53 protein-coding genes, 1 other RNA gene and 2 pseudogenes (1 of these 56 running past the window's edge) are annotated in these 57515 nt (G+C 58.4%); 22 read left to right on the top strand and 34 right to left on the bottom strand.

Annotated elements, in window-relative coordinates:
* Positions 1-8, bottom strand: the 5' portion of a protein-coding gene (gene hmpA / locus ACZYSM_RS18825; protein ID WP_489073391.1) for an NO-inducible flavohemoprotein. Its footprint begins 1174 nt before the window's first position; the window shows 8 of its 1182 coding nt (coding positions 1-8); it begins with the start codon at positions 6-8; its stop codon lies off the left edge, out of view.
* A gap of 156 nt (positions 9-164) precedes the next feature.
* Here hmpA and norR point away from each other — a divergent pair, with 156 nt between their 5' ends.
* The 4 genes and pseudogenes from norR (at position 165) to ACZYSM_RS18805 (ending at position 4129) form a co-directional block, all read left to right on the top strand.
* Positions 165-1721, top strand: a complete 1557-nt coding sequence (gene norR / locus ACZYSM_RS18820) for a nitric oxide reductase transcriptional regulator NorR (protein ID WP_489073389.1) — start codon at positions 165-167, stop codon at positions 1719-1721.
* Between the two features lie 142 nt (positions 1722-1863).
* Positions 1864-2766 (top strand): chemotaxis protein CheV, encoded by a 903-nt coding sequence (locus ACZYSM_RS18815; protein ID WP_489073387.1) that lies wholly within the window; start codon positions 1864-1866, stop codon positions 2764-2766.
* Between the two features lie 3 nt (positions 2767-2769).
* Positions 2770-3252 carry a GNAT family N-acetyltransferase gene (locus ACZYSM_RS18810; protein ID WP_489073385.1) on the top strand — a complete coding sequence of 161 codons (483 nt, stop codon included), beginning with the start codon at positions 2770-2772 and terminating at the stop codon, positions 3250-3252.
* A 127-nt stretch (positions 3253-3379) separates the two neighbouring features.
* Positions 3380-4129: pseudogene (locus tag ACZYSM_RS18805) on the top strand (YkgJ family cysteine cluster protein).
* Positions 4130-4163: 34 nt separating this feature from the next.
* On the opposite strand, the gene ACZYSM_RS18800 reads toward ACZYSM_RS18805, so the two are convergent.
* Positions 4164-4421, bottom strand: a complete 258-nt coding sequence (locus ACZYSM_RS18800) for a hypothetical protein (protein WP_489073383.1) — start codon at positions 4419-4421, stop codon at positions 4164-4166.
* Between the two features lie 152 nt (positions 4422-4573).
* Positions 4574-4903, bottom strand: coding sequence for a type 1 fimbrial protein (locus ACZYSM_RS18795; RefSeq protein ID WP_489073381.1), 330 nt, complete (start codon positions 4901-4903; stop codon positions 4574-4576).
* Between the two features lie 242 nt (positions 4904-5145).
* On the opposite strand from ACZYSM_RS18795, the gene ACZYSM_RS18790 reads away from it, so the two are divergent.
* The 7 genes from ACZYSM_RS18790 (at position 5146) to ACZYSM_RS18760 (ending at position 15017) form a co-directional block, all read left to right on the top strand.
* A complete protein-coding gene (locus tag ACZYSM_RS18790) occupies positions 5146-6315 on the top strand; it encodes an efflux RND transporter periplasmic adaptor subunit (protein ID WP_489073379.1) in 1170 nt (389 codons plus the stop codon).
* Positions 6312-9407, top strand: coding sequence for a multidrug efflux RND transporter permease subunit (locus ACZYSM_RS18785; RefSeq protein WP_489073377.1), 3096 nt, complete (start codon positions 6312-6314; stop codon positions 9405-9407). The genes ACZYSM_RS18790 and ACZYSM_RS18785 overlap by 4 nt, the downstream gene beginning before the upstream one ends.
* Before the next feature lie 9 nt (positions 9408-9416).
* Positions 9417-10091 carry a heavy metal response regulator transcription factor gene (locus ACZYSM_RS18780; RefSeq protein WP_489073375.1) on the top strand — a complete coding sequence of 225 codons (675 nt, stop codon included), beginning with the start codon at positions 9417-9419 and terminating at the stop codon, positions 10089-10091.
* Positions 10066-11445: a heavy metal sensor histidine kinase gene (locus ACZYSM_RS18775; protein WP_489073373.1), complete on the top strand. Its 1380-nt coding sequence runs from the start codon at positions 10066-10068 to the stop codon at positions 11443-11445. The genes ACZYSM_RS18780 and ACZYSM_RS18775 overlap by 26 nt, the downstream gene beginning before the upstream one ends.
* A gap of 178 nt (positions 11446-11623) precedes the next feature.
* Entirely contained in the window at positions 11624-11848 is a 225-nt protein-coding gene (locus tag ACZYSM_RS18770) for a hypothetical protein (RefSeq protein WP_489073371.1), read from the top strand.
* 195 nt (positions 11849-12043) lie between these two features.
* The gene (locus ACZYSM_RS18765; RefSeq protein ID WP_489073369.1) at positions 12044-13363 is read left to right on the top strand and encodes an OprD family porin; all 1320 of its coding nucleotides are present in this window, start codon (positions 12044-12046) and stop codon (positions 13361-13363) included.
* A gap of 148 nt (positions 13364-13511) precedes the next feature.
* Complete coding sequence (locus tag ACZYSM_RS18760; protein ID WP_489073367.1) at positions 13512-15017, top strand: diguanylate cyclase; 1506 nt, start codon at positions 13512-13514, stop codon at positions 15015-15017.
* A gap of 184 nt (positions 15018-15201) precedes the next feature.
* Here ACZYSM_RS18760 and lpxC read toward each other — a convergent pair whose 3' ends face one another.
* The 18 genes from lpxC to rsmI form a co-directional block, all read right to left on the bottom strand.
* Entirely contained in the window at positions 15202-16113 is a 912-nt protein-coding gene (lpxC, locus tag ACZYSM_RS18755; RefSeq protein WP_489073365.1) for a UDP-3-O-acyl-N-acetylglucosamine deacetylase, read from the bottom strand.
* A gap of 112 nt (positions 16114-16225) precedes the next feature.
* Positions 16226-17413: a cell division protein FtsZ gene (gene ftsZ / locus ACZYSM_RS18750; protein WP_489073363.1), complete on the bottom strand. Its 1188-nt coding sequence runs from the start codon at positions 17411-17413 to the stop codon at positions 16226-16228.
* A 72-nt stretch (positions 17414-17485) separates the two neighbouring features.
* Positions 17486-18748: a cell division protein FtsA gene (gene ftsA / locus ACZYSM_RS18745; RefSeq protein WP_489073361.1), complete on the bottom strand. Its 1263-nt coding sequence runs from the start codon at positions 18746-18748 to the stop codon at positions 17486-17488.
* A 15-nt stretch (positions 18749-18763) separates the two neighbouring features.
* Positions 18764-19630 (bottom strand): cell division protein FtsQ/DivIB, encoded by an 867-nt coding sequence (locus tag ACZYSM_RS18740; protein WP_489073359.1) that lies wholly within the window; start codon positions 19628-19630, stop codon positions 18764-18766.
* Between the two features lie 4 nt (positions 19631-19634).
* Positions 19635-20603, bottom strand: coding sequence for a D-alanine--D-alanine ligase (locus ACZYSM_RS18735; protein ID WP_489073357.1), 969 nt, complete (start codon positions 20601-20603; stop codon positions 19635-19637).
* Positions 20600-22060, bottom strand: coding sequence for a UDP-N-acetylmuramate--L-alanine ligase (gene murC, locus ACZYSM_RS18730; protein ID WP_489073355.1), 1461 nt, complete (start codon positions 22058-22060; stop codon positions 20600-20602). The genes ACZYSM_RS18735 and murC overlap by 4 nt, the downstream gene beginning before the upstream one ends.
* Positions 22053-23123, bottom strand: coding sequence for an undecaprenyldiphospho-muramoylpentapeptide beta-N-acetylglucosaminyltransferase (gene murG / locus ACZYSM_RS18725; RefSeq protein ID WP_489073353.1), 1071 nt, complete (start codon positions 23121-23123; stop codon positions 22053-22055). The genes murC and murG overlap by 8 nt, the downstream gene beginning before the upstream one ends.
* Positions 23113-24336, bottom strand: coding sequence for a putative lipid II flippase FtsW (ftsW, locus tag ACZYSM_RS18720; protein WP_489073351.1), 1224 nt, complete (start codon positions 24334-24336; stop codon positions 23113-23115). The genes murG and ftsW overlap by 11 nt, the downstream gene beginning before the upstream one ends.
* Positions 24333-25679, bottom strand: a complete 1347-nt coding sequence (gene murD, locus ACZYSM_RS18715; protein WP_489073349.1) for a UDP-N-acetylmuramoyl-L-alanine--D-glutamate ligase — start codon at positions 25677-25679, stop codon at positions 24333-24335. Before murD ends, ftsW begins: the two co-directional genes overlap by 4 nt.
* 5 nt (positions 25680-25684) lie before the next feature.
* On the bottom strand, positions 25685-26767 hold the full coding sequence (mraY, locus tag ACZYSM_RS18710) for a phospho-N-acetylmuramoyl-pentapeptide-transferase (protein WP_489073347.1): 1083 nt from the start codon (positions 26765-26767) through the stop codon (positions 25685-25687).
* Positions 26767-28134: a UDP-N-acetylmuramoyl-tripeptide--D-alanyl-D-alanine ligase gene (locus tag ACZYSM_RS18705; RefSeq protein WP_489073345.1), complete on the bottom strand. Its 1368-nt coding sequence runs from the start codon at positions 28132-28134 to the stop codon at positions 26767-26769. Before ACZYSM_RS18705 ends, mraY begins: the two co-directional genes overlap by 1 nt.
* On the bottom strand, positions 28127-29590 hold the full coding sequence (locus ACZYSM_RS18700) for a UDP-N-acetylmuramoyl-L-alanyl-D-glutamate--2,6-diaminopimelate ligase (RefSeq protein ID WP_489073343.1): 1464 nt from the start codon (positions 29588-29590) through the stop codon (positions 28127-28129). Before ACZYSM_RS18700 ends, ACZYSM_RS18705 begins: the two co-directional genes overlap by 8 nt.
* Complete coding sequence (locus ACZYSM_RS18695; protein ID WP_489073457.1) at positions 29590-31329, bottom strand: peptidoglycan D,D-transpeptidase FtsI family protein; 1740 nt, start codon at positions 31327-31329, stop codon at positions 29590-29592. The genes ACZYSM_RS18700 and ACZYSM_RS18695 overlap by 1 nt, the downstream gene beginning before the upstream one ends.
* A complete protein-coding gene (gene ftsL, locus ACZYSM_RS18690) occupies positions 31329-31622 on the bottom strand; it encodes a cell division protein FtsL (protein WP_489073341.1) in 294 nt (97 codons plus the stop codon). The genes ACZYSM_RS18695 and ftsL overlap by 1 nt, the downstream gene beginning before the upstream one ends.
* On the bottom strand, positions 31619-32566 hold the full coding sequence (rsmH, locus tag ACZYSM_RS18685) for a 16S rRNA (cytosine(1402)-N(4))-methyltransferase RsmH (protein WP_489073339.1): 948 nt from the start codon (positions 32564-32566) through the stop codon (positions 31619-31621). Before rsmH ends, ftsL begins: the two co-directional genes overlap by 4 nt.
* On the bottom strand, positions 32563-33018 hold the full coding sequence (mraZ, locus tag ACZYSM_RS18680; protein ID WP_019693566.1) for a division/cell wall cluster transcriptional repressor MraZ: 456 nt from the start codon (positions 33016-33018) through the stop codon (positions 32563-32565). The genes rsmH and mraZ overlap by 4 nt, the downstream gene beginning before the upstream one ends.
* A gap of 309 nt (positions 33019-33327) precedes the next feature.
* Positions 33328-33681, bottom strand: an RNA gene (gene rnpB / locus ACZYSM_RS18675) — RNase P RNA component class A.
* A gap of 74 nt (positions 33682-33755) precedes the next feature.
* Entirely contained in the window at positions 33756-34628 is an 873-nt protein-coding gene (rsmI, locus tag ACZYSM_RS18670) for a 16S rRNA (cytidine(1402)-2'-O)-methyltransferase (RefSeq protein WP_489073337.1), read from the bottom strand.
* A 218-nt stretch (positions 34629-34846) separates the two neighbouring features.
* Here rsmI and ACZYSM_RS18665 point away from each other — a divergent pair, with 218 nt between their 5' ends.
* From ACZYSM_RS18665 to ACZYSM_RS18650, 4 genes are all read left to right on the top strand, one after another.
* Positions 34847-36658: a penicillin-binding protein activator gene (locus tag ACZYSM_RS18665; protein ID WP_489073335.1), complete on the top strand. Its 1812-nt coding sequence runs from the start codon at positions 34847-34849 to the stop codon at positions 36656-36658.
* Positions 36658-37029: a YraN family protein gene (locus ACZYSM_RS18660; RefSeq protein WP_489073333.1), complete on the top strand. Its 372-nt coding sequence runs from the start codon at positions 36658-36660 to the stop codon at positions 37027-37029. The genes ACZYSM_RS18665 and ACZYSM_RS18660 overlap by 1 nt, the downstream gene beginning before the upstream one ends.
* A gap of 107 nt (positions 37030-37136) precedes the next feature.
* Positions 37137-37730 carry a phosphoheptose isomerase gene (locus ACZYSM_RS18655; protein ID WP_007904374.1) on the top strand — a complete coding sequence of 198 codons (594 nt, stop codon included), beginning with the start codon at positions 37137-37139 and terminating at the stop codon, positions 37728-37730.
* Positions 37727-38305 (top strand): BON domain-containing protein, encoded by a 579-nt coding sequence (locus ACZYSM_RS18650; protein WP_489073331.1) that lies wholly within the window; start codon positions 37727-37729, stop codon positions 38303-38305. The genes ACZYSM_RS18655 and ACZYSM_RS18650 overlap by 4 nt, the downstream gene beginning before the upstream one ends.
* Before the next feature lie 190 nt (positions 38306-38495).
* On the opposite strand, the gene ACZYSM_RS18645 is transcribed toward ACZYSM_RS18650, so the two are convergent.
* The 7 genes from ACZYSM_RS18645 to rplM form a co-directional block, all read right to left on the bottom strand.
* On the bottom strand, positions 38496-38909 hold the full coding sequence (locus ACZYSM_RS18645) for a ClpXP protease specificity-enhancing factor (protein ID WP_489073329.1): 414 nt from the start codon (positions 38907-38909) through the stop codon (positions 38496-38498).
* Between the two features lie 16 nt (positions 38910-38925).
* Positions 38926-39543, bottom strand: a complete 618-nt coding sequence (locus tag ACZYSM_RS18640) for a glutathione S-transferase N-terminal domain-containing protein (protein ID WP_489073327.1) — start codon at positions 39541-39543, stop codon at positions 38926-38928.
* Positions 39544-39693: 150 nt separating this feature from the next.
* Positions 39694-40476 (bottom strand): cytochrome c1, encoded by a 783-nt coding sequence (locus tag ACZYSM_RS18635; RefSeq protein ID WP_489073325.1) that lies wholly within the window; start codon positions 40474-40476, stop codon positions 39694-39696.
* On the bottom strand, positions 40476-41687 hold the full coding sequence (locus tag ACZYSM_RS18630; protein WP_201120579.1) for a cytochrome b: 1212 nt from the start codon (positions 41685-41687) through the stop codon (positions 40476-40478). The genes ACZYSM_RS18635 and ACZYSM_RS18630 overlap by 1 nt, the downstream gene beginning before the upstream one ends.
* Complete coding sequence (gene petA / locus ACZYSM_RS18625; RefSeq protein ID WP_489073323.1) at positions 41687-42280, bottom strand: ubiquinol-cytochrome c reductase iron-sulfur subunit; 594 nt, start codon at positions 42278-42280, stop codon at positions 41687-41689. Before petA ends, ACZYSM_RS18630 begins: the two co-directional genes overlap by 1 nt.
* 254 nt (positions 42281-42534) lie before the next feature.
* Positions 42535-42927 carry a 30S ribosomal protein S9 gene (rpsI, locus tag ACZYSM_RS18620; RefSeq protein ID WP_003216038.1) on the bottom strand — a complete coding sequence of 131 codons (393 nt, stop codon included), beginning with the start codon at positions 42925-42927 and terminating at the stop codon, positions 42535-42537.
* 14 nt (positions 42928-42941) lie between these two features.
* Positions 42942-43370, bottom strand: coding sequence for a 50S ribosomal protein L13 (gene rplM, locus ACZYSM_RS18615; RefSeq protein WP_007917032.1), 429 nt, complete (start codon positions 43368-43370; stop codon positions 42942-42944).
* 247 nt (positions 43371-43617) lie between these two features.
* Here rplM and ACZYSM_RS18610 point away from each other — a divergent pair, with 247 nt between their 5' ends.
* Complete coding sequence (locus tag ACZYSM_RS18610; RefSeq protein WP_489073319.1) at positions 43618-44658, top strand: NADP(H)-dependent aldo-keto reductase; 1041 nt, start codon at positions 43618-43620, stop codon at positions 44656-44658.
* A gap of 112 nt (positions 44659-44770) precedes the next feature.
* On the opposite strand, the gene ACZYSM_RS18605 is transcribed toward ACZYSM_RS18610, so the two are convergent.
* The gene (locus tag ACZYSM_RS18605) at positions 44771-45907 is read right to left on the bottom strand and encodes an acyl-CoA dehydrogenase family protein (RefSeq protein WP_489073317.1); all 1137 of its coding nucleotides are present in this window, start codon (positions 45905-45907) and stop codon (positions 44771-44773) included.
* A 243-nt stretch (positions 45908-46150) separates the two neighbouring features.
* Between ACZYSM_RS18605 and ACZYSM_RS18600 the strand changes: the two genes are divergently transcribed.
* Positions 46151-47047 carry a GlxA family transcriptional regulator gene (locus ACZYSM_RS18600; protein ID WP_489073455.1) on the top strand — a complete coding sequence of 299 codons (897 nt, stop codon included), beginning with the start codon at positions 46151-46153 and terminating at the stop codon, positions 47045-47047.
* A gap of 187 nt (positions 47048-47234) precedes the next feature.
* On the opposite strand, the gene zapE is transcribed toward ACZYSM_RS18600, so the two are convergent.
* The 3 genes from zapE to ACZYSM_RS18585 all read right to left on the bottom strand — a co-directional run bounded on the left by zapE (position 47235) and on the right by ACZYSM_RS18585 (position 50428).
* A complete protein-coding gene (gene zapE, locus ACZYSM_RS18595) occupies positions 47235-48329 on the bottom strand; it encodes a cell division protein ZapE (RefSeq protein ID WP_489073315.1) in 1095 nt (364 codons plus the stop codon).
* An 89-nt stretch (positions 48330-48418) separates the two neighbouring features.
* On the bottom strand, positions 48419-49774 hold the full coding sequence (locus ACZYSM_RS18590) for a tryptophan--tRNA ligase (RefSeq protein WP_489073313.1): 1356 nt from the start codon (positions 49772-49774) through the stop codon (positions 48419-48421).
* A 24-nt stretch (positions 49775-49798) separates the two neighbouring features.
* Positions 49799-50428, bottom strand: a complete 630-nt coding sequence (locus ACZYSM_RS18585) for an alpha/beta hydrolase (RefSeq protein ID WP_489073310.1) — start codon at positions 50426-50428, stop codon at positions 49799-49801.
* Positions 50429-50574: 146 nt separating this feature from the next.
* Between ACZYSM_RS18585 and ACZYSM_RS18580 the strand changes: the two genes are divergently transcribed.
* Entirely contained in the window at positions 50575-51009 is a 435-nt protein-coding gene (locus tag ACZYSM_RS18580) for a Z-ring associated ZapG family protein (RefSeq protein WP_489073308.1), read from the top strand.
* A gap of 272 nt (positions 51010-51281) precedes the next feature.
* Here ACZYSM_RS18580 and ACZYSM_RS18575 read toward each other — a convergent pair whose 3' ends face one another.
* Together ACZYSM_RS18575 and ACZYSM_RS18570 are read right to left on the bottom strand one after the other, a co-directional pair.
* On the bottom strand, positions 51282-52016 hold the full coding sequence (locus ACZYSM_RS18575; RefSeq protein ID WP_489073306.1) for a YiaD family glycine zipper/OmpA-like lipoprotein: 735 nt from the start codon (positions 52014-52016) through the stop codon (positions 51282-51284).
* Between the two features lie 117 nt (positions 52017-52133).
* Positions 52134-52778, bottom strand: coding sequence for an MBL fold metallo-hydrolase (locus ACZYSM_RS18570; RefSeq protein ID WP_489073304.1), 645 nt, complete (start codon positions 52776-52778; stop codon positions 52134-52136).
* A 167-nt stretch (positions 52779-52945) separates the two neighbouring features.
* Here ACZYSM_RS18570 and ACZYSM_RS18565 point away from each other — a divergent pair, with 167 nt between their 5' ends.
* The 4 genes and pseudogenes from ACZYSM_RS18565 (at position 52946) to ACZYSM_RS18550 (ending at position 57079) form a co-directional block, all read left to right on the top strand.
* Positions 52946-53941, top strand: a complete 996-nt coding sequence (locus ACZYSM_RS18565) for a tyrosine-type recombinase/integrase (RefSeq protein WP_489073302.1) — start codon at positions 52946-52948, stop codon at positions 53939-53941.
* Positions 53942-54377: 436 nt separating this feature from the next.
* Positions 54378-54476: pseudogene (locus ACZYSM_RS18560) on the top strand (recombinase family protein); the annotation flags it as partial.
* 4 nt (positions 54477-54480) lie between these two features.
* Positions 54481-56118: a transposase family protein gene (locus tag ACZYSM_RS18555; RefSeq protein ID WP_489073453.1), complete on the top strand. Its 1638-nt coding sequence runs from the start codon at positions 54481-54483 to the stop codon at positions 56116-56118.
* The gene (locus tag ACZYSM_RS18550) at positions 56108-57079 is read left to right on the top strand and encodes an ExeA family protein (RefSeq protein WP_489073300.1); all 972 of its coding nucleotides are present in this window, start codon (positions 56108-56110) and stop codon (positions 57077-57079) included. The genes ACZYSM_RS18555 and ACZYSM_RS18550 overlap by 11 nt, the downstream gene beginning before the upstream one ends.
* The last annotated feature ends 436 nt before the right edge of the window (positions 57080-57515 follow it).

Here is a 57515-nt window from a genome sequence, read left to right as displayed (position 1 = left end):
CTAAGCATAGGGTGACTCCTGAGCTTTTATGATGACTAGCTGATTACCCTTTACGTATCAGTTTTCATGCCAAAAATTAAATATATATAAATCAATAACTTAATAAAAAAGTAGTCATATAGACAAAGCCAGGTTTATAGTCATTGAGACCACATGGAGTCAATATGACTGCAAAATTACTGCTCACTACCCTGCTCCCCCTGGTCTCCGACCTGTCCCGCGAACTGCCGGAGGGTGAGCGCTATCGACGCCTGCTCGAAGCCATGCGCACGCTGCTGCCGTGTGACGCCGCCGCCCTGTTGCGCCTCGACGGCGAATGGCTCGTGCCCTTGGCAGTGGATGGCCTGAGCCCGGACACCCTGGGTCGGCGCTTCAAGGTCAGCGAGCATCCACGCTTCGAGGCGTTGCTCAGCAGTCCCGGGCCGACCCGCTTCGCCAGCGACAGCGAGTTACCGGACCCTTACGACGGTCTGGTGGACGGTCTCGACGAACACCTGGAAGTCCACGACTGCATGGGCTGCCCGCTGTTTATCGACGAACGCCCCTGGGGCTTGCTGACCCTCGATGCCCTGGACCCACAACGTTTCGAACCCATCGAACTGGACGCCCTGCAAGCTTTCGCCAGCCTCGCCGCTGCGACGGTGAATGCCGCCGAACGCATCGAACGACTGGCCCTGCGCGCCGAGGACGAACATCAGCGCGCCGAGGTCTACCGTCAGGCCAGTGGCCAGCAACACCGCGAAATGATCGGTCAAAGCAAAACCCACAAACGCCTGATGGAAGAGATCAGCCTGGTGGGTGGTAGTGACCTTACGGTACTGATCACCGGCGAGACCGGGGTCGGCAAGGAGCTGGTGGCCCAGGCGATTCATGCTGCTTCACCGCGAGCCGACAAACCGATCATCAGCCTGAACTGCGCGGCCCTGCCGGACACCCTGGTGGAAAGCGAACTGTTCGGCCATGTGCGCGGTGCGTTCACCGGCGCGATGAACGACCGCCGCGGCAAGTTCGAACTGGCCAATGGCGGCACGCTGTTTCTTGATGAAGTTGGCGAATTGTCATTGACGGTGCAGGCCAAATTGCTACGGGTGCTGCAAAGTGGTCAGTTGCAACGCCTGGGCTCGGACAAGGAGCATCAGGTCGACGTGCGCCTGATCGCCGCGACCAACCGCGATCTGGCCGAAGAGGTGCGTAGCGGCCGATATCGAGCCGACTTCTACCATCGCCTTAGTGTTTACCCGCTGCTGGTGCCCGCGCTTCGTGATCGCGGGCGCGATGTACTACTGCTCAGCGGGTTCTTCCTGGAGCAAAACCGCTCGCGCATGGGCCTCAACAGCTTGCGCCTGACCAGCGATGCTCAGGCGGCGCTGCTGGCTTACGCCTGGCCGGGCAATGTCCGCGAGCTCGAACACTTGATTGGCCGTAGCGCGTTGAAGGCACTGGGCAATTGCCGTGAGCGACCGAAGATCCTCAGCCTCAGCGCGGCGGATCTGGACTTGCCGAATGTCGCTACCCAGGCGTCCCCGCCAGAGCCTGCCGCCGTCCCCCTGGTTTTACCCGACGCCACCGGGGATCTACGCCTGGCTACCGAGAACTACCAGCGACAGTTGATCAACGCCTGCCTTGAGCGACACCAGAACAACTGGGCAAGCGCCGCCCGTGAGCTAGGCTTGGACAGGGCGAACCTTGGAAGGATGGCGAAGCGGTTGGGGATGAAGTGATCTCAAATCGATTTCGGTCTCATGTGGCGATCTGGATTGCGGGCATTCACCCTAAAGCCAGCCCGCAACAAGTCGATAACCCGTCATCGATAGCTGTTCTCGGCCCCGTTACCGCGAACCACCTTATTCACAGAAGGTTTTTATGTCCTCAACCAAAGCCCGCGCAGACTCACTCTCGCTTCTGCTATTTACCTTGCGCAGCGGCAAGCTGATGGCGATCAATCTGCTGAAAGTCAGTGAAATCATCCCCTGCCCGCCGCTGACCAAGCTTCCGGAGTCGCACCCGCACGTCAAAGGCATCGCCACCCTGCGCGGAGCCTCGCTGTCGGTGATCGATTTGAGCCGGGCAATTGGTGAAAAGCCGCTGGTCGACCCGGACGGTGGCTGCCTGATCGTCACCGACGTCAGCCGCTCCAAGCAGGGCCTGCACGTTCAGGCCGTGAGCAAGATCGTGCATTGCCTGACCACCGATATCCGCCCGCCACCCTACGGCGCCGGCGGCGTCAGGTCGTACATCACCGGCGTGACCTCGGTCGACGGCACCCTGGTCCAGGTATTGGATATCGAAAAAGTCATCCACGGCATCGCCCCGGCACAAATCGAAATGGCGCCGACCGAACTGAGCATGGAAGACGCCGAAGTGCTGGGTAACGCCAGGATTCTGGTGGTCGATGACAGCCAGGTGGCGTTGCAGCAATCGGTGCACACCTTGCGCAACCTCGGCCTGCAATGCCACACCGCGCGCAGCGCCAAGGAAGCCATCGACTGCTTGCTGGACCTGCAGGGCACTGATCAACAAATCAACCTGATCGTCTCGGACATCGAAATGTCGGAGATGGACGGTTACGCCTTCACCCGTACCCTGCGCGAAACTCCGGACTTCGCCCACCTCTACGTGTTGTTGCACACCTCCCTGGACAGCGCGATGAACAGCGAAAAAGCGCGCTTGGCCGGCGCCAACGCCGTGCTGACCAAGTTCTCCTCGCCGGAACTGACCAAGTGCCTGATCGAGGCCGCCAAATCCGTCGCGGCTCAGGGTATTTGAGCCTTGGCCGAGGACTATTGCCTGCTGCTGCGTCGAGACCTCGTTGAGGTTTTGTCGCCCGTCGCCTGGCCGACCGGCATCCGCCTGACTGATTACCGTCCGGAGCTTGCCGAGGCAGTTCATGGCTTGATGGCGCTGGGTTATCAGCAGGGCGGCGGTAGCGTGCCGGCGCTGGACATCTGGCGTAAAGGCTTTGAAAGCGATGCCGAGTATGACCCGGCGCTGTGCTTTATCGCCCTCGACGCCCAAGGGATTGTCGGCGTCGCCCAATGCTGGACCAGCGCCTACATCAAAGACCTGGTAGTGCATCCCCGGGCTCAAGGCCAGGGTATTGGACGAGCTTTGCTGATGCATGCGTTCCGGGTTTTCCAGCACAAGCGCGAAGGTTTTGTTGACCTGAAGGTGCTGGAAGAAAACCAACGCGCCAGGCGCCTGTATGAAAGCGTCGGGATGCGTGTGGTCCGCAGAGAACTCCTTCCCCTGTAACGCCGCGACTCGCCCGTCCGCCAACGCCCAATGACTGGCGCATAACTTGCTTCAAGACAGGCCTTTGCGGTGATCCTGCGGGTAATCCCGTCACCACTCTCGCCTATCAATTGCGGCCGGCCGTTCAATGAATACGACGTTTTCCTGCGTAGGTTGCGGCAAGTGCTGCAACGACCACCATGTCCCCCTGACCCTCACCGAAGCCCGCCAGTGGGCAGCTGACGGCGGCAACGTGATTGTGCTGGTGGAAGGTTTTCTCGGTAATGGTCTGGGCCTGCCGGTGCTGCAACGCGAGCATGCCGAGCGACGTTCCTGCGTGGTGCCCAGCGGTATAACCGAGGCTTATGTAGCGATCACCTTCGCCGCGTACAACGTCGGCCCCTGCCGGAATCTTGACGAAGACAACCTCTGCCAGATCTATGAGCACCGGCCTTTGGTGTGTCGCATCTACCCCATGGAAATCAACCCACACATCGCGCTCAAGCCAGCCACCAAGGATTGTCCGTCAGAATCCTGGGAAAAAGGTCCGGCCCTGATTGTCGGCGGCGAGTTGGTCGATAAGGAACTGGCCGATTTGATCCAGCGTTCGCGCCAGGCTGATCGGGACGATATTCAGACCAAGGAAGCCATCTGCGAACGGTTGGGCATTTGAACTACCGCGCTCAAGGGCGACGGTTTTACTGCTTACCTGCCGGACATGACGGCGTTCGCCATCGCCATCGACCAGATTGCAGCGCACCCGGCAGAGCATTCAGCCGGCGAGTGGCTATTTCATGTGTCAGGGACGGATATCGCCGAACAAGTGCGAGCAGCCGGGGCGCAGGTGGCGACGGCGGAGCCTGCCAACTATGCGTTCATCTCGTTGCGAGCGGCCTAGGGTTCGGCTCAGTGCTTTCACTGACTGCACTGACTCAGCGCTTACCCATCGAGCGACGGGTGCCAGGAGGCGCTGCGCCCGGAGTCTTGGTGTGGCCGTTCTTGGCGCCGTTTTTGTACCACGGCTGATTGGCGTTCTTCGCCGTGGCAAGCTCGCCCGGATTGAACGGGAACTTGAACGCGGGAATAGCGGCTTTGTCTTCGGTACCTGCGCTGGAGTCGACGCTGTTTTGCAGGTCAGCCTGTTCGTCACTCTGGACGTCAGCAGCAGGCAGTTGTTTAGGGGAAGTCATGAAAGCTCCAGGTGATGCATAAATAAGAGTCGGGCCAGATTGGCTGGCCGCGAAGGCCGCAGTATACCTGCCCGACTGGCACCCGCACGCTCACCTTCGGTCGTCCAAAGAAGAATTTTACGGGCCCGCTTTCAATCCTGGACGAAAGATTCCTACAGGTAGGTAATGGTGACGATGCCTTTATCAGACGTGGAGTCGACGCTCGCACCCGAGATAGGCAACCGTTCGAAGCTGGCGGTGAATGGAGTAAAGCCGTGCCTGCACGCATTCCCCGTGGTATTCACCGTCAGCGTAAGCTGAGGTGAAACCTCCACTCGCTGTGAATGCCCGGAAAAGTCCACCGTACCCGCACGCCCGACCTCGCAGCCCGAATCCACAATCTGACCGACAAAATTGATCTGCCCGGAACCACCTTCGGCGTGGGTATTCATGGCAAGAGGAAGCAACAAAAGCACGCTCGAAACTATGATTTTCAGACTCACTTCAAGCTCCCTTATTTTATGGCTCATCCAGGTCATACCCAAATGGCATATGGGCTTGGAAACTGCTGACCCGCAAGTTCTATACCCGCCTGCGCCGTCAGATCTTGAATCAGCATAGTCAAACGGCCATTACTGACAGCGCTGTCAGTTAGCAGTCACTTTGCTGACCGGGTTGGAGGGCTATAAGTAAGTCACTGAAACTGGCCAATCTCTCGATCACTTTGCCCTGGCGTCATACAAACATGCGTATTCAGAAAAAAACGGTGTTGATCGCGGGGTTGCTGATCGCCTTGGCCGCAGTGGCTGCCTGGTTTTTGAGCCGGCCTGCCGCGAACAAGCTGGCGGCGCCAACCGCGATTCCAGTACGGGTGATCAGCGTCATCGAGAAGGACGTTCCGCGCTATGTCAGCGGCATTGGCTCGGTGCTGTCCCTGCACAGCGTGATCATCCGTCCACAGATCGATGGCATTTTGACCAAACTTTGGGTCAAGGAAGGTCAGCTGGTAAAAAGCGGTGACCTGCTGGCATCCCTCGATGATCGCACTATCCGCGCCAGCCTCGATCAGGCCCGTGCTCAACTGGGGCAAAACCAGGCGCAACTGCAAGTGGCCGAGGTCAATCTCAAGCGATACAAGCTGCTGAGCGTCGATGATGGTGTCTCCAAGCAGACCTACGATCAGCAACAGGCGCTGGTGAACCAATTGAAAGCTACCGCGCAGGGCAATCAGGCGGCCATTGACGCTGCGCAAGTCCAACTCTCCTACACCCAAATTCACTCTCCGGTGACCGGTCGAGTCGGCATTCGCTCTGTCGATGAAGGCAACTTCCTGCGCATGAGCGATACCCAAGGCTTGTTCTCGGTGACCCAGATCGACCCAATCGCCGTCGAATTCTCCCTGCCACAACAGATGCTGCCGACCCTGCAGGGACTGATCAGCGCCCAGACCCAAGCCCAGGTCAACGCCTATATGGGCGCCGACACCGATGGCGAAACCGGCGACCTGCTCGGCGAAGGTCACCTGACCCTGATCGACAACCAGATCAACGCCAACACCGGCACCATTCGCGCCAAGGCCGAATTCAGCAACACCGGGCAAAAGCTATGGCCGGGACAATTGGTGACCATCAAGATCCAGACCGCCCTCGACAAAGCTGCCTTGGTGGTACCGCCAACCGTGGTGCAACGCGGCCTCGATCAGTATTTCGTCTACCGGGTCAAAGCTGACACAGTGGAAGTGGTGCCGGTGCAGATGGTTTATCAGGACAGTGGCCTGAACATCATCAAGGGCGTTCAGGCCGGTGATGTGCTGGTGAGCGACGGCCAATCGCGGCTCAAGGCAGGTTCCAGGATCGAGGTGCTGAATGAACCGCCGCAGGTCACTCAGACAGCGAAAACGGAGCCGCAACCATGAAGGGCCATGGCTCGGTGTCGGCCTGGTGCATCGACCACCCGGTCTCTACCCTTCTGCTGACGTTTGCGCTGGTGCTGCTGGGGCTGATCGCCTTCCCGCAGCTGCCCATCGCGCCGTTGCCGGAAGCGGAATTCCCGACCATCCAGGTGACTGCGCAGTTGCCCGGCGCCAGCCCGGACACCATGGCCTCCTCAGTGGCCACGCCACTGGAAGTACAGTTCAGCGCCATCCCCGGCATGACCCAAATGACCTCCAGCAGTGCCTTGGGCTCCACCAACCTGACGCTGCAATTCACCCTCAATAAAAGCATCGACACCGCTGCCCAGGAAGTTCAGGCGGCGATCAACACCGCCTCCGGCAAGCTGCCCAAAGACATGCCGAGCCTGCCGACCTGGAAGAAGGTCAACCCGGCCGATAGCCCGGTGCTGATCCTCAGCATCAGCTCCACGCAGATGCCCGGCACCGAACTCAGCGATTACGTGGAAACCCTGCTGGCGCGGCAGATCAGCCAGATCGACGGTGTCGGCCTGATTAACATCACCGGCCAGCAACGTCCGGCCATTCGCGTGCAAGTTGCGCCGGACAAACTGGCGGCCATCGGCCTGACCCTGGCCGATATCCGTGGGGCGATCCAACAGGCCAGCCTGAACCTGGCCAAAGGCGCGCTGTACGGCAAGTCGAGTATTTCCACTCTGTCGACCAACGACCAGCTGTTCCACCCCGAGGAGTACGGGCAACTGATCGTCTCCTACAAGGACGGCGCACCGGTCCACCTCAAAGATATCGCGAGGGTGATCAACGGTTCGGAAAACGCCTACGTCCAGGCCTGGTCCGGTGATCAGCCGGGGCTGAACCTGATCATTTCCCGTCAGCCCGGCGCCAACATTGTCGAGACCGTCGACCGGATTCAAGCAGCATTGCCGCACCTGCAGGCGATGCTCCCGGCCTCGGTGCAAGTGACAGTGCTCTCGGACCGGACCAAGACTATCCGTGCTTCGTTGCATGAAGTGGAAATCACCCTGCTGATCGCCGTGTTGCTGGTGATCGCGGTGATGGCGCTGTTCTTGCGCCAGTGGTCGGCGACGATGATTGTCTCCAGCGTGCTTGGCGTGTCTTTAATCGCCAGCTTAGCCCTGATGTACGTGATGGGTTTCAGCCTGAACAACCTGACCCTGGTGGCGATCGTGGTCGCCGTGGGCTTTGTGGTGGACGATGCGATCGTGGTGGTGGAGAACATTCACCGCCACCTCGAGGCCGGCGATGGCATGCGCGAGGCGGCGATCAAAGGCGCCGGCGAGATCGGTTTCACCGTGGTTTCCATCAGTTTCTCGTTGGTGGCGGCGTTTATTCCGTTGCTGTTCATGGGGGGTGTGGTCGGGAGGCTGTTCAAGGAATTCGCCCTGACCGCGACCTCGACCATTTTGATTTCAGTGGTGGTGTCGCTGACCCTGGCACCAACCCTGGCCGCTCTATTCATGCGGGCGCCAGTCCATGACGCCCATGCCAAAACCGGCTTCGGTGAGCGACTGCTGGCGCTCTACGAAAAAGGCCTGCGTCGCGCCCTCGCCCACCAACGCTTGATGCTCGGGATCTTCGGTCTGACCCTGGCCATGACCATTGTCGGTTACGTGATCATTCCAAAAGGGTTTTTCCCGGTACAGGACACCGGTTTCGTGCTGGGCACCAGTGAAGCCGCGGCCGACGTGTCCTACCCGGACATGGTGGCCAAACACCTGGCACTGGCGAAAATTGTCGGCGCCGACCCGGCGGTTCAGTCCTTTTCTCACTCCGTCGGGGTGACCGGCAGCAACCAGACCATCGCCAACGGCCGCTTCTGGATCGCCTTGAAAGACCGCAGCCAGCGCGACGTCTCGGCCAGCGAATTTATCGACCGGATCCGCCCGCAACTGGCCAAGGTTCCGGGCGTCGTTCTTTACATGCGGGCAGGCCAGGACATCAACCTCAGCTCCGGGCCGAGCCGCAGCCAGTACCAATACGTGCTCAAAAGTAACGACGGGCCGACCCTGAACACCTGGACTCAACGCCTGACGGAAAAGCTGCGGGCCAACCCGGCGTTCCGCGACCCGTCCAACGACCTGCAACTGGGCGGCAGCATTACCCACATCAGCATCGACCGCAGCGCCGCGGCGCGTTTTGGCCTGACGGCGACCAATGTCGACGAAGCGCTTTACGACGCGTTCGGCCAGCGTCAGGTCAACGAATTCCAGACCGAAATCAACCAGTACAACGTGATCCTCGAACTCGACGCCAAACAGCGCGGCAAGGCCGAAAGCCTGAATTACTTCTACTTGCGCTCGCCGCTCAGTGGCGAGATGGTGCCGTTGTCGGCGCTGGCCAAGGTCGATCCGCCAACCGTCGGGCCGCTGTCCATCGCCCATGACGGAATGTTCCCGGCCGCCAACCTGTCGTTCAACCTCGCGCCCGGCGTGGCGCTGGGCGATGCGGTGATCATGCTCAACAAGGCGAAGAATGACATCGGCATGCCGGCCTCGATCATCGGCAACTTCCAGGGCGCGGCCCAGGCGTTCCAGAGTTCGCTGGCCAGCCAACCGTGGTTGATCCTCGCGGCGCTGGTGGCGGTCTACATCATTCTCGGCGTGCTCTATGAGAGCTTCGTGCATCCGCTGACGATCATTTCAACACTACCCTCGGCCGGCCTTGGCGCCTTGCTGATGCTGTGGATCTTCGGCCAGGACTTCTCGATCATGGCCTTGATCGGTCTGGTGTTGTTGATCGGGATCGTCAAGAAGAACGGCATCCTGATGATCGATTTCGCCCTCGATGCCCAGCGTAAAGGTGGGCTTGCACCGGAAGAAGCCATCTACCAGGCCTGTCTCATCCGGTTCCGGCCCATCATGATGACTACCCTCGCGGCCCTGTTCGGTGCCTTGCCGCTAATGCTCGGCTATGGCACTGGTGCCGAACTGCGCCAGCCGCTGGGGATCGCCGTGGTTGGCGGGCTGCTGGTGAGCCCGGCGCTGACGTTGTTCACCACTCCGGTCATATACTTGTGGCTTGAACGGCTATTCCATCGGCCCAAACCAGCCCCGGTGCTGGCGACCACTTACTGAGGCGGGGTCATGCGCGTTCTGATTATCGAAGACGAAGAAAAAACCGCGGATTACCTGCATCGCGGTTTGACCGAACAAGGCTACACCGTGGACGTGGCTCGCGATGGCGTCGAAGGTCTGCACCTTGCGCTGGAAAGCGATTACGCGGTCATCGTGCTCGACGTGATGCTGCCCGGCCTCGACGGTTTTGGCGTGCTGCGAGCCCTGCGTGCGCGCAAGCAAACCCCGGTGATCATGCTCACCGCCCGCGAGCGCGTCGAAGACCGGATCAAAGGCCTGCGCGATGGCGCCGATGACTACCTCGGCAAACCCTTTTCCTTTCTCGAGTTGGTCGCTCGCTTGCAGGCATTGACCCGCCGCAGCGGTGGTCATGAGCCGGTGCAGATCAGCATCGCCGACCTGTGGATAGATTTGATCAGCCGCAAGGCCAGCCGGGCCGGCGCGCGCCTGGACCTGACCGCCAAGGAGTTTTCGCTGCTCAGCGTGCTGGCCCGGCGTCAGGGTGAAATCCTCTCCAAAACCGCTATTGCCGAGATGGTCTGGGACATCAATTTCGACAGCGACGCGAATGTCGTCGAAGTGGCGATCAAACGCCTGCGGGCCAAACTTGACGGACCGTTCGAAGAGAAACTGCTGCACACCATTCGCGGCATGGGTTATGTGCTGGAGAGTCGCGGTGTCTAACTCCATTGCCCTGCGCCTGAGCGGCATGTTCACCCTGGTAGCTTTGCTGGTATTCCTGTTGATTGGTTGGGCGCTTTATCAACAAGTCGACAAAGGCCTGGGCCGGCTGCCCGAAGCCGAACTGGTTGCGCGCTACAGCGTGCTCGAATCCGCCCTCAACCGCGATGGCACACCCGAACACTGGGTGAAGATCAACGCCAAGCTCAAGCTGCTCAGCGAAGAAGACAAACGCATCCGTTTCTGGGTGATCAGCGGTGACGCCGGCTATGAATATGGCGCCCCGGATGCACAACTCCGCGCCTTTGCCCAAGGACCTTTGGGCATGCGTGACTTGACCTTGCCGGATCATCCTTACCCGCTGAAAGTGTTGGTCAGCCAACTCCCGGCCAAGGACCCGCAACCACCGCTGCGCTTTCTGATTGGCATCGACACCGAGACCTTCTCCCAGACCCAGCATCACTTGCTGATCGCGCTGATCAGCCTGGCCATCATCGGCGTGTTACTGGCCTCAGCGTTGGGCTACTGGGTTGCGCGAATCGGTTTGAAGCCGCTGATCAAATTGTCCCAGGAAGCTCAACGTCTGGCGCCGCCGCTGCTGTCTGGACGCCTGCAACTGTCGCCGCTGCCACCGGAACTCAACCAGTTCGTCAGCGCCTTCAATTCGACCCTGGAACGGGTGGAGCAAGCCTATTCACGCCTTGAGTCGTTCAACGCCGACGTGGCCCACGAACTGCGCTCGCCGCTGACTAACCTGATCGGCCAGACCCAGGTCGCGCTGACGCGCGGCCGTTCGGCCGAACACTACTTCGAAGTCCTGCAATCGAACCTCGAAGAGCTTGAGAGACTGAGGTCGATCATCAATGACATGCTGTTTCTGGCCAGCGCCGACCAGGGCAGCAAAGCCACCAAACTCGCCTCGACGTCACTGGCGGATGAAGTCGCGACGACCCTGGACTATCTGGATTTCATCCTCGAAGACGCTCAGGTGAAAGTCGAGGTCAGCGGCGACGCCAATGTGCAAATCGAGAAAGCCCATCTTCGTCGGGCGCTGATTAATCTGCTGAATAATGCGGTGCAGCACACCGCACCCGGACAAACCATCCGCGTACAGATCGAGGTCCAGGAACACCAGGTCGCCATCGGTGTCGCCAACCCCGGCGAGTCCATCGCCAGCGAACACCTGTCGCGGCTGTTCGAACGTTTCTATCGCGTCGACGCCTCACGCAGCAACAGCGGCGCCAACCACGGATTGGGACTGGCCATCGTCAAGGCCATTGCGTTGATGCATGGCGGTGATGTGTTTGTGCGCAGTGATGACGGGATGAATACGTTCGGGATCTATCTGCCCCTATAAACGCGCTCGACGTGCTTCTGATGAATGATCGTTCCCAGGCTCCGCGTGGAAATGATCTGACTCCTGACTATTACCGTAGAAGCAATAGTCCTTTATGCAATCCGCTCTTTTTCCCGACGCTTAAGACCGTTACTTTTGCCACACCAACTATCACTTGCTCAGCAAGAAGGTCTTCAAGATGTCCAACACTATGGGTATTGCCAGCGCTTTCGTTTTGTCTTCTCTGTTCCTGTCGCCATTTGCCATGGCCGAAGAGTCTCCAGCATTCATCGCGCACAATACCGCGCGCTCCGATGCCTTCGAAAAGTCCCAGGCCGAGTTGACCGCCAAGGCGCAGAACCCTGAGCAATCCCGGAAAGCATCAGCCAGCCAGGCGCAACCGCGGGTTGAGAAAGACAGCTGATCAGCACTATCGCTCTGTTTCCCACGACACTTTTCAGGGCTCTTTCCCCTGAGAAGTTGTCTTAAAAGCCGCTGCTATCAGCGGCTTTTTTTTCGTGGTTAAAAACAACCAGGCCGCTTCGTTTTAACTAATAAGAAACACCTGAGTTATTCAAAACAATAACTGCCGTTATTGATCAAAGGAGTTCTACCTCACGTGAGTTTTTCACTCAAGTTCAGCCCACTATTCATTGCAGTGGCTGCAACGATCGTCCCCAACGTCCACGCGGCAGACGACTCAACCGATGGGTTAGTCGAAGGTTCCAGTCTCAAGCTCAACGCCCGTAACTACTACATGAACCGTAACCGTCACCAAAACACGGATGACAACATTGAATGGGGCCAGGGTTTCCTGGGGATTTTCGAATCCGGTTACACCCAGGGCAGCGTCGGTTTCGGCCTTGATGCCCACGCCATGCTGGGGCTCAAGCTCGACGGCGGTGGCGGCACCGACAGCTCGAGCATCCTGCCCATCGGTAGTGGTAACGGCAAAGCGCCGGCTTCGTTCTCTACCGCTGGCGGCACGCTGAAAATGCGCGCGTTCGACACCGAACTGAAGGCCGGTGACCTGTTCCTCAACAACCCGGTAATTGCTGGCGGCCAGACCCGCATGCTGCCGCAGACCTTTCGCGGCGTGAGCCTGACCAACCACAGCATCAACGGTTTGCTGATCGAAGGAGGCCAGGCCAGCTTCACCAAACTCTACAACCAGAGCGGCCACCAACGCATCGGCACCTCTTATGGCACGTTGCCGGACGGTGATGAGAGCCAGCACCTGAACTGGGCCGGCGTAGCGTGGAGCGGCCTTGCGGGTTTGACCAGCAGCCTGTACGCGTCTGAGCTCAAGGATATCTGGAACCAGTACTACTACGACCTGGACTACACCTACGCGGTGAACGAACTGGTCAGCCTCAACCCGGGCCTGCACTTCTATCACACCCAGGACACCGGCGAGGCACTGCTCGGCACCATCGACAACAACACCTACAGCCTGCATTTCACCGTCGGCGTCGGTAATCACAGCGTCACCGCCGCCTACCAACGGGTGAATGGCAACACGCCGTTCGATTACATCACCCAGGGCGACAGCGTCTATCTGGACAACTCTCAGCAGTACTCGGACTTCAACGGCCCGAACGAACGCTCGTGGAAGCTCAAGTACGCCTATGATTTCGTCGGTCTCGGCCTGCCGGGTCTGACCTCAGCCGTATCGTATTCGCGTGGCGAACTGGACCTGACCAAAGTCGATCCGCAGAGCGCTGGCTACGGCAAGACCTGGTACAGCGCCGACGGCAAGAACGCCAAACACTGGGAACGTGACGTCGATCTCAAATATGTGGTCCAGGGTGGTACAGCCAAAAATCTGGCGGTGCACTTACAGTGGGCGACCAGCCGTGGTGGCGACGGTTACTCATCGGTGGATCAGGATGTCGACGAATACCGTGTGATCGTCGATTACCCACTGAATGTGTTCTAAGCTCAGCTAAGCAAAAGGCCAGCACGTTTTGCTGGCCTTTTTTATGCTCGGGATTTATACATGCGCCATAGGCGTAACAGGTCTCTGTCACTCTGCCCGCTTCCTTTGCAACAACTTCATTACCGCCAAGCCAGCAGAAGCCAGAACCATGAGTGTGAGTAGTGCGACATCCCTGCACCTGCCCCCCGTCAGCCGGTCGGAGTGGATTCTGATTCTCGGCAGTTCGCTGACCGTGATTGCCATTCTGAGCATCGTGACCTTTCTGCTGATCCGCGAACACCGAAGTGCCGAGCTGGCCGCGACCCGTGCTGCCTCCAACATCGTGCGGTTGATCGACGCCGATGTGCTGCGCAACATCGAGCTCTATGACCTGTCCTTGCAGGGATTGATATCCGCTTCGCAGCGTACCGACCTCACGATGGTTTCCCCGCAAATACGTCATCTGGCGATGTTCGATCGAGCAACTGCCGCCCCTCATAAAGGCGACATTCTGTTACTCGATCAACGCGGCAACGTCATCGCCGACTCGGCGTCAGTTGAACCGCGGGCGGGTAACTACGCCGACCGTGAGTACTTCCAGTCCCATGTACAGAATCCCGACAGCGGAATGTTTATCAGCCGTCCGTTCAAGGCCAGACGCGCTGATCACGACTGGCGCATCAGCTTCAGCCGACGCGTTTCCTCCCAACAGGGCGAGTTTCTCGGTGTCGCTGAAGCGGCCATGCGCCTGAGCTACTTCAATCAGTTGTTCAGGAGTTTGAGTATCGATCGTAACAGCTCGGTTAATCTGATCAGCACCGACGGTGTCCTGCTGGCCCAGGAGCCGACCCTGGCCGATGACCTGATCGGAAAGGACTTCAGTAACCGACCCAACTTCATGCGCATTCTGCGAGAAGGCAATGGCAGCTTCAGCAGTGTCTCGAGCCGCGATCGCCAACAGCGGCTGTACACCTTCTCCCGGGTTGGCAAACTGCCATTAATCGTCGTGGTAGCGCTCTCGACCGATGAAGTACTTGCCCCATGGAAGCGCACCGCAGTACTGATCAGCAGTGCCACCGGCGTGCTCTGCATCGGCCTGCTCTGGCTGACCTGGCTGCTGTGCCGCGAGCTGCGTCTGCGCCACAACGCCGAGCAGGAACTGGCGCAACTGGCCGCTACCGATGCGCTGACCGGCGTGGCCAACCGTAGAGCACTGGATCATGTACTCAGCCGTGAATGGGCTCGTGCGCAGCGTTCGGGCAAGCCGCTGTCGGTGCTGATGATCGATGCGGATCATTTCAAGGCGTTCAACGACCGGCACGGCCATCAGGTCGGTGACGAGGCGCTGCGCACGGTCGCCAGTGTGATCAGCGAGAATATCCGTCGCCCGGCGGACCTTGCCGCCCGTTATGGCGGCGAGGAGTTTGCCGTGGTCCTGGCCGAGACCGATACCCTCGGCGCGTTACGCATTGCCGAGAACATCCGCGCCGCCGTCGAAATGCTTGCGCCGATCAATGGCGACACATTGCCAATCACGGTGAGCATCGGCCTCAGCACTTGGTCAGGAGCCCCCGGGGAAAGCCTGGAAACACTGCTGTTCACCGCCGACAAAGCACTCTATCAGGCCAAAGACAGTGGGCGGAATCGGGTGGTGGCGGGCAAATTCACGTTGTGAATACCGGCCTCATCGCGAGCAAGCTCGGCTCCTACAAGACCTGTGCAAAACCTGTAGGAGGCGAGCTTGCTCGCGATGGGGCCCTGATAGGCGCCGCCAAAAATAGAGACAGCCACTTTCCGTCAGCCATAAAAAAAGGCCACCTGAAGGCAGCCTTTAAAAACAAAAGGAAAGAGAGTGTTACTTACACCGCCGCGACGGGACGCATGTAAGAGATCGGTGCAGTGCTGGCATCTTCGAAGGTCACGACTTCCCACGCATCTTTCTGCTCAATCAATTTGCGCAGAAGCTGGTTGTTCAGTGCATGCCCCGACTTGAAGCCGCGGAACTCACCTATCAGGCTGTTGCCCAGCAGGTAGAGGTCACCAATTGCATCGAGGATTTTGTGCTTCACGAATTCGTCTTCATAGCGAAGGCCGTCTTCGTTCAGTACACCATCCGCGTCGACCACGATGGCGTTTTCAACGCTACCGCCGAGTGCGAGGTTGTGCTTGCGCAGGTACTCGATATCACTCATGAAACCAAAGGTCCGGGCGCGGCTGACTTCTTTTACGAACGAAGTGCTGGAAAAATCCACGCTGGCACTTTGAGTGCGGTCACGGAACACCGGGTGATCGAAATCGATCTCAAAGCTCACTTTGAAGCCTTCGAAAGGGAGGAAAGTGGCGCGCTTGTCGCCGTCTTCCACAGTCACTTCACGCAGGATACGGATGAACTTTTTAGCTGCGTCCTGTTCTTCCAGGCCGGCAGATTGAATCAGGAATACGAAGGGTCCAGCGCTACCATCCATGATCGGGACTTCGGACGCGGAGAGCTCGACGTAGGCGTTATCGATGCCCAGGCCAGCCATGGCTGAGAGCAAGTGCTCCACCGTGTCCACTTTGGTGTCACCGTTGACCAGTGTGGTCGACATTGTGGTTTCACCAACGTTTTCCGCGCGAGCAGGAATCTGCACCACAGGGTCCAGGTCGGCACGACAAAACACAATGCCGGTGTCTACAGGTGCAGGCTTGAGGGTCAGGTATACCTTCTCCCCGGAGTGCAGACCTACACCTGTGGCACGGATAATATTTTTCAGGGTGCGTTGTTTAATCATGGCTTGGGCCGCTTCAGCGCAAATTGCGAACTGGTATCAACAAAGGCTGGCGATAATAGCAGACCAGACCTTTGCTGAACACCAATCACCCTAATACCCCTGATACATTCCATCAATCGGCCTGGCGACGCAGAAATGCCGGAATGTCCAGATAGTCTAGATCATCCTGTGGATTCATCTTCGCCGCAGTCGCAGCACTGGCCTGAGCCTGGTTGCGCATAACGGTTGGACGGTCCAGATCGCGGTAGTTCACCGACGGCATTTCCTGACGCGAAGGTGCTGGCGATTGAGCGGCCATGGAGGTATGAACAGTATTGTCGATGACCTTCACAGGCTTCTCGATTTTAGCGCCCAGACCTGTGGCAACCACCGTCACGTGCAGTTCGTCGCGCATGTCCGGATCGATAACAGTACCGACCTTGACCATTGCGTGCTCGGAAGCGAACGCTTCGATGATACTACCAACGTCCGAGTACTCACCCAGAGACAGGTCAGGACCGGCAGTGATGTTCACCAGAATACCGCGTGCACCTTGCAGGTTCACGTCTTCGAGCAACGGGTTGCGGATGGCCGCTTCAGTCGCTTCACGTGCACGGTTCGGACCGCTGGCGCAACCAGTGCCCATCATCGCCATGCCCATTTCGCTCATCACGGTACGCACGTCAGCGAAGTCGACGTTGATCATGCCTGGGCGCTTGATGATGTCGGAGATACCGCGAACGGCACCGGCCAAAACATCGTCAGCCTTGGCAAAAGCCGACAGAAGGCTGGCGTCTTTACCGAGGATGGTCAGCAGTTTCTCGTTGGGAATGGTGATCAACGAGTCGACGCTTTCGGACAGCAGACGGATGCCTTCATCGGCGATCTGCATGCGCTTGCGACCTTCGAACGGGAACGGACGGGTCACCACTGCAACGGTGAGGATGCCCATTTCCTTGGCCACTTCGGCAATGATTGGCGCAGCACCGGTACCGGTACCACCGCCCATGCCTGTGGTGATGAACACCATGTTGGTGCCCTGCAGCACTTCGGCAATGCGCTCACGGTCTTCCAGAGCGGCCTGACGACCCACTTCAGGATTCGCGCCAGCACCCAGGCCTTTAGTCACGCCAGTGCCCAATTGCAGGATGGTCCGCGCGCCGATGCTTTTCAGCGCCTGGGCATCAGTGTTGGCGCAGATGAATTCCACACCTTCAATGTTGCTCTTGACCATATGGTTGACAGCGTTGCCGCCGCCACCGCCGACACCGATAACTTTGATTACCGGGCTTGCGGGGATGTTGTCTACGAGTTCGAACATTTTCCCTCTCCTTTCATTTCTCTAGTTTTTTCGCCTACTGCTGCCACTTTGAAACTGTCTTGCGATAAATCTTTAGAAGTTGCCCTGAACCCAGCTCCTGAGACGATCGAACAGTGGGGTTTTAGCCTCGTCACTGTTGTAGCTGTCTCGATTGCTGCTGATCCCGGAAAAGGACACGCCATCGGACTGTTTTTGCAGCCCGTACATCAGCAAGCCCACACCGGTGGAATAAATCGGGTTGCGCACGACATCGTCGAGCCCTTTGACACCGTGCGGTACGCCCAGGCGAACCGGCATGTGGAAAATCTCTTCGGCCAGTTCGACCGCGCCTTCCATCTTCGACGTACCACCGGTCAGCACGATGCCGGCCGGGATCAGGTCTTCGTAGCCACTGCGACGCAGTTCGGCCTGAATCAGCGTGAACAGCTCGTCGTAACGCGGCTCGACCACTTCGGCCAGGGCCTGACGGGACAGCTCGCGCGGCGGACGATCACCGACGCTCGGGACCTTGATGGTTTCACCGGCACCGGCCAGTTTGGCCAGGGCGCAGGCATAGCGAATCTTGATTTCTTCGGCGTACTGGGTCGGAGTGCGCAACGCCATGGCGATGTCGTTGGTCACTTGATCACCGGCAATCGGGATCACCGCGGTGTGACGAATCGCGCCTTCGGTGAAGATTGCGATATCAGTAGTGCCACCGCCGATGTCCACCAGGCACACGCCCAGCTCTTTCTCGTCATCGGTCAGGACCGAGTAAGCGGAAGCCAGTTGCTCGAGAATGATGTCGTCGATTTCCAGACCGCAGCGACGCACGCACTTTTCAATGTTCTGTGCCGCGTTCACCGCGCAGGTGACCACGTGGACCTTGGCTTCCAGACGTACGCCGGACATGCCCAGAGGCTCACGCACACCTTCCTGGTTATCGATCACGTAATCCTGCGGCAAGGTGTGCAGCACGCGCTGGTCAGCCGGAATCGCCACAGCCTGGGCCGCATCGAGTACTCGCTCAAGGTCCGCCGAGCTGACTTCGCGATCACGAATCGCCACGATGCCGTGGGAGTTCAGGCTGCGAATGTGATTGCCCGCCACACCGACGAACGCCGAGTGAATGCGGCAACCGGCCATCAATTGCGCTTCTTCGATAGCGCGCTGGATCGACTGCACGGTGGACTCGATATTCACCACCACGCCCTTCTTCAGGCCGCGCGACGGATGCGTGCCGATACCGACGATTTCCAGCGTGCCATCGGCCGAGACCTCGCCCACCAGCGCTACCACTTTGGAAGTGCCGATATCCAGACCGACGATCATTTTGCCGCTTTGCACATTAGCCATTGGTCCTGCCTCTTCTTAATTCTTCGCGACAGCGGGTTGGGCCGTCGTGGGCGCTACAGGTTCCCGCCAGCCTACGGCGAGGCCGTTGGCATAGCGCAGATCGATGCGCGCAATGTTCGTAATCTGTTCTTTCAGCGTTTTTTCATAGATGGCAATGAAGCGGCGCATCTTTTCAACCAGGTAACCGCGACCCAACAACAGTTCGATCCCCGGGCCGGCGCTGCCTGCACCGGTGGTCAGAAACCAGCTGCCACGTTCACGCAACTCCAGACGGGCAATCGAAAAGCCCATCGGCCGAAGCATCTGGCTCAACACCTGATACTGCTGCATCACTTGCTGTTGAGCCCGCTGCGGGCCGAACAGCTGTGGCAAGTGTTCGTAGTTCGCCAGCTCACGCGGGGTGAACGCCTCGCCTTGGTTGTTCAACAGCGCTTCATCGCCCCAACGGGCCACGGGCAGTTGTTCTTCCAGGCGAATCACTACTTGATCAGGCCAGACGCGACGCACTTCGGCGTGGGCAATCCACGGCATTTTTTCAAGTTCGGTACGCATGCTCTCCAGGTCGATGGTGAAGAAGCTCGCCGCCACGTAAGGGGCGATTCGCTGCTGCACGGCTTGCTGGCTGATGTAACTCAAATCACCCTGGACGTTGATCTTGGTGATTGGCCGATCGGCATAAGGCAGCAAACGCTGCGCGCCTTCGTAGGTACCGAAGCCCAGAGCCACCAACAGCACCGGCCAGAACAAGGCCTTGAGGAAACCGAAATTGGCTTTCGGCAGGCGCACCGACATCGGCTCTTTAGCCACCATACGGCTGGCACCACGCGGCACCGGCTTACGGCCGGGGACGGGTTGCTGATGACGTAGCTGGGCGCCTTGCATGGGCTTAACCTCGCGGCTCTTCGTTGCTGGCAACACTTGCGGCTAAAATCGCCAACACCAACTGTTGGAAATCCAGGCCGGCTGCACGGGCTGCCATTGGGACCAGACTGTGGTCGGTCATACCCGGTGCAGTGTTGACTTCCAGAAACCAGAACTGCCCTTCGGCGTCCTGCATCACGTCAGCCCGTCCCCAACCGGCGATACCCAGCGCCTCACAGGCTTTTGCCGTGAGGTCCATGAGCTCTTGTTCTTTGGCACTATCAAGGCCACATGGAATCCGGTACTGGGTATCGGAAGCCACGTACTTGGCGTCGTAGTCGTAGAAACTGTGGGTCGTGCCCAAGGCGATCGGTGGCAACACCTGGTCACGCAGAGTGGCGATGGTGAACTCCGGACCTTGAATCCATTGTTCAACCAACACTTGCGAATCATAGGTACTGGCCGCTTTCCATGCGTCGATCAACTCGGACGCAGAACTCACTTTGGCCATACCGATACTTGAACCTTCATGGGCCGGTTTGACGATCAAAGGGAAGCCCAGTTCCGTCGCTGCAGAAATACAATCGGCTTCGCTGCTCAGTACCGCGTGACGCGGTGTCGGAATACCCAGGCTGTGCCAGACCTGCTTGGTCCGCAGCTTGTCCATGGCCAACGCAGAGGCAAGGATGCCGCTGCCAGTGTAAGGAATGCCCAGGCATTCCAGCAGGCCCTGCATACTGCCGTCTTCACCGCCACGACCGTGGAGAATGATAAACGCGCGGTCGATTTTCTCGCTCAGCAAACGTTGCAGGAAGTCATCGCCGACATCGATGCCGAAGGCGTTCACACCGGCGCCTTGCAGTGCTTCAAGAACGGCGTTGCCGGATTTCAGCGAAACCTCACGCTCGGCGCTCTTGCCACCGAACAGCACGGCGACGCGACCGAAGTCTTTCGGCTCGATCGTCGAGAACAGGTTGGCGTAGGCGGCAGTCATTTCAATTTCCCCTGACTGGCAGCAGCAACGGCGCCCGCAAACAGCGGACTGCTCAACAGTTTTGGTGCGAGACCGCCGATATCACCGGCGCCCTGGCACAGCAGGATGTCACCGGCACGCAGCAGCGGTTTGACCAGCGGTGCAAGGTCGACGCCACGCTCGATGTAGATCGGATCGAGCTGACCGCGCTGACGGATGCTGTTGCACAGCTTGCGGCTGTCAGCTCCCGGGATCGGCTCTTCGCCGGCCGGATAGACTTCCATCAGCAGCAAGACGTTGGCGTCGGCCAGCACATTGACGAAATCGTCGTACAGGTCGCGAGTACGGCTGTAACGGTGCGGCTGGTAAACCATCACCAGACGCCGATCCGGCCAACCACCGCGCACGGCTTTGATGACGGCTGCGACTTCGGTCGGGTGGTGACCGTAGTCGTCCACCAGCATGACATTGCCGCCTTCTACCGGCAGTTCGCCGTAGACCTGGAAGCGTCGACCAACACCCTGGAACCCGGACAGGCCCTGGACGATGGCTTCATCGCTGACGCCCTCGTCGGTGGCGATGGCGATGGTCGCCAGCGAGTTCAATACGTTATGGTTGCCCGGCATGTTCACCGAAACATCCAGTGGCTCGCGGTCAGGGCGCAGCACGGTGAAGAAGGTCTGCATGCCTTGCTGACGCACATTGATGGCGCGCACGTCGGCGTCTTCGCCGAAGCCGTAAGTGACCGTCGGGCGTTTCACCAGCGGCAGGATTTCACGCACTACCGGGTCGTCCAGACACACCACCGCCAAACCGTAGAACGGCAGGTTGTGCAGGAACTCGACGAAGGTTTTCTTCAGCTTGTTGAAGTCACCGTCGTAGGTCGCCATGTGGTCGGCGTCGATGTTGGTGACGACCGCTACCAGTGGCTGCAAGTGCAGGAAGCTGGCATCGCTTTCGTCAGCTTCGGCGATCAGATAACGGCTGGTGCCCAGCTGTGCATTAGTGCCTGCTGCATTCAGCCGGCCACCGATGACGAAGGTAGGGTCCAGACCACCGGCCGCGAACACCGAGGCGATCAGGCTGGTAGTGGTGGTTTTGCCGTGAGTACCGGCAACGGCGATGCCGTGGCGATAGCGCATCAGCTCGGCGAGCATTTCAGCACGCGGCACCACCGGAATCCGGCGTTCCAGAGCAGTGGCGACTTCCGGATTGGAAGTGTTCACGGCACTGGAAACCACCAGCACATCGGCGTTCGCAGCGTTTTCGGCACGGTGGCCGATAAAGATGTGTGCACCAAAGGACTCGAGACGCTCGGTCACTGGCGTTGCTTTCAGGTCGGAACCGGAAACGTCATAACCCAGGTTCAACAACACTTCGGCAATCCCGCACATCCCAACGCCGCCGATACCGACGAAGTGGATACGACGGATACGGCGCATTTCCGGTTGCGGCATGGCTTTCTGATTCTCAACCATGGGCCACCTCCAGGCAGATATCGACCACGCTACGGGTGGCATCGGGTTTGGCCAGGCGGCGGGCAGCGCTCGCCATGCTATTGAGTCGTTCCGGTTGCATCAAAACCTCTGTCAGGCGAGCAGCCAGATCGGCTGCGCCAGTCGTTCTTTGCGGCATCAGGAAGGCAGCGCCTTCACGGGCCAAATATTCGGCGTTGCGGGTCTGGTGATCGTCGATGGCGTGGGGCAGAGGCACCAGCATCGAGGGCAGACCGGCAGCGGCCAGTTCACTGATGGTCAACGCGCCTGCACGGCACACCACCAGGTCGGCCCAGCCATAGGCCTGGGCCATGTCTTTGATGAAAGGCTGCACTTGCGCCTCGACGCCAGCCTCGCGATAGCGCTGCGCAGTCACTTCATCGTGGTTTTTGCCAGCCTGATGAAACACTTCCGGGCGCAGGTCGACGGCGACTTGCGACAGGGCTTCAGGCAGCAACTTGTTCAACGGTTCTGCACCCAGGCTTCCACCCAGGATCAGCAAACGCGCCTTGCGACCGGCCAGGGCTGGTCGCGGTGTTTCGAGGAACAGTTCGGTGCGCACCGGATTACCGGTGGTCCGACGGCTGTCCGACAGGGTAAAGGTGTCGGGGAATGCTTCACAGACTCGGGCGGCCAACGGCATGAGCAACCGATTGGCGGTACCGGCGACGGCGTTCTGCTCATGAACGATGACCGGAACACCGGCCAGTTTGGCAGCGACGCCACCGGGGCCAGTCACATAACCACCAAAGCCGACCACGCAGACTGGCCGCAACCGACGAATGATCGCCCGTGCCTGCCAGATCGACTTGAGCAGCATGAACGGTGCCTTGAGCAGCGACAGCTTGCCCTTGCCCCGCAGTCCGCTGGCATTGATGCGATGCAGTTCAAGACCGGCCGCCGGGACCAGATCGTTTTCGATGCCGCGTGGTGTGCCCAGCCAGTGCACGGTGTAGCCACGGGACTGGAACTCACGGGCACAGGCCAGCGCCGGGAACACGTGTCCACCGGTTCCGCCCGCCATAATCAGCACGTTAGCGCCCATGGGTCGACTCCTCGGCGAAGTCGCTCTCTTGGAACTCCATCTCTTCACTGCCCAGGTGGGTTCGACTCTCCCACTCGATGCGCAGCAACAAGCCGAGACAGGCACCGCAGATCACCAACGAACTGCCGCCATAACTGAGGAACGGCAGGGTCAGGCCTTTGGTCGGCAGCAGGCCGACGTTCACCCCGATGTTGATCAGGAACTGACCGATCCACAGGAACGACAGACCGTACGCGATGTAGGCAGCGAAGAATTGCTTGGCCTTCTCGGCCCAATAGCCGATGTACATGCCACGAATACAAACAAAGACGAACAGCGCTACCGTGCACAACGAACCCACGGCACCCAGTTCTTCGGCCAGGACCGAGAACACGAAGTCGGTGTGGGCTTCCGGCAGGTAGAACTGTTTCTGCACGCTGTTACCCAGGCCAACGCCCAGCCATCCGCCGCGACCAAAAGCGATCAATGCTTGAGACAACTGGTAGCCGGCGCCGAACTGGTCGGCCCACGGATCGGCAAAGTTGGTCAGGCGCGCCATTCGATACGGCTGCACTTGAATCAACAACACCACCGCCGCGACCGCCAGGACAACCATCAAGGAAAAACGGAACAGCCCGACCCCGCCGAGAAACAGCATCGCCGCCGCGGCGCCCATCATTACAACGGTGGCACCGAAGTCCGGTTCCATCAGCAACAGGCCGGCCATTGGCAGCAGAACGATGAATGGCTTGAAGAAGCCCATCCAGCTTTCACGCACTTCTTTCTGGCGACGCACCAGATAACCGGCGAGGTAGATCACCACGAATACCTTGGCGATCTCGGAAGGCTGAACGTTGAAGAAACTGAAGCCGATCCAGCGCATCGAACCGTTCACTTCACGGCCAATCCCCGGGACGATCACCATCACCAGCAAACCGAACGCACCAAGCAGCATCAGCCAGCCCAGGCGTTGCCAGGTGGCGATAGGAATCATCATGGTGATGACGCAGGCACCAAGGCCCAGCACGATGTAGATAAGGTGGCGAATCATGTAGTACAGGGCACTGCCCGACTGCACCGCCGCCACTTCGGTCGATGCCGAGGCGATCATGACCAGCCCGAGGCCGATCAATGCCAGGCAACCGGCAAGCATCGGAAAGTCGAGGTCGATACCGCGACCGGTGATGAGCGGCGAGGGGTACGGCTTGATGACATTTCCTAGTCCGAAGCTCATGCCAAGTCCTCCACAGCCTGGGCGAACAACTGCCCGCGCTCTTCGTAGTTCTTGAACATGTCGAAACTGGCGCAGGCCGGCGACAGCAGCACTGCGTCGCCTGCCTCGGCGAGTGCCTGGCTGCGCTCGACGGCTTCGATCAGCGAACTGACGCGAATCAGTGGAACCTCGTCGCCGATTGCCTCAGCAATCAACTCCGAGTCACGGCCCATCAGCACCACGGCACGGCAGTTGGCCGCAACTGGACCTCGCAGGTCCTTGAAGTCCGCACCCTTGCCATCGCCGCCGGCAATCAGCACTAGCTTGCCAGCGATGTCTGCGCCCAAGCCCTCAATGGCGGCCAATGCGGCACCGACGTTGGTGGCTTTGGAGTCGTTGTAGTAGCTCACGCCATTCAGGTCCCGGACCCATTGGCAGCGATGCTCGAGGCCAGCGAAAGTGCGCAGGCTCGACAGCATCGCGTCGAACGGCAGCCCCACGGCATGCCCCAGGGCCAGGGCCGCCAGGGCGTTGGACTGATTGTGAGCACCACGAATTTTCAACTCGCGAACCGGCATCAGGTTCTGGAATTCGAAGGCCAGATACTTCTCGCCGTTCTCTTCACGCAGACCGAAAGCCTTGAAGTCGGGTTTGCTCAAACCGAAGGTCCAGCACGGCAAACCTTCGCCGATCAATGGACGGCTCAAAGCGTCCTGGCGGTTGACCACCACTTGCCTGGCGCCACGGAATATCCGGTGCTTGGCCAAGTGGTACGCCGGCAGGCCGCTGTAGCGGTCCATGTGGTCTTCGCTGACGTTCAACACGGTGGCGACTTCAGCACCGAGTTGATCTGTCGTCTCAAGCTGGAAACTCGACAGCTCCATCACATACAGCTCGACGTCGTCGCTGAGCAGGTCCAGCGCTGGCGTACCGAGGTTGCCGCCAACCGCCACACGTTTGCCAGCAGCCGCTGCCATTTCACCCACCAGGGTGGTGACGGTGCTTTTCGCGTTGGAGCCGCTGATGGCGACAATCGGCGCCTTCGCGTTACGCGCGAACAGCTCGATGTCACCGGAAAGCTTCACGCCACGAGCGGCTGCCGCTTGCAGAGCCGGTGTCGCCAGGGCCAGGCCGGGGCTCACGTAGAGCTCGTCGGCACGGCACAGGAACTCGACATCCAGCTCGCCACAACGCACTTCCACGTGCGGGTAGTCACGGCGCAGCGTGACCAGCTCCGGTGGATTTTCCCGCGTATCGGCCACAGCAAACGACACGCCCCGACTCGCCAGGAAGCGAACCAGGGACATGCCGCTCTTGCCGAGGCCGACAACGATGCGGAAGTGGTCAGAAGCGATCAGAGACACTCGTTCTACCTCAGCTTCAGGGTGGCAAGGCCGACCAGGACCAGAATCACGGTGATGATCCAGAAACGGACGATCACACGCGGCTCTGGCCAGCCCTTGAGTTCAAAATGGTGGTGAATCGGTGCCATGCGGAACACACGGCGACCGGTCAACTTAAAGGAAGCAACCTGGATGACGACCGACAGGGTTTCCATCACGAACACGCCGCCCATGATGAACAGGACGATTTCCTGACGGACGATGACCGCAATGGTGCCTAGCGCCGCGCCCAGCGCCAGTGCGCCGACGTCGCCCATGAAAACTTGAGCTGGGTAAGTGTTGAACCAGAGGAAGCCCAGACCGGCACCGATCAACGCCCCGCAGAACACAATCAGCTCACCCGCGCCCGGTACATAAGGGATCAGCAGGTATTCGGCGAACTTCACGTTACCCGACAGGTAGCAGAAGATCCCCAGTGCGCCGCCGACCATCACGGTTGGCATGATTGCCAAACCATCGAGGCCGTCGGTCAGGTTGACCGCGTTGCTTGAGCCAACGATGACGAAATAGGTCAGGACGATGAAACCGAAGCCCAAGGGAATGCTGAAATCCTTCAGCATTGGAAGAATCAGGGTGGTTTCCACCGCGCTTGGTGCGGTCATATAAAGAAAGATCGCCGCGCCCAGGCCAAACACCGACTGCCAGAAGTACTTCCAGCGGCTTGGCAGACCACGGGAGTTCTTCTCGATCACCTTGCGGTAGTCATCAACCCAACCAATCGCGCCAAACAGCAGCGTCACCAGTAGCACGACCCAGACGTAACGGTTATCCAGGTCGGCCCAGAGCAATGTACTGATAGTGATTGCGGAAAGGATCAACGCACCACCCATGGTCGGCGTGCCCGATTTGGACAAGTGCGATTGCGGCCCGTCGTTACGTACCGACTGACCGATCTGGCGATTCTGCAAGGTGCGGATCATCCATGGCCCCAGCCACAGCGACAACGACAACGCGGTCAGCACACCGAGGATCCCGCGCAGGGTCAGGTACTGGAAGACCGCGAAGCCTTTGTAGAACTGTTGCAGATATTCAGCCAGCAGCAGCAGCATTAATGTTTCTCCCCGCTGGAACCACACAAAGCCGCGACGACGTTTTCCATCACCGCGCTGCGCGATCCCTTGATCAAAATAGTGGTGTTTGTATCGTGTTCGGCGCCCAGCGCTTCGATCAGCTCAGCCTGAGTGGCGAAGTGATAAGCCTGTTGACCAAAAGCTGTCACGGCGTGAGCCATCATCGGCCCCACGGCATAAAGAGCGGAAACCTTGCCAGCGGCATAAGCGCCAACATCGCGGTGCCCCTGCTCCGCCCACTCGCCCAACTCGCCGATATCTCCGAGCACCAGAACGGTGCGTCCGGAAAAGCCGGCGAGTATATCAACGGCGGCGCACATAGAGGTGGGGTTTGCATTGTAAGTGTCATCAATCACGCGCATGCCGTTTTTCGCCAGTTGCGCAACGGTGCGACCCTTGACTGGCTTAACCGCGCCCAGGCCAGTGGCGATACCCAACAGCGAGACGCCCAGTGCATGAGCCGCGGCAGCCGCAGCCAGAGCGTTGGCAACGTTATGGCTGCCCAGAAGATTGAGCTGAACCCGCTCCACACCTTGCGGGCTGTGCAGATTGAACGCCAGGCAACCGCGCGCATCGCGATCCAGATCGGTTGCATGAAAATCGGCAGTGGCATTGTTCAGGGCAAAACTCAGCACCTGACGGCCAGCAGCACGGGCCTTCCAGATGGCGAATGCCTTGTCGTCGAGATTGAGAACGGCGATGCCTGAAGCATCCAGCCCTTCAAGTATCTCGCCTTTGGCTTCGACAATTTTCTCAGGCCCGCCGAATTCGCCGACATGGGCGGTCCCGGCGTTGTTGATCACGGCCACATGAGGCTTGGTCATGCCAACGGTGTAGGCAATCTCGCCGATCCGCGAAGCCCCGAGCTCGATCACCGCCGCCGTGTGTTCCGGGGCCAGTTCGAGCAAGGTCAGCGGGACGCCGAGGTCATTATTCAGGTTGCCGCGGGTCGCCAGTACAGGCCCGCGCGTGCGCAGAATGCTCGCGAGCATTTCCTTGACGGTGGTTTTGCCGCTGGAGCCAGTGATCGCCGCTACTGGATGGGTGTAAGCCGCACGATTCAGCGCGCCGAGCTCACCCAAGGCGTGACGGGTATCAGTCACCAGCAATTGCGGCAGAACGGAATCAGCCACTTCACGCTCGACCAGTGCGCCGACTGCGCCTTTGGCGGCGACGTCATTCAGATAGTCATGACCATCGAAACGCGGACCGGTCAGGGCGATAAACAGTTGCCCAGGTTTGATTGCACGGCTGTCGATGCTGACGCCGTCAAAGCTGCAATCGCCAGCGATCAGGCGACCTGCCAAAGGTCCGGTCAGTTCGCTCAATTTCAACGCTTTAAGCATGAGCCACCTCCCATGCGGTCAAAGCCTTGTCGGCCTCGACCAGATCGGAGAAGTCATGGCGCTTGCCATTGATTTCCTGATAATCCTCATGACCTTTACCGGCCAGAACGATCACATCGTCGGCCGAGGCACTGGCAATCAGTTGGGCAATGGCCTGGCCACGACCGGCCACGAACGTGACTTTATCCACAGCGCTGAAACCCGCGCGAATATCGTCGAATATTTTCGATGGCTCTTCAGTGCGCGGATTGTCGTCGGTGACCAATACACCGTCCGCCAGACGCTCGACCACTTGCGCCATCAACGGACGCTTGCCGCGATCACGATCGCCGCCGCAACCGAAAAGGCACAGCAACTTGCCCTTGGCATGAGGACGCAGAGCCGTCAGAACTTTTTCCAGCGCATCCGGGGTATGGGCGTAATCGACCACTACCAGCGGCTGAGTGCCACCGCCCAGGCGTTGCATGCGACCGACCGGGCCTTCGAGTTTCGGCAGTACCTGCAGGATCTCGTCCAGCGCGTAGTCCAGACCGAGCAAGGCGCCGACAGCCGCCAACACGTTGCTCAGGTTGAATCGACCGAGCAAGGTGCTGCGCAAATGGTGTTCGCCCTGAGGCGTGACCAACGTGGCGCGTACGCCCTCGTCGTCAAACTGCGCTTCACGGCAATACAGGTAAGCGCTGGAATCTTCCAGGCTGTAGCTGATCAGCCGTGACTCCTGTTTTTCGGCGGCCAGTTGCCGACCAAAATCGTCGTCGAGGTTGATCACCCGGCAGCGCAGATCAGCCCAGCCGAACAGTTTGGCCTTGGTGTCGGCATAGACTTCCATGGTCCCGTGATAATCCAGATGATCCCGGGACAGGTTGGTCATTACCGCCACATCAAACGCCAGGGCGGTGACGCGACCTTGATCCAGACCATGGGAGGAGACTTCCATCGCCACGGCTTTCGCGCCAGCCTTTTTCAGGTCAGCCAAGGTTGCCTGCACGGCAATCGGATTGGGCGTGGTATGCAGGCCGCTTTGCAGCGCGCCATAGAAACCGGTCCCCAATGTGCCGACGATGCCGCAATGCTGGCCAAGCAAGTCCAGCGCCTGCGCAACCAATTGGGTCACGCTGGTTTTACCGTTGGTGCCGGTCACGCCGACCAGATTCAGGTTGCGGCTTGGGTCGCCGTAGAAGCGCCCGGCGATATCCGACAGCTGCGCCGCCAGACCTTTGACCGGAATCAGCGGTACATCGGTAATAGGTAGAACGGTAACGCCTTCGACTTCATAGGCAACCGCTGCCGCGCCGCGCATCAAGGCGTCGTTAATGTGTGCACGGCCATCCACCTTGCCGCCAGGAACCGCGAGAAACAGGTCGCCTGCACGAACTGTGCGGCTATCCAGCGTCAACTCGCGAATCAACAGATCACGACCGGCGTGGGCAAAAATCTTGTTCAGGCTAAGAGACATTAGCCGCGCCCTCCATTGGCTTTTACTAAATTGCCGGGTGTTGCATTCGCTTGCTGCGTCGTAGGCAGGTTATCCGGCGAGATATTCATCAAGCGCAGGGTGCCGGACATCACTTTGCTGAACACCGGCGCCGACACCAGACCACCGAAGTAACCGGCCTTGCTTGGCTCATCAATGACCACCACGATCGCGTAACGCGGATCGCTCATCGGGCCAAAACCGGCGAACAGGGAGCGATAGGAGTTCTCCGCATAACCCTTGGTGCCCACCGACGTCTTACGTGCGGTACCACTCTTGCCGGCCACGTGATAAGCCGGCACTTGTGCGCGGAACACGCCGCGTGGCGCTTCGATCACTTGCTGCAACATACCTTGCATGGTTTTCGCGACGTTCTCCGGAATCACCTGGGTGGTTTCTGGAGCTTTGTCAATCTTGATCAGGGTCAGCGGCGCGATGCGGCCGTTGTTGGCCAGCGCCGAGAAGGCGTGGACCAGTTGAATCGCGGTCACGGAGAGGCCGTAGCCATAGGACAGCGTGGCCGTCTCGGCCTTTTTCCAATCGCGATAGTTCGGCAGGTTGCCAACACGTTCACCGGGGAAGCTGAGGCCAGTGTCCTGACCGAGGCCGACTTTCTGTGCCAGACGGAAAATGGTTTCGCCGCCGATATCAAAGGCGACCTTACTCATGCCGACGTTACTGGAGTTGATCAGAATTCCGGTCAGGTCGAGTACCGGACCTTCAGTCTTGGAGACGTCACGAATGGTGTATTTACCCAGCTGCAAGGTGCCCGGATAAACCTCGACCGTGTCGCTTGGCTTCCAGCGCCCGGTTTCAAGCGCAGCGCTCATGGAGATCGCCTTCATGGTCGAACCCGGTTCGAACACGTCGATCATGGCGCGGTTGCGCATCATCGCTGGCTGCAGGTTGCGGCGGTTGTTCGGGTTGTAGGTTGGCTGGTTGACCATGGCCAGAATCTCGCCGGTCTTCACATCCATGATCACCAGGCTGCCGGCTTTCGCGCCGTTTTCCACAATGGCGTTACGCAGTTCACGGTTGGCCAGGTATTGCAGACGCAGATCAATTGACAACGCCAAGGGCTTACCAGCCTTGGCGTTTTTGGTGACCTGGACATCCTGGATCAATCTGCCACGCCGGTCCTTGATAACCTGACGCTTGCCGGGCACACCGGCCAGCCACTCATCATAAGCCAGCTCGACGCCTTCTCGGCCGTGGTCATCGATGTCGGTAAAGCCGACCATGTGAGCGGTCACTTCACCGGCCGGGTAGAAACGCCGGAACTCTTCGATGCCGTAGACACCGGGCACTTTCAGATCAAGCACGGACTGACCCTGCTCGGGGGTCAAACCACGTACCAGATAGATAAATTCTTTATTGGCCTGCGCCTCGAGGCGTTCGGTCAGTGCTTTAGGGTCTTGCCCCAAAGCGGCAGCCAGCGCGGGCCACCGGTCCTTGGCCAGCTGCATTTCCTTGGCGTTGGCCCACAAAGTTGTCACCGGCGTACTGACGGCCAAAGGCTCGCCATTACGGTCGGTAATCAAGCCGCGGTGCGCCGGGATCGGGATATGACGAACACTGCGAGCGTCACCCTGACCTTTGAGGAAGTCATGATCGACAACCTGCAGGTCGATGATGCGCCAGACGATCGCGCCCACCATCAGTGCCAGCAAACCCAGCACCACGCGGAAACGCCAAGGATAAAGAGCCCCTTCGAGTTTCATCATGGCGCCACCATACGGACTTCAGCCGCGCCAGGAATGCGCATCTTCAGTTGCTCGGCCGCGAGCACTTCGATCCGGCTGTGGGCCGTCCAGGTGCTCTGCTCGAGAATCAACCGGCCCCACTCGGCCTGCGCCTTGTCGCGCACACTCAATTCGCCGTAGAGGGAGTTGAGAAGCTGACGGTTCCAGTGAGCGCTGTAAGACACCCCAATCGCAGAAACCAGCACGCCAATAAACAGCAGCAGCATGAAAAAGCTTCCGCCGGGAAGTGGCTTGGCGAAGAGCTTGCTCACCGCAGCTTCTCCGCGACGCGCATGACAGCGCTACGAGAACGTGGGTTGGCCTTGAGTTCGGCTTCGGAAGCGAACTGCGGTTTGCCATGGACTTTGATTTTCGGCACGAAGGCTTCGAAACGTACCGGCAGGTTGCGCGGCAGGTTGTCGGTTTCACCCTTCACCAGACGACGCATGAACAATTTGACGATGCGGTCTTCCAGCGAGTGGAAGCTGATGACGACCAGACGGCCACCCACTTCGAGAGATTCCAGCGCTGCTTCGAGGCCAGTTTCCAGATCGCCCAGTTCGTTATTGACGTGAATGCGCAAACCCTGGAAAGCCCGGGTAGCCGGGTGCTTGCCCTTTTCCCAGGCCGGATTGGCGACTTTCAGGACTTCGGCCAGATCGCCGGTACGCTCGAACGGCTTGATGACACGACGCTCGACGACCGCACGAGCCATGCGCCCGGAGAAACGTTCTTCACCGTATTCCTTGAACACCCGGGCGATTTCTTCTGCGGGAGCCGTAGCAATGAACTCGGCGGCGCTGACCCCGCGACTCGGGTCCATGCGCATGTCCAGCGGGCCGTCATTCATGAAACTGAAGCCGCGCTCCGGATCATCGAGTTGTGGCGAGGACACGCCCAGGTCAAGCAGAACGCCGTTGATCTTGCCGGCCAGACCGCGTTCGGCGATTTCCGAACCCAGCTCGGCAAAGCTGCGCTGCACAACGACAAAGCGGCCGTCTTCGGCCGCTAGCGTTTGCCCGGTGGCAATCGCTTGAGGATCTTTGTCAAACCCCAGCACACGACCATCGGGACCGAGCTGACTCAGTATCAGGCGACTATGCCCGCCGCGCCCGAACGTTCCGTCCAGATAGCAGCCATCAGGGCGTACGGCGAGAGCCTCTACGGCTTCGTCAAGCAGTACGGTGATGTGGTTAAAGCCGCTATCAATAGTCACAGGATCAAATCACGCAGTTCATCAGGCATAGCGCCCGGTTGTTGAATAGCAGCCAGGTCCGCAGCAGAAACCGCGTCCCAGGCATCCTCGTCCCATAATTGGAACTTGTTCAGTTGGCCAACCAACATCGCGCGCTTATCCAACTTGGCATATTCACGCAAACGTGGCGGAACCAGAAAACGACCACTGCCATCGAGCTCGAGGTCGACGGCATTACCAATCAGCAAACGTTGCAAACGACGGTTTTCTTCGCGTAGCGAAGGCAGTGCGCGCAGTTTGGTTTCAATCAGCTCCCACTCATCGAGGGGATAAACACATAAACAAGGATCAACGGCATCGATCGTGACAATTAATTGCCCGGAACTTCGCGAAACGAGCTCGTCACGATACCGGCTCGGCATGGCGAGACGGCCTTTTGCATCGAGACTGATAGCGTTAGCTCCGCGAAACACGTCAGCGTTTCTCCAAATATTAGCGTTTTACGCTCAAAAAACCCACTTCATGCCACTTTCCGCCACTTGCGCACACTATAGGAATGCGCCCACCACACCGTCAAGGCGCGGTTTCACGGAAAAGCCTTACAGATCGGAGATTTAGGAGACTAATAGGAGGGGTGGCGAGATTTTTGCGGATGTTTTAACTCGCTAACTTCAATCAAGCCAGAAGGCTACGATCAGAAGTTAAAGTGATTTGTTAAGAGTAAGATTTTTTCGGTATTACAAAAGCGCTTCTGCTATTGATTCAAGCAGGGAGGGAAAAAGGTGGAGAGTCGATCTGTAAGCCGGGTTCTGTCGTGAACAGTCATTCGTCTACGATGGCCATCACTGGACATCTTTAGCAACCTACCCGGTTCCAGCGCGGGCCACGCCTTGGAACCCTATTTGGTCTTGCTCCAAGTGGGGTTTACCTAGCCACGAACTGTTGCCAGTCGTGCGGTGCGCTCTTACCGCACCTTTTCACCCTTACCGGCACCGAAGTGCTTAGGCGGTTATTTTCTGTGGCACTTTCCGTAGGCTCACGCCTCCCAGGCATTACCTGGCACTTCGCCCTATGGAGCCCGGACTTTCCTCCCCCCTCTAATTTTCATAGAAGGCAGCGACTGTCCAATCGACTCTCCGTTGCAAAGATTAACGGCTGAGCCGCCCAAGAACAAGCGTTAAAAGCCTTTTGCCACTCTGCGACCTGCGACCTACTCGCCTTTCTGCTTGTCCAGGGCAACCTGATACAAGACATTTTTGCGCTCGCCGGTAATTTCCGCCGCCAATGCTGCGGCTCGTTTGAGCGGCATTTCTTTGAGCAGCAGGTCGAGAATACGCATCGACTCGCTACTGACCGCTTCGTCACTTACGGGTGCGGACCACCCCGCCACCAGCACAACGCACTCGCCGCGCTGCTGATTACTGTCACCCTCGACAAAAGCCCGCAGGTCCGTCAGAGGCAAACCCTTGAGTGTCTCGAAGGTTTTGGTCAACTCACGAGCCAGCAACGCCGGCCGCTCAGCGCCGAATACCAACTCCATATCCTGCAAGCATTCCAGAATCCGGTGGGGAGCCTCGTAAAAAATCAGCGTGCGCGGCTCTTCCTTTAATAGTTCCAGACGAGCGCGACGCCCCACCGCCTTGGCCGGCAGAAAACCTTCAAAGATAAAGCGATCAGACGGCAAACCCGCCGCAGACAAGGCGGCAATCAGTGCACAAGCGCCCGGCACAGGCACTACATTGATACCCGCAGCACGGGCCTGACGAACCAGGTGGTAGCCAGGATCGGAAATCAGTGGCGTGCCAGCGTCAGAAATCAGCGCCACGTTATCGCCGGCCAACAATCGAGTGACAAAACGACTGCCTTCGTCACGCTCATTGTGTTCATGGCACGCCGCCAGCGGCGTGGAAATACCAAAGTGCTGTAGCAACCGCAGGGAATGACGCGTGTCTTCGGCGGCGATCAACGCCACCTCACGCAATATTTTCAGCGCCCGCGCACTGATGTCGTCCAGGTTGCCGATGGGCGTCGCCACCACATAAAGCGAGCCAGCAGCGGAATTCAAAGCACCTGGAGCAGTCAAAGCGCACACCTCTTGATAGGGAAAAGCGCCATTGTAGCCTGTAGAGGCCTTCTCAATGCGCCCCACAGGCACCTTGTAGCCCTGCGCTTTTCGGTCTTTTCCAAGGTTCGGCAACATTTACACGATCTAAATTGACGGTTTAACGCCAGTAACATCGCGCCCCGGCCAGTGCTTGGGTACAATTCCACGCTAATTTGATCGAGTATCAGGAACATTACATGATCGCTTGCCTGCGGCTGTTCTCTGCCCTCTGCCTCGCTGCCCTATTGGCGGCTTGCGCCAGCTCGCCCTCGTCCAGCCTTGGCGAACTTCCACGGACCCCGGATGCCAGTATCGAGCAGTTGCTCGAACAGGCCGCCGCGAGCAAAACGCCCGAGAAAGCAGCCTTGCTGCGCTTGAGCGCGGCGGACCTGGCCTATCACCAAAACAAAGCCGGCCAGGCCGCTCAGATTCTTGCGCTGGTCCCGCTGGAACAACTCAAACCAGGCCAACAGGTCTTCGCCAGCACCCTGGCGGCTGAACTGGCCATGGCCCGCAATCAGCCCAAAGCGGCGCTGACTGCGTTGAGCCACCCAAGCCTGCAGCGTCTGGGCGAATTGCCGGTCGAACAACAGATCCGCACCGGCAGCGTGCATGCTCTCGCGCTTGAGTCTGATGGTCAGACCCTGGCCGCCGCGCGGGAACGCATCTTCATCGCCCCGCTGCTCAGTGGCGACGCAGCCAGCAAAAACCACGAAGCGATCTGGGCCCTGATTGCCGCCCTGCCTACCGATCAATTGCAACCCACCAGCAATGACGATCTCGGCGGCTGGCTGAGCCTGGCCCTGGCAGTGAAAACCGCCGCCACCCTGGAGCAACAACAAGCGGCTATCGACAACTGGCGCGCGCAGCACCCTAAACATCCGGCATCCATTCAACTGCCACTACCGTTGACCAAGCTCAAGGAACTGGCCAGCCAGCCTCTGACCAAAATCGCCCTGCTGCTGCCACAAGAGGGCCCGCTGGCCTCCGTCGGCAAAGCCCTGCGCGAAGGCTTCATGGCCGCTCACTACCAGGCTCAACAAGCCGGGCAGAAGCCACCAAGCATCGAATTTTATGACAGCTCTCGCCTGACCTCGCTGGACGATTTCTATCAAAAAGCCCAGGCCGCCGGCGTACAGCTGGTGATCGGCCCACTGGAAAAACCGCTGGTCAAACAACTCAGTGCTCGCCCGCAACTGCCAATCACCACCCTGGCGCTGAACTACAGCGAAGGCGAACAAGGACCCGCTCAACTGTTCCAGTTCGGCCTTGCCGCCGAAGATGAAGCCCGCGAAGTGTCTCGCCGCGCCCGCGCCGATGGCCTGCATCGCGCCGCCGCCATGGTGCCGAAAGGTGAATGGGGCGATCGCGTACTCAAAGCTTTCCGTCAGGATTGGGAAGCCAACGGCGGCACCGTGATCGGCGTCGAACACGTTGACCAGCCAGTTGCCCTGGCTCAGCAGATCGCCGACCTGTTCCAGCTGCGTCAGAGCGAAGGCCGCGCCAAGAGCCTGCAAAGCACTGTGGGTTCGCAGGTGGCCGCACAGCCTTCGCGTCGCCAGGACATCGAGTTCATCTTCCTCGCTGTGACCCCGCAGCAAGCCCAACAGATCAAGCCAACCCTGAATTTCCAGTACGCAGGTGATGTACCGGTTTACGCCACCTCGCACGTATTCAGCGCCAGCGGCGATCAAAACCAGTACAACGACATGAATGGTGTGCGCTTCTGCGAAACACCATGGCTACTGGACGCTAACGATCCACTGCGCAAACAAGTGACTGCACAATGGCCACAAGCCGGCGGCAGCCTGGGTCGCCTGTACGCAATGGGCGTCGACGCCTATCGCCTTGCACCGCGCCTGGGTCAGCTCAAAGCTCTACCAGACAGCCGCATCGAAGGGCTGTCAGGGAGCCTGAGCATGAGCCGGACACAACGCGTCCAGCGTCAACTGCCTTGGGCCCAATTCGTCAGCGGCCAGGTTCAACGCCTGCCTGATACCCCACGCTGATGCCCGACAGGTCACGCCAACAAAGCGGAAAGGATGCCGAAAGCCAAGCGCTCAAGCATCTCCAACAACAAGGTCTGCGCCTGCTGGCGCAGAACTGGCTGTGCAAACGCGGCGAGCTTGATCTGGTCATGCTTGACGGCGATACAGTAGTATTCGTCGAAGTCCGTTACAGACAGCACACGCAATGGGGTGGCGCACTTGCCAGCATCGATGCACGCAAGCGCCAGAAGCTGATACTTGCCGCGCAGTATTTTTTGCAGCGCGAGTCGCGTTGGGCCAATCACCCCTGCCGTTTCGATGTGGTCGCGATAGACAGCATCAGCGGTGCAGCACCTCATTTGAACTGGCTACGGAATGCCTTTGACAGCTGATCGAAGCGCTCAAGCCGAGCCAAACACTTTCACTGAACAATTTTGCTCTTTGCTTTGCGGGCTGCACATTCATGTGCCGGAAAGCCGCGCCACTTAAGGTCACACAGATGGACATGCAATCCCGAATTCGCCAGCTTTTTCAGGCCAGTATCGACACCAAGCAACAGGCGATGGACGTACTTGCACCGCACATCGAGCAAGCCAGTCAGGTGATGGTCAACGCCCTGCTCAACGAAGGCAAAATGCTCTCGTGCGGTAATGGTGGCTCTGCGGGCGACGCGCAGCATTTCTCGTCCGAACTGCTCAACCGCTTCGAGCGCGAGCGCCCGAGCCTGCCAGCCATCGCACTGACCACCGACAGCTCGACGATCACCTCGATCGCCAACGACTACAGTTACAACGAAATATTTTCAAAACAGATCCGCGCCCTCGGCCAGCCTGGCGATGTTTTGCTGGCGATTTCGACCAGCGGCAACTCGGCGAACATTATTCAAGCGATCCAGGCCGCACATGATCGCGAAATGATTGTCGTAGCATTAACCGGACGCGATGGCGGCGGCATGGCCTCGCTGCTCTTGCCCGAAGACGTCGAAATCCGCGTACCGGCCAATGTCACTGCACGTATTCAGGAAGTCCACCTGCTGGCGATCCACTGCCTTTGCGACTTGATCGACAGCCAACTGTTCGGGAGTGAAGAATGACCCCTAATCGCCTTGGCCTACTGGCCTTGACTCTATGCCTGAGCATCAGCGGCTGCACTTCGGTGGTTAGCGCCAGCCGTGAAAACCCCATTAATGACGACCGCGGAACCCGCACCTTTGGCAGCAAGATCGACGACACCCTGATCGAAACCAAGGTCGGCGTGAACATCGCCAAGGCCAATCCAGACCTGGACAACAACTCGCACATCGTTGTTACCAGCTTCAACGGCGTCGTCCTGCTCGCCGGACAGACTCCGCGTAACGACCTCAAAGCTCAGGCCGAACAAGCCGCCAGCACTGTCCAGCGCGTGAAGACGGTGCACAACGAGCTGCAAGTTTTGCAGCCCTCCTCGCTTTTGGCGCGACAGAACGACGCTTGGCTGACCACCAAGATCAAGACCCAGATGCTCACAGACAATAGTATTCCCGGCTCGCGCATCAAAGTCGTGACCGAGAATGGCATCGTCTATCTACTGGGCTTGCTGACCAAACAGGAAGCTGCCCAAGCCACCAACCTGGTACAGGGTGTTTCCGGTGTGCAGAAGATTGTGAAGCTGTTCGAATATATCGACTGAAATGCACTCTGCGGCAGCTCCTACTGTCTAGCCCTGACACAGGTGTAAACCTTATTCGGGACGAATCAGCTGAAAGATCCTTTTTTCCTGAGCTCCTCAGAAAAACAAATGCCCCGACAAGTCGGGGCATTTGTTTTTGGCCTTGGCAGGCTGCGTTTTCACACAGTCTGCTTGCGGATCGCCTTTTTTATTACTTGACCACTTTCAGACTTGGCCGGCCGCTTGGGCGCGGTGGCTCGCTATTCGGTGGCGGAACGTCATCATCGGGCTCAACCTCGTCATCGTCCTCCATAGACGATTCCAGATCGAAGACCATACCTTGGCCATTCTCCCGGGCATAAATACCCAGGATCGCAGCTATAGGCACGTACAGCGTATGCGGCACACCGCCGAAACGCCCTTCGAAGCTGACCGCATCGTTGTCCATGTGCAAATGCCGCACAGCACTTGGCGATACGTTCAGGACGATCTGTCCGTCACTGGCAAAGCCTTGGGGCACCTGCACCGACGGGTACTCGGAATTGACCAGCATGTGCGGGGTGCAATCGTTGTCCACAATCCACTCATAGAGCGCGCGGACCAGATAAGGTCGACTGGAGTTCATAGCGGCTCCTTAAGCCTTAGCGCATGTCGCGTTCGACATCAGACAGACTCGCCTGGAAAGCCTCACGCGCAAACTGGCGCTCCATATAATCAAGCAACGGCTTTGCAGGCCGCGGCAACTCAATACCTAGAATCGGCAAACGCCAGAGAATTGGCAATAGGCAGCAATCGACCAGACTTTGTTCCTCACTGAGGAAAAACGGCTTGTCGGCGAACAGTGGCGAAACACCCGTAAGGCTTTCGCGCAACTCTTTACGAGCCTGTACTCGAGCGGTTTCTTTGCTGCGCGAATCCAGAATCAGATCCACCAGCCCACACCAATCACGCTGAATGCGATGAATCAGCAAACGGCTGTTGGCACGTGCCACCGGATAAACCGGCAGCAAAGGCGGATGCGGATAACGCTCATCCAGATATTCCATCACCACGGTTGACTCCCACAACGCCAGGTCACGATCGACCAGGGTGGGCAAGCTACCGTAAGGGTTCACTTCGATCAGCTTTGGCGGATGACGGCCCGCCTCCACAGTAATGATCTCGGCGCTGACACCCTTCTCTGCGAGCACGATACGTACTCGGTGGGAATAGTGGTCGGCGGGGTCGGAGTAACAGGCCAACCGATTGGTCACGCCCATGGCGGTCCTCCTCGCTTGTAGAAATTATCGGGAGCAGAAAACGAGCGCGCCCAGAGGGCGCCTCCCGTAACGTCTGGATGATCCAGACTCGTTACACGTTCAGAGACGCCCTTGGGCGCGCACGATTAACAGCAATTGCTTACAACTTTATCAATGAACGTCCTTCCAGTATTCGCGCTTGAGCAGATAAGCGAATACGAAGAAGAAAGCCAGGTACAGCAACACGTAGGTACCGATGCGCTGATGCTGCAGCTTCACCGGGTTGGCCGAGTAGGCCAGGAAGGTCACTAGATTCTTGACCTTCTCGTCGAACTGCTCTTCGTTCAGCGTGCCGGTTTTCGGCAATACAGTCAGCTGATCGCACGCTTCATGAGTCAAAGGCGTACCGGTCAGTGGATCGTACTGCTTTTTGCCGCTTTCGACGATTTGAACTTGTTTGCAGCCTACCACCTGACGACCTTGCAGGCCGACCAGAACGTTAGGCATACCGACGTTCGGGAACACCTTGTTGTTCACACCCCAAGGGCGCGAAGGGTCTTCATAGAAAGACCGCAGGTAGCCGTAGAGCCAGTCAGTACCACGAACGCGAGCTACCAGGGTCAGGTCAGGCGGCGCAGCGCCGAACCAGGACTTGGCGTCTGCCGGCTGCATGCCGATGCTCATGTGGTCACCGATCTTGGCGCCAGTGAACACCAGGTTCTTGAGCATCAGATCATGAGGAATCCCCAGATCGTCGGCAACGCGCTCATAGCGCTGGAACTTGGCGCTGTGGCAGCCCATGCAGTAGTTGGCGAACGTGCGCGCGCCATCCTGCATCGCAGCCTTGTCGGAGACGTCGATATCGACCTTTTCCAGCTCAGGACCACCGTGCTCGGCCGCGAAGGACAATACAGGCATAGCAGCAAGAATCAGTACAGCAAATAGCTTTTTCATCAGCCAGTCACCCTTTCCGGAACCGGTTTGGTCTTCTCGAGCCTGGTGTAGAACGGCATCAGAATGAAGTAGGCGAAGTACAGGAAGGTACAGACCTGCGACAGCAACGTACGTTCCGGGGTAGGCGCCATGACACCCAACCAGCCAAGAATCACGAAGGAGATGCAGAACACCCAGAGCCAGATCTTGCTCAGCCAGCCCTTGTAGCGCATGGACTTGACCGGACTACGGTCGAGCCAGGGCAGGACGAACAGCATGGCAATCGAAGCACCCATGGCAACAACACCCATGAGCTTGTCCGGAATCGCACGCAGAATCGCGTAGAACGGCGTGAAGTACCAGACCGGCGCAATGTGTTCCGGGGTCTTGAAGGCGTTCGCCACTTCAAAGTTCGGCTTCTCGAGGAAGTAACCGCCCATTTCCGGGAAGAAGAACACGATCGAACAGAAGATGAACAGGAACACCACCACGCCGACGATATCTTTCACGGTGTAGTACGGGTGGAAGGCAATGCCATCCAGCGGTACGCCGTTTTCGTCTTTGTGCTTCTTGATGTCCACGCCGTCCGGGTTGTTCGAACCGACTTCGTGCAGCGCCAGAACGTGCAGCACGACCAGACCGAGAATCACGATCGGCAAGGCAACAACGTGCAAGGCGAAGAAGCGGTTCAGGGTAATACCCGAAATCAGGTAGTCACCACGGATCCACTGGGTAAGGTCGTTGCCGATAACCGGGATCGCACCGAACAGCGAGATGATCACCTGAGCGCCCCAGTACGACATCTGGCCCCAAGGCAGCAGGTAGCCCATAAAGGCTTCAGCCATCAGCGCCAGGTAGATCAGCATGCCGAACACCCATACCAGCTCACGCGGCTTCTGATACGAACCGTAGAGCAAGCCACGGAACATGTGCAGATAGACCACGATGAAGAACGCCGAGGCGCCGGTGGAGTGCAGCAGACGCAGGATCGAGCCGTACTCGACATCGCGCATGATGTATTCGACGGAAGCGAATGCCTCTTCTGCCGACGGGGTGTAGCTCATGGTCAGCCAGACACCGGTAACGATCTGGTTAACCAGAACCAGCAGTGCCAGGGAGCCAAAGAAATAGAAGAAGTTAAAGTTCTTCGGGGCGTAGTACTTGCTGAGATGGTCTTCCCACATTTTGGTGGCGGGAAAGCGCGCATCAACCCAATCCATGAACTTGCTCATCACGCTTTCTCCGTATCGACGCCAATGACAATGACGCTGTCCGACTCGTAGGTGTGCGGCGGCACTGGCAGATTCAAAGGCGCAGGTTGCGACTTGTAGACGCGGCCGGCCAGATCATAGTGAGAACCGTGGCAAGGGCAGAAGTAGCCACCCACCCAATCCTTGCCCAGATCCGCAGGCGCCACTTCCGGGCGGAAGGTCGGCGAACAGCCCAGGTGTGTGCAAATACCGATCAGCAGCAGAACTTCCGGCTTGATCGACCGCGTGTGCGGATCGACATAGGTCGGTTGCGTCGAGTTCTTGGAGGTCGGGTCAGACAACTGGCCCTCGATCTTCTTCAGATTCCCCAGGATCTCCTCAGTACGGCGGACAATGAATACCGGTTGACCGCGCCACTCAGCAATCATCTGCTGGCCTGGATCGATCTTGCTGATATTCACTTTCACCGGTGCACCTGCGGCTTTCGCCTTGGCACTGGGAAACCATGACCCCACGAACGGGACCGCAGCCCCCACCGCTCCTGCAGCACCCACCACGGATGTGGCTGCTACCAAGAAGCGACGCCGGCCTGCATTCACGCCGTCATTGCTCATTCAGTCCTCTCCCATCAGCTTTGTGGCCTGTTAAATCAGGCATCTACTAAGTAAAAATCTGAACTTATAAAAATTTTGCCGAATGGTAATGAAAAGCCCCTATTCTGACAAGGTAATTACCATCCTGCCCCAGCGGCAAGCCTTGTAGTATAGGGGCTCTGCGGATGTGGCAAGTTGTCACACCAAAAAAATATCGCCCATAAAAAACGCCCAGCTCCGTGAGGAAACTGGGCGCTTTTGAACGTAAAAGCGAATTAACGCTTCGAGTACTGCGGACGCTTACGCGCTTTACGCAGACCAACTTTCTTACGTTCAACTTCACGTGCATCACGAGTAACGAAGCCAGCTTTGCGCAGTGCACCGCGCAGAGTTTCGTCGTACTGCATCAGAGCGCGAGTGATACCGTGGCGGATTGCGCCAGCTTGACCACTTACACCACCACCGATCACGGTGACGTAGATGTCGAATTTCTCGACAGTCTCAGTCAATTCCAGCGGCTGACGAACTACCATACGGGCAGTTTCGCGACCGAAGAAATTCTCCAGGGTGCGGTTGTTGATGGAGATGTTACCAGTGCCCGGACGCAGGAAAACGCGTGCGGTTGCGGTCTTGCGACGGCCAGTGCCGTAATTTTGAGTCGCCGACATAATGAACTATTCCGTTAAAACTTCAGTTCTTGGGGCTGCTGAGCAGTATGAGGGTGAGCAGCGCCCGCATAGACTTTCAGCTTACGGTACATGTCGCGACCCAGCGGGTTCTTAGGCAGCATGCCTTTGACCGCAGTCTCGATCACGCGCTCAGGGGCTTTAGCGATCAGCTTTTCAAAGTTGATCGACTTGATGCCGCCCGGAAAACCGGAGTGGGAGTAGTACATTTTGTCGGTGGTTTTAGCACCCGTTACACGAATCTGCTCAGCATTGATAACGACGATGTAGTCGCCGGTGTCAACGTGAGGAGTGTACTCAGGCTTGTGCTTGCCACGCAGACGGCTCGCGATTTCGGTGGCCAGACGACCCAGGGTCTGACCAGCAGCGTCGACGACGAACCAGTCGCGCTTTACTGTTTCCGGTTTAGCAGTAAAAGTTTTCATTCTTTATAGCCTCAGGGGCCGCCCTGATAAATTAGACGGCGGATCTTACTGAATAGTGCGTACTTTGACAAGTCAAAGGCAGCCGGATACAGACGCTATCGGGGGCTCGGGTCAGCGCGTCCGTTCAACGGCAAGATTCTTCGGCAGGCGGCGCATCACTTCCACTGCAGAAAGAGGTGCGCAATTATGCAGATTGCGAAAAAATTTTCAACCTGCTTTTATGATTGTTTTGCCCAAGGAGCACCCGATGGATTATCGCAAGCTAGGCCGAACCGATCTGAACGTGAGCGCCATCTGTCTCGGGACCATGACCTGGGGCGAGCAAAATAGCGAGTCTGAGGCCTTTGCCCAGATCGAACGGGCCAAGAGTGCCGGGATCAATTTCATCGACACCGCCGAGATGTATCCGGTGCCGCCAAAAGCCGAAACCTATGCCAGCACCGAGCGTTACATCGGCAACTGGTTCAAAACTCGCGGTGATCGCGCCGATTGGGTGCTCGCCAGCAAGATCGCCGGCCCCGGCAATACCATCGACTACATTCGCGATGGTCAGCTCAAGCACAACCGCAAGCACATTGTCGAAGCGCTGGACGCCAGTCTCAAGCGCTTGCAGACCGACTGGATCGACCTCTACCAACTGCACTGGCCTGAGCGCAGCACCAATTTCTTCGGCCAACTCGACTACAAGCACAAGGCCGATGAAGACTTCACCCCACTGGAAGAAACCCTCGAAGCGCTGGATGAGCAGGTCAAGGCCGGCAAGATCCGCCACATTGGCCTGTCCAACGAGACGCCATGGGGCACCATGAAATTCCTCGCACTGGCCGAAAACCGAGGCTGGCCGCGGGCGGTGTCGATCCAGAACCCGTACAACCTGCTCAATCGCAGCTTCGAAGTCGGTCTGGCGGAAATCGCCATCCGCGAACAATGCGGCCTGCTCGCTTATTCGCCGTTGGCGTTCGGTTTTCTGTCAGGCAAGTACGAAGGTGGGGCACGACCGGCCAAAGGCCGCCTGAGCCTTTACAGCCGCTTCAGCCGCTATTTCAACCCGCAGTCAGAAGCGGCATGCAGCCGTTACGTTGCCCTGGCCCGCGAACATGGCCTGGACCCGGCGCAAATGGCCTTGGCCTACGTGACTCAGCAGCCGTTCGTGACCAGCAACATCATTGGTGCCACAACCCTGGAGCAGCTGGACAGCAACATCGCCAGCCTTGATTTGAAGCTGTCGGATGAAGTGCTGGCGGGGATCGAGGCGATCCACAAGGATCAACCGAACCCGGCACCATAACCCCACCCTGTAGGAGCGAGCTTGCTCGCGATGACGGATCCACATCCAGCATTGATGTCGATGGATATACCGCTATCGCGAGCAAGCTCGCTCCTACAGGTATTTTTGCGGGTCAAAGAGACCGCGCAATAATCTCTTTCATGATCTCGTTGGTCCCTGCATAGATCCGCTGCACGCGCGCATCCGCCCAGGCCCGGGCGATAGGGTATTCCCACATAAAGCCGTAACCGCCATGCAACTGCACGCACTCGTCGAGCACTTTGCATTGCAGGTCAGTGCCCCAGTACTTGGCCATCGCCGCCGTCGGCACGTCCAGCTTGCCTTGCAGATGCAGCTCCAGGCAGCGGTCGACGAAGACCCGGCCTATCTGTATTTCGGTGGCCATTTCGGCCAGCTTGAAGCGGGTATTTTGGAAATCGGCGATCGCCTTGCCGAACGCCTTGCGCTCTCGGGTGTATTCCAGCGTCCACTGCAACGCCGCTTCGGCCGACGCCAGGCCACCTATCGCGACCGTCAGACGCTCTTGCGGCAACTCCTGCATCAGATAGGCGAAGCCCATCCCGGCTTGCCCCAGCAGGTTCTCCTTGGGCACACGGACGTCCTGGAAGAACAGCTCCGAGGTGTCCTGGGCCTTCATACCGACCTTTTCCAGACGCTTGCCCTTGGCGAAGCCCGGGGTGTCCGCTTCCACCAGGAATAGACTGGTGCCCTTCGCGCCCGCTTTCCGATCGGTCTTGGCCACGACAATCACCAGGTCGGCCAGGAAACCGTTGGTGATGAAGGTTTTCGAGCCATTGATCACATACTCGTCGCCGTCCAGCACGGCGGTGGTCTTCACCCCTTGCAGGTCGGAACCGGCACCCGGCTCAGTCATGGCAATAGCCGTGACCATCTCGCCAGAGACCAGTTTCGGCAAGTATTTGTGCTTCAGGGCTTCACTGCCGTAATGCAAGATGTACGGTGCGACGATGTCCGAATGCAGCGAAAAACCGATCCCGGTCAAACCAAGCCGACTGACCTCTTCGATCACCACCGCACTGTAGAGAAAGTCGGCCCCTAGCCCGCCGTATTCTTCCGGCAGATGAGAGCAGAGCATTCCCGCCTCCCCCGCCTTGTTCCATAGCTTGCGGTCGATGTATCCCTGTTTTTCCCATTGCCCATGGAACGGCACAGCCTCTCTTTCAAGAAACGTACGCACGCTGTCGCGAAAGAGTTCGTGCTCGGAACTGAACAAGGTTCTGGGGATCATGCGCACACCTGCAATTATTGTTAGCCGGGATTGACCCACAGAGCCTATGCCGCCTATCCGTCACAGGACACTGGACACATCCGACAAAAAATAAGACGATCCAGCCGTTTGGTGACCACTTTCCCCTATAAGAATAATTGAATTATGTCTATCCAACTCTCCACGCCCTTACGGCGTGTCAGCATTCTGGCTATTGATCGGGTTTTCGCTTCCACCCTCATGCAAGCCAAGGATTTCTTCCATCTGGCTAGCCTGCGCTATGGCAAACAACTCGGCCACGGCCTGACCCCGGCATTCGAAACCCGTCTGGTCAGCCCCGATGGACAATCGGTGTGTAGTTTCAGCGATGTGATCCTGCCGGTGGACAGCGGCCTGGAAAATACCGACGTCATCATCCTCCCGGCCTTCTGGGATGACTTCGAAACGCTCTGCCAGCGTTATCCACAAGTCATGCCATGGCTGCGCGAACAACACGCACGCGGCGCCGTGCTCTGCGGCGAAGCCACCGGAGTGTTCTGGCTCGCCGAAGCCGGCCTGCTCGACGGCAAGGAAGCGACCACCTACTGGCGCTTCTTCAATGCTTTCACCGAGCGCTACCCCAAGGTCCAGCTCAATCAGGACAAGCACCTGACCGACGCCGACAACCTGTACTGCGCTGGCGGCACTACGTCGGCTTGCGACCTTTATATCTACTTGATCGAGCGCTTCTGCGGCGCCAACGTCGCCCAGGCCGTGGCCCGGGATATTCTCTACGAAGTGCAACGCAGCTACACCCCCGGCCGTATCGGCTTCGGCGGGCAGAAACTGCACCAGGACGTGATTATCCTGCAGATCCAGCACTGGCTCGAAGAGCACTTCGCCGACAAATTCCGCTTCGAGGACGTCGCCCGCGAACACGGTATGAGCATCCGCAACTTCATGCGCCGCTTCCAGACGGCTACCGGCGACAAGCCGCTGCACTACCTGCAACGCCTACGCATCGAAACCGCCAAGGGCCTGCTCTCTGCCAGTCGCAAAAGCATCAAGACCATCAGTTATGAAGTCGGCTATGACGATGCCAGCTTCTTCGCTCGATTGTTCCGCCAGCACACCGAGCTGTCGCCGAACCAGTATCGGCAGCAGTTTCAGCAGGCTGCATAGGCCTTGTAGGAGCGAGCTTGCTCGCGATGGACTCAAGGGTGGCGCGTTTATTCAGAAAGCACGCGTTATCGTTAACGTCCATCGCGAGCAAGCTCGCTCCTACAGGGATCACCTTTGGGCTTGCCTCCGGGGTTGTGCCATAAAAAATGGCCTGCAATGCAGGCCATTTTTTACTTTCGGAAACGCCCTACGGCTTGTGCGCCCGCGACAGGAACTCGTGGGACTGCATTTCCAGCAAACGGCTGAGAGTGCGCTGGAACTCGAAGTTCAAGCGACCGCCGGTGTAGAGGTCTTTGAGCTCGACTTCAGCGGAGATGATCAGCTTGACGTTACGGTCATAGAACTCGTCGACCATATTGATGAAGCGTCGGGCGATGTCGTCGGTGGTGACGGTCATCTGCTCGACACCGCTGATCAGCACGGCGTGGAAAATCTTGCCGAGTTCGATGTAGTCATTCTGGCTGCGCGGGCCATCGCAGAGTTCGCGGAAGTCGAACCAGGCCACGTCATCGCAGGTGCGCAGAGCACGAATTTCGCGGTTCTCGATATTCAGCACGTCGTTCTCGACGGCCTGCGTGCATTCCGGCGTCAGCGCACGGAAGCTCTTGCGCAGGCTCTCGTTCGCGGCGGCGTCCAGCGGAAAGTGAAACAGCTCGGCCTGTTCGAGGTGACGCAGACGGTAATCGACGCCACTGTCGACGTTGACGATGTCGGTGTTCTGCTTGATCAGGGCAATAGCCGGCAAGAAGCGCGCACGTTGCAGGCCATCTTTGTACAAACCGTCGGGGACGATGTTCGAAGTAGCGACCAGGGTCACGCCATTCTTGAACAGCTCCTCCATCAGCGTGCCGAGGATCATGGCGTCGGTGATGTCGGAAACGAAGAACTCATCAAAACAGATCACCCGTGCTTCGTCAGAGAAGCGCTTGGCAATGATGGTCAGCGGATTTTTTTCGCCGGGAAGAGTCTTCATCTCTTCGTGCACACGCTTCATGAAGCGGTGGAAGTGAGTGCGGACCTTTTCCTTGAACGGCAGGGCTTCAAAGAAGGTATCGACCAGATAGGTCTTGCCGCGGCCAACACCGCCCCAAAAGTACAGACCCTTGACCGGCGCCTGATCTTTCTTGCCAAACAGTTTGCCGAACAGGCCCGGCTTGCTATGCGAGGCCGCGACCAGATCGTCGTACAGGCGCTGCAAATGACGCACCGCAGTTTCCTGGGCGGCGTCGTGAAAGAATTCCGGGCGTTTCAGATCAGCTTGATATCGTTCTAGGGGCGTCATAATTCGTTAGCAAGGCAACAAAAACGGGCCGCCACTGTAGCGACGGCCCTCGAGAATGGCAATCAACCCTTAGTCGGGCAGACCTCCGATTAGTCCTGCGCAGGTGTCAGAGCAACCCGCAAGGCGTCGATGGCAGTATCACGCGCAGCGCTGTCAGCGAAGGTCGGGCTGTCGGCCACGCACTCGCCTTCCAGCCACACGCTGAAGCTTTGCTCTTCGCTGCGCAGGTCCAGTTCCTGTCCCGCTTGCAGTTGTTTGGTCACCGCGCCTGCAGTTTTACCATCGGCAAAGTTGCGCGACAGCAGCAATTGCTCGCCATCCGCCGCCAACAAACGGAAGTGGAAACTGCCGTCATCTTCACGGAAGCTGACGAAGCGTGCAGCTTTCGCAGCTTTCTTCTTGGTGGTCGTGGTGGCTTGCGTCTGATTGACGAAAGAACGCAAGCCAACCGCTTCACGCAGTTCATTGAGAAACGGTGTGGCAACGGCGCGCGCCTTCTTGGCACCGGCCTGGAGGATGTCTTCCAGGTCCGCCGGTCGCTCAATCAGCTGATAATAGCGCTCGCGGGACTCGCCCAACTCGCGGTCCAGCAGTTGGAACAAGCGATTTTTCGCTTCACCCCACCCCAGGCCCTGCAACAATTCGCTGCGGAATTCGTCGGACTGCGCCGGCGTGGCGAAGGCCTGGAACAGGGTGAACAGGTGCGAGTTGTCCGGGTCTTTGGCTTCGCCGGGGGCGCGGGAATCGGTGACGATTCGCGAAATGGCGTCCTTCATTTCCTTGGCGCTGCTGAACAACGGGATGGTGTTGTCGTAGCTTTTGGACATCTTCCGGCCGTCGAGACCTGGCAGCGTGGCCACGCTCTCTTCAATCACAGCTTCGGGCATGGTGAAGAATTCTTTGCCCTGGCCGAACAGGTGGTTGAAGCGTTGACCGATGTCGCGGGCCATTTCCACGTGCTGGATCTGATCGCGACCGACCGGAACCTTGTGGGCGTTGAACATCAGAATGTCCGCGGCCATCAACACCGGGTAGCTGTACAAGCCCATGGTGATGCCGGCATCCGGGTCCTCACCGGTTTCGACGTTCTTGTCCACCGAGGCCTTGTAGGCGTGGGCTCGATTGAGCAAACCTTTGGCCGCGACGCAGGTCAGCAGCCAGGTCAGCTCGGGGATTTCCGGGATATCGGACTGACGATAGAACGTCACCCGATCCACATCCAGACCACCGGCCAGCCAGGTCGCGGCGATTTCCAGACGCGAGCGCTGGATGCGCAGCGGGTCATCGCATTTGATCAGGGCGTGGTAGTCGGCCAGGAAGTAGAACGAATCGGCATTGCTGTCGCGGCTGGCAACGATCGCAGGGCGGATGGCCCCGGCATAGTTGCCCAGGTGCGGCGTGCCGGTGGTGGTGATGCCGGTGAGGATACGCGTACGAGTAGTCATGGGTAATCGCTTATCAGACTGCAATCAATTCGAAAGGCGCGGCAGTATCAGATCTTTGAGGTCCGTCAGCTTGCCGTGAAAAAAGTGTCCGCATTCTGCCACTTTCAGCAGCTCATGGGGGCGATCAAGGGCTTCGGACCAGTCGTAGACCAGTTGCGGATCGATCACTTCGTCGGTTTCTGGCTGAATCAGGGTCAGCGGGCAATTTTGCGGCAACTGATCCTGATCGCCCAAACGCATGACCGCAGGCGCGACCATGAATAGGTGAGCAAGTGTTTCGCCGTTGACTTCCAGACGTCCGCCAAGGCTGGCCGCGACGAAACCGCCGAAGGAAAAACCGAACAAAGTGATCGGCAGCTCAGGATGCCGGGCCCGAAGCCATTGCGCCGCAGCCAGTGCATCATCGACTTCACCAGTGCCCATGTCATGGCTGCCAGCGCTGACGCCAACGCCACGATAGTTGAAGCGCAACGTGATCAAGCCGGCGTCTCGCGCCGTGCGCTGAAGGGTCGAGACAACTTTATTGAGCATGGTGCCACCCTGCACCGGATTCGGGTGGCAGATCAGCGCCAGGCCACGGGCGTCGGGCTGATCCAGGTACAAGGCTTCCAATTGGCCAACCGGGCCATCGATAAATACAGGGGTTTCGCGCATAAGCAAGGAAGGAACTCCGTGACCTCGAATTGGGTCGACTCGTCTAGCTAAAAGTCTGTGCCTGGCATGATTGCGATCTCGTCGCGGTATACAGCGCAGGTCCGAGCCGTTAACGTAAAGCAAAGCCGTTTATAGAGGAAGGACTCGTGGAACACTCGCTCTTAGTTTGGTTGTTGCCGACTCTTGCCCTGGTTGCCGGTGTCGCCATTGGATTCCTGGTCGCTCGCCTGCTGCCGAATGCCGCGCCTAACCGCACGCAACGTCAGCTGGATGATATTCAGGAACGTTTTGACAGTTATCAAAACGAAGTGGTCACCCACTTCAACAGCACCGCGACTTTGGTACAGAAGCTCACTCAGAGCTATCAGGAAGTGCAAGATCATCTCGCCGAGGGTGCCAACCGTCTGGCCCTGGACGAACTGACTCGCCAACGCCTGCTGGCCGCTCTGCACGCCGATTCGGTACAAGCGCCACGGGAACGTCTGACGCCACCGCGCAGTCAGGAAGCGCCGAAAGATTACGCACCAAAAACGCCGAACGCTCCCGGCATGCTCGATGAGCATTACGGCCTGAAAAAATAATCAGGTTTCACGCGACATAAAAAAGCCCTCGGACAGGTGATGTCCGAGGGCTTTTTTGTTGCTGAGAGCTTGAGCGCCTGTGCGGACCTCATCGCGAGCAGGCTCGCTCCCACACTGGACCGCGTAGAGCACAGATTTTGTGTCCACTAAAGATCAAATGTGGGAGCGAGCCTGCTCGCGATGGCGTCAGAACAGGCAACAAAAAAAAAGCCCACCCGATCTGCTGAGAATCGGGCGGGCTTTTTACACCTGGGGTTCAGTCAGGTTTTTTGTTACTGGTACTGCTGACCTTGCTGCTGGGCAGGCTGGCCATACTGCTGACCAGGAATCGGCTTGAGGTTGACCTCTACCCGACGGTTCTGCGCGCGGCCGTTGATGTCGGCGTTGCTGGCGATCGGGCTATCCGGGCCGGCACCGCGAGCCGACAGGTTGGCACCGCCGACGCCCTGGGACGTCAGGTAGGTCGCGACGCTTTGAGCGCGACGCTGAGACAGGTCCATGTTGTGCTGACGGCTGCCGGTGCTGTCGGTGTAACCCACGATCTCGATCTGGCTCTGGTTGAACTCCTTGAGGGAGCCTGCCAGGTTGTTCAGCGGCTGATAAAAGCTCGGGGCGATGTTCGCCGAATCGGTCGCGAAGGTGATGTTACCCGGCATGATCAGTTTGATCTGATCGCCCTGGCGCTGCACTTCTACACCGGTGTTGGCCATGCTCGCACGCAGCTTGGCTTCCTGTTTGTCGGCGTAGTAGCCATAACCGGCGGCGGATGCACCGACCACGGCGGCGCCAATCAGCGCGCCCTTGCCACGGTTATTGTGGTCGATAGCAGCACCGGCCAACGCACCGGCCAAGGCCCCCAACCCACCGTATTTGGCAGTTTTGCTCATGCCCGTGGAGCCTGTGGAGTTGTCCGCCTGACCCTGGCTGTCATACGGGTTCTGGTTTGCACAGCCAGACAACAAGGCCACGGCAGTAGCGACAATAATCAAACGACGCGAGGTGAACATGGAAAGCTCCTACTTTTTTTGCATTCTGTGGTGCAACGGACGTTGGCAATAGACCCTAGCTGGCGTTGGAACACGACCGACGGTAAAAATTCCGTAAGTCCGTCTATAGCCAGAAAATCAGGCTCGTACAAAAGGGTTTTCGCGCATTTCATCACCCAGACGGGTATCCGGACCATGCCCGGTGACCACCGTCGCCTCCTCGTCCAGGGTATACAGACGCTGCTTGATCGAACGCACGATGGTGGCCTGATCGCCGCCCCACAAATCCGTACGCCCTACCCCGCGACGAAACAGTGTGTCACCGGCAATCAGCAGCTTAGCCTCAGAAAACCAAAAGCTCATGGAACCTGGTGTATGACCGGGTGTGTGCAACGCCACGCCGCAACCGCAGGCCAGCTCTTCGTCATCCGCCAACCAGCGATCCGGCGGCGGGACGGGCGTGTAAGGCACGCCGAACATGCTGCATTGCATCTCCAGGTTGTCCCAGAGGAATTGATCCTCTTTATGTAGATGCAACGTTGCGCCGGTTTTTTCCTTCAATTGACCGGACGCAAGAAAGTGATCGAGATGAGCGTGGGTGTGAATGATGCTCACCACCTTCAGCCCCAACGCATCGAGCCGCGCCAGGATCAACTCATGATTGCCACCCGGATCGACGACGATGGCCTTTTTCGTGATCGGATCACCGATGATCGTGCAGTTGCACTGCAACGGGCCGACGGGGAAGGTTTCTCGTATTAGCGCGGGCTTTGCGGCTTCCATGGGTGCTCCTGTAAAGTTAATGGCACATTTTTGGCACAGTGCGAAAAGCGATGGCGACGTTTAGGAAGAAAGGCCCCCACCAATGGCACGCCCAGATCAGACGTAAAGGGTGGCCCCAACAGACACGCACATTCAATACCCAACTCGAAGCAAAAACTTGGGCGACCATGATTGAGCGTGAAATGGACGCAGGTGTGTTCGTCAGCCGCAGCGAAGCTGAAGCGACCTCCTTCGCCAGCGCCTTGGAGTTGTACGCGAAGGAGGTGACCAGCAAAAAACGCAGCAGCGCATCTGAGCTGTCACGCATCCAGGCCATGCAACGCCATCCTCTCGCCCTTCGCTCGCTTGCCAGCATCCGAGGCTCCGATATGGCGACTTACCGCGACAAGCGTCTCGGGGGCGGCTTAGCTGCTTCCACAGTACGCCGCGAGCTTGCCTTGATCTCTCACGTATTCACCATCGCCCGCAAAGAGTGGCGTATGGAGTCTCTGACCAATCCGGTCGAACTCATCCGCCAGCCAAGCGTTGACGACGCACGCAAGCGACGAATTCTCAGCGCCGATGTGTGGATGCAAAAGGATGGGAAGCTGGCGTACGAGCACCTGGACGAGCTCGAAATGATTCGCCGCTACTCTCGCTCAACTGAGCTACCAAAAATCATGACCTTCGCAGTAGAAACAGCGATGCGCCGCAGTGAAATAACTGGCTTGCAAAGCACTAACGTCAATTTAGACAAGCGAGTTGCTCTGCTCCCGATGACAAAGAACGGCTCCTCCCGCGGTGTTCCCCTCTCCAGCAAAGCAGTGGAGATTTTGAATAATCTTGCTGAGCGAGACGACGGACGCTGCTTTCGCAGCAGGCCCGACTCAATTACCAAAGCATTCGCGGACGCTATCGCAGATGCACGCAACGCTTACGTCGAAGGACTATCTCTTAAGCTCAAACAGAAGAAACTCTCCCAGGACAAGATCGACAAACGAATCGAGGACGATCCGTTCCTGATGGATTTGCGCTTCCACGATCTGCGCCATGAGGCGACCTCGCGCCTAGCGGAAATCTTCCCGCTGCACGAACTGACAAAAATCACTGGCCATCAGGATACGCGCATGCTCATGCGTTATTACCATCCAAAAACGGAGGACTTAGCCAAGAAGCTCACTTAGCATTCGACTTGCTGATTATGAGTTGCTGGGCAACCGTATATGCCTAGAGAAACCGCACGTAGGTGAACGTAGGCTGGCATAGCTGGAGGCCCCGTGGTTACTGGTGTTGAACGTAGTTTTGAGAAGGTTGCACAAGCTCCGTACTGTACCGCAACCGTACCGACTTTCCGATGTTCTACCTGTGAAATGCTACTGCTTGTTTGGTGATATGAATCAGCGAGTCGCAGGCGGTGTCCTGATCTCAGAATCTGGTGTTTTCAGTGCGGTGGACGCCCCAGTCGTCGCCGCGTATCAGGAGCGTCGTTTCGATCGATGAGACTTTGATGCACCGTTGGGCACGTGTGGCGATCACCCCGTCAGTAAGGCATTATGAGGACAACAGAACTACTGGGTCAGTTTTCGGTCAGCGGCAACAAGCCTCTACCACGCACGAAAACATACCGTGGTAGAGATCTGTCGCCTGATGGGCATTGGTCGTTCGACACTCTACAACTACCTGACCGAGGCCGAACGCAATGCCCAGCGTGCGGCGTAGAACCATCCCGACCGACTCGCTGATGCAGTTGCGGCAGCGGCTCGACGGTTTGCCGAAGAAAAGCCCGGAGCGAATCGGCCAGGTCACTGCGATAGCCGAATTGTATGGCGTGTCGCCAAGCACTGTGTACCGGGCGCTGAACCTCCTCCATAAACCCCATGCAGCCCATCGTGCTGATCACGGCAAGCCGCGGGTGTTACAACAAGCCGAGCTGGAGCGCTACTGCGAGCTGATCGCCGCGCTGAAACTGCGTACTACCAACAAACAAGGACGGCACCTGTCCACCCTTCGTGCGATTGGGCTGCTGGAAGATTACGGGGTGGAAACCGAGCGAGGCTTGGTCAAGGCACCACAAGGGGTACTGACCCGCAGCACGGTAAACGAGTACCTCAACCGCTGGCATCTGAATCAGTCGCGACTCTTGCGGCAACCGCCAGCGGTACGGTTTCAGGCTGAACACAGCAATGACTGCTGGCAATTCGACCTGTCACCCTCAGACCTCAAGCACATCGACAAACCGGACTGGATCGATTCGAGCAGGGGCATGCCGACACTGATGCTGTTCAGCGTAGTGGACGACCGCAGTGGCGTGGCTTATCAGGAATACCACTGTGTGTACGGTGAGGACGCGGAATCTGCACTGCGTTTCCTGTTCAGAGCCATGGCGCCGAAGGCTGACCCCTCCTTTCCCTTTCAAGGTCGTCCGAAGATGATCTACCTGGACAACGGCCCGGTGGCCAAACGCCGAGTCTTCCAAAATGTCATGCAGGCGCTGGGGATTGAATGGCAAACACATATCCCCGCTGGCAAAGATGGAACACGCACAACCGCCCGCTCAAAGGGCAAGGTTGAACGGCCATTCCGCACGGTAAAAAAAACCCACGAAACGCTGTATCACTTCCATAAGCCAGAAACCGAAGCGCAGGCCAACGAATGGCTGATGCGTTACCTGGTGCGCACCTACAACGTGCAGCCCCATCGTAGCGAGCCGCATTCGCGGATCGAGGACTGGCTGGGCAACCTGCCCGCTGAGGGCCTGCGCGAGATGTGCACCTGGGAGCAGTTCTGTCGCTTTGCCCGCGAACCCGAACGGCGCAAGGTCGGCGTCGATGCGCGAATCACCATCGAGGGTACGGCCTACGAGGTGGAGCCCGACATGGCGGGCGAAACCGTGATGCTGCTCTGGGGGCTGTTCGATAACGAACTCTATGCCGAGTTCGATGGCGAGCGCTTCGGCCCTTACTACCCGGTATCCGGGCCGATTCCGCTACATCGATACCGGGCGCTCAAGCGTGGCAAGGTTGATGAACGATCCGATCGCATTCGTTCGCTAGCAGATCAGCTTGGGCTGCCCATTGCCGCGCTGGCCGGTGACGATGTACGGCTGACACCGCCCGCCGTTCCAGTGGAGTTACCACGCCAACCCTTCAATGCCGAAGCGCACGAGTACCACTTTCCCAACGTTATCGCCGGCAAGCTGAACATTGCCAACGAACTGGCAAAGCCGTTGGCCAAACTTTCGGACGAGGAGCAAGCGTTTATTCACCAGGTGCTGAACGAGACCTTGAATCGGCGGGTTGTTTTTGAACGCATCAAGGGCTACTTCCGCCACAAAAAAACAGGAGAAGAACATGCGGGTTGAAGTGATGCAGCACTACGAGCTGGTCTTGCCACTGAACCAGGCCGGCTACTTTGAAACCAGCCACCACCAGCAGCTGATCAAGGACGTCAAGGGGGCGATATTCGAGGGGCGCTTGATCGCCCTGTGCGGCGTCGTAGGCAGTGGTAAAACCGTGATGCTGCGACGACTTCAGCAGGTGATGAAGGCGGAGAAGAAAATCACCGTCTCCAAGTCCCTCGCCATCGAGAAGCACAGCATCAAGCTGGCCACCTTCATCGCTGCACTCTACTACGACTTATCCACCGAAAAGCAGGTGCGCATCCCGACCCAGGGTGAAAAGCGTGAGCGTGACTTGTGCGAGCTGGTGAGGAAGAACAAGCGCCCAGTGGCCCTGTTCGTCGATGAGGCCCATGACCTCAACGGTCATACCCTGACAGGGCTCAAGCGCTTGATGGAGCTGGTCGAAGACGGCGACGGCCGATTATCGGTGGTGTTGGCCGGGCATCCCAAACTGCGTAACGACCTGCGCCGCCCGACGATGGAGGAAATTGGCTACCGCACCGACATCTTCTCGCTCGACGGCATCGCCGGCAGCCAGCGTGAGTATATCCACTGGCTGCTGGATGCCTGCACAGAAGGCAAGGTCGAGGCTGAATCGATTCTGACCGAAGAAGCGGTTGATCTACTGGCCACCAAACTGAGCACCCCCCTACAAATCCAACTCCACCTCAGCCTGGCTCTGGAGGGCGGCTACCTGACCGGAGAGAAACCGGTATCGGCCGACCTCGTGCACTCAGTGCTGTCGCGTCAGCTGGATGACCTGGAACCGACCCTGACACGCCACGGCTATCGCCTCAAAGACCTGGTGGAACAGTTCGACGCCAGGCCCACTGAAATCAAGGCATTGTTCAGCAATACACTCGACCCGATACGGGCTGTTGAGCTGCGCGACAAAATGCTGGCCGCGGGATTGCCAATCTGACGGCCTGGTCATTTGCAGTTAATGCTGGTCGGTACTGATGGAATGCAGGTCAGTGAGGATCAATGCAGGTTCATTCGCAGTTAATGCTGGTTGACCTGGCTGGTCAGTCGCAATTAATGCTGGTCGAAAACCGCGCTGATTGCAGGTCGGGACGTTTTCGTTTGCAGGTCATTACAGCTAGGTATCAGCCATAGGCAGACCTATACCCTATCGTACGTGCCAGCCAGCCGTGCGTGAACGGGTGTCTATAGTTAGACGATCAATAACCGTTCACTAGTGTCCTGAGCGTGTAATTCGTTTATCTAAAAACATATCGATATACTGACCAGACTTCGACCTCACTGAGCAGTAGTGCACATGGCCAAGCCCGCCGCCCCATTCGTTTTAACGCCATCTGACTACGCCACGCTACAAGGCTGGTCGCGGATGGGTTCGT

Source organism: Pseudomonas sp. F220 (assembly GCF_057813935.1).
Note: the sequence above shows the minus strand (reverse complement) of the source record. Positions and strands in the feature narration are given on the sequence as shown.

Coding starts and splice junctions, on each gene's coding strand:
- ACZYSM_RS18775 (WP_489073373.1), top strand. CDS start 10,066: ATGTGCTGGAGAGTCGCGGTGTCTAACTCCATTGCCCTGCGCCTGAGC.
- ACZYSM_RS18785 (WP_489073377.1), top strand. CDS start 6,312: ATGAAGGGCCATGGCTCGGTGTCGGCCTGGTGCATCGACCACCCGGTC.
- ftsW (WP_489073351.1), bottom strand. CDS start 24,336: ATGAGCTTCGGACTAGGAAATGTCATCAAGCCGTACCCCTCGCCGCTC.
- ACZYSM_RS18650 (WP_489073331.1), top strand. CDS start 37,727: ATGACCCCTAATCGCCTTGGCCTACTGGCCTTGACTCTATGCCTGAGC.
- rpsI (WP_003216038.1), bottom strand. CDS start 42,927: ATGTCGGCGACTCAAAATTACGGCACTGGCCGTCGCAAGACCGCAACC.
- ACZYSM_RS18735 (WP_489073357.1), bottom strand. CDS start 20,603: ATGACTGCCGCCTACGCCAACCTGTTCTCGACGATCGAGCCGAAAGAC.
- ACZYSM_RS18630 (WP_201120579.1), bottom strand. CDS start 41,687: ATGAGCAAGTTCATGGATTGGGTTGATGCGCGCTTTCCCGCCACCAAA.
- mraY (WP_489073347.1), bottom strand. CDS start 26,767: ATGCTGCTGCTGCTGGCTGAATATCTGCAACAGTTCTACAAAGGCTTC.
- ACZYSM_RS18550 (WP_489073300.1), top strand. CDS start 56,108: ATGCGGGTTGAAGTGATGCAGCACTACGAGCTGGTCTTGCCACTGAAC.
- ACZYSM_RS18605 (WP_489073317.1), bottom strand. CDS start 45,907: ATGATCCCCAGAACCTTGTTCAGTTCCGAGCACGAACTCTTTCGCGAC.
- ACZYSM_RS18665 (WP_489073335.1), top strand. CDS start 34,847: ATGATCGCTTGCCTGCGGCTGTTCTCTGCCCTCTGCCTCGCTGCCCTA.
- ACZYSM_RS18645 (WP_489073329.1), bottom strand. CDS start 38,909: ATGAACTCCAGTCGACCTTATCTGGTCCGCGCGCTCTATGAGTGGATT.
- ACZYSM_RS18565 (WP_489073302.1), top strand. CDS start 52,946: ATGATTGAGCGTGAAATGGACGCAGGTGTGTTCGTCAGCCGCAGCGAA.
- ACZYSM_RS18570 (WP_489073304.1), bottom strand. CDS start 52,778: ATGGAAGCCGCAAAGCCCGCGCTAATACGAGAAACCTTCCCCGTCGGC.
- ACZYSM_RS18705 (WP_489073345.1), bottom strand. CDS start 28,134: ATGCTTAAAGCGTTGAAATTGAGCGAACTGACCGGACCTTTGGCAGGT.
- ACZYSM_RS18590 (WP_489073313.1), bottom strand. CDS start 49,774: ATGACTACTCGTACGCGTATCCTCACCGGCATCACCACCACCGGCACG.
- ACZYSM_RS18790 (WP_489073379.1), top strand. CDS start 5,146: ATGCGTATTCAGAAAAAAACGGTGTTGATCGCGGGGTTGCTGATCGCC.
- ACZYSM_RS18660 (WP_489073333.1), top strand. CDS start 36,658: ATGCCCGACAGGTCACGCCAACAAAGCGGAAAGGATGCCGAAAGCCAA.
- ACZYSM_RS18575 (WP_489073306.1), bottom strand. CDS start 52,016: ATGTTCACCTCGCGTCGTTTGATTATTGTCGCTACTGCCGTGGCCTTG.
- ACZYSM_RS18585 (WP_489073310.1), bottom strand. CDS start 50,428: ATGCGCGAAACCCCTGTATTTATCGATGGCCCGGTTGGCCAATTGGAA.
- murG (WP_489073353.1), bottom strand. CDS start 23,123: ATGGGCGCTAACGTGCTGATTATGGCGGGCGGAACCGGTGGACACGTG.
- ACZYSM_RS18760 (WP_489073367.1), top strand. CDS start 13,512: ATGAGTGTGAGTAGTGCGACATCCCTGCACCTGCCCCCCGTCAGCCGG.
- zapE (WP_489073315.1), bottom strand. CDS start 48,329: ATGACGCCCCTAGAACGATATCAAGCTGATCTGAAACGCCCGGAATTC.
- ACZYSM_RS18770 (WP_489073371.1), top strand. CDS start 11,624: ATGTCCAACACTATGGGTATTGCCAGCGCTTTCGTTTTGTCTTCTCTG.
- ACZYSM_RS18695 (WP_489073457.1), bottom strand. CDS start 31,329: ATGAAACTCGAAGGGGCTCTTTATCCTTGGCGTTTCCGCGTGGTGCTG.
- ACZYSM_RS18815 (WP_489073387.1), top strand. CDS start 1,864: ATGTCCTCAACCAAAGCCCGCGCAGACTCACTCTCGCTTCTGCTATTT.
- ACZYSM_RS18780 (WP_489073375.1), top strand. CDS start 9,417: ATGCGCGTTCTGATTATCGAAGACGAAGAAAAAACCGCGGATTACCTG.
- ACZYSM_RS18800 (WP_489073383.1), bottom strand. CDS start 4,421: ATGACTTCCCCTAAACAACTGCCTGCTGCTGACGTCCAGAGTGACGAA.
- rplM (WP_007917032.1), bottom strand. CDS start 43,370: ATGAAAACTTTTACTGCTAAACCGGAAACAGTAAAGCGCGACTGGTTC.
- norR (WP_489073389.1), top strand. CDS start 165: ATGACTGCAAAATTACTGCTCACTACCCTGCTCCCCCTGGTCTCCGAC.
- ftsZ (WP_489073363.1), bottom strand. CDS start 17,413: ATGTTCGAACTCGTAGACAACATCCCCGCAAGCCCGGTAATCAAAGTT.
- petA (WP_489073323.1), bottom strand. CDS start 42,280: ATGAGCAATGACGGCGTGAATGCAGGCCGGCGTCGCTTCTTGGTAGCA.
- murC (WP_489073355.1), bottom strand. CDS start 22,060: ATGGTTGAGAATCAGAAAGCCATGCCGCAACCGGAAATGCGCCGTATC.
- ftsA (WP_489073361.1), bottom strand. CDS start 18,748: ATGGCTAATGTGCAAAGCGGCAAAATGATCGTCGGTCTGGATATCGGC.
- ACZYSM_RS18700 (WP_489073343.1), bottom strand. CDS start 29,590: ATGTCTCTTAGCCTGAACAAGATTTTTGCCCACGCCGGTCGTGATCTG.
- ACZYSM_RS18740 (WP_489073359.1), bottom strand. CDS start 19,630: ATGCAAGGCGCCCAGCTACGTCATCAGCAACCCGTCCCCGGCCGTAAG.
- ACZYSM_RS18610 (WP_489073319.1), top strand. CDS start 43,618: ATGGATTATCGCAAGCTAGGCCGAACCGATCTGAACGTGAGCGCCATC.
- ACZYSM_RS18640 (WP_489073327.1), bottom strand. CDS start 39,543: ATGGGCGTGACCAATCGGTTGGCCTGTTACTCCGACCCCGCCGACCAC.
- lpxC (WP_489073365.1), bottom strand. CDS start 16,113: ATGATTAAACAACGCACCCTGAAAAATATTATCCGTGCCACAGGTGTA.
- ACZYSM_RS18635 (WP_489073325.1), bottom strand. CDS start 40,476: ATGAAAAAGCTATTTGCTGTACTGATTCTTGCTGCTATGCCTGTATTG.
- ACZYSM_RS18655 (WP_007904374.1), top strand. CDS start 37,137: ATGGACATGCAATCCCGAATTCGCCAGCTTTTTCAGGCCAGTATCGAC.